56 protein-coding genes and 1 pseudogene (1 of these 57 only partly in view) are annotated in these 56,391 nt (G+C 60.8%); 30 read left to right on the plus strand and 27 right to left on the minus strand.

Annotated elements, in window-relative coordinates; all coding sequences use genetic code 11:
• The first annotated feature begins 559 nt into the window (after positions 1-559).
• Complete coding sequence (locus IB241_RS23245; RefSeq protein ID WP_192300546.1) at positions 560-889, plus strand: hypothetical protein; 330 nt, start codon at positions 560-562, stop codon at positions 887-889.
• Here the strand turns inward: IB241_RS23245 and IB241_RS23250 are convergent.
• A complete protein-coding gene (locus IB241_RS23250; protein ID WP_192300547.1) occupies positions 851-1,498 on the minus strand; it encodes a LysE/ArgO family amino acid transporter in 648 nt (215 codons plus the stop codon). The genes IB241_RS23245 and IB241_RS23250 overlap by 39 nt on opposite strands.
• A gap of 24 nt (positions 1,499-1,522) precedes the next feature.
• On the minus strand, positions 1,523-2,329 hold the full coding sequence (locus tag IB241_RS23255) for a 2OG-Fe(II) oxygenase family protein (protein WP_192300548.1): 807 nt from the start codon (positions 2,327-2,329) through the stop codon (positions 1,523-1,525).
• A gap of 271 nt (positions 2,330-2,600) precedes the next feature.
• Between IB241_RS23255 and IB241_RS23260 the strand changes: the two genes are divergently transcribed.
• Together IB241_RS23260 and IB241_RS23265 are read left to right on the plus strand one after the other, a co-directional pair.
• Positions 2,601-3,254: an NBR1-Ig-like domain-containing protein gene (locus tag IB241_RS23260; protein WP_318652609.1), complete on the plus strand. Its 654-nt coding sequence runs from the start codon at positions 2,601-2,603 to the stop codon at positions 3,252-3,254.
• A gap of 26 nt (positions 3,255-3,280) precedes the next feature.
• A complete protein-coding gene (locus IB241_RS23265) occupies positions 3,281-3,652 on the plus strand; it encodes a PH domain-containing protein (RefSeq protein ID WP_192300550.1) in 372 nt (123 codons plus the stop codon).
• A gap of 442 nt (positions 3,653-4,094) precedes the next feature.
• On the opposite strand, the gene IB241_RS27600 is transcribed toward IB241_RS23265, so the two are convergent.
• Both IB241_RS27600 and IB241_RS27605 read right to left on the minus strand, forming a co-directional pair.
• On the minus strand, positions 4,095-4,391 hold the full coding sequence (locus IB241_RS27600; RefSeq protein ID WP_263864833.1) for a type VI secretion system amidase effector protein Tae4: 297 nt from the start codon (positions 4,389-4,391) through the stop codon (positions 4,095-4,097).
• On the minus strand, positions 4,339-4,596 hold the full coding sequence (locus IB241_RS27605) for a hypothetical protein (protein ID WP_225595688.1): 258 nt from the start codon (positions 4,594-4,596) through the stop codon (positions 4,339-4,341). The genes IB241_RS27600 and IB241_RS27605 overlap by 53 nt, the downstream gene beginning before the upstream one ends.
• Before the next feature lie 281 nt (positions 4,597-4,877).
• Between IB241_RS27605 and IB241_RS27610 the strand changes: the two are divergent.
• From IB241_RS27610 to IB241_RS23290, 3 genes and pseudogenes are all read left to right on the plus strand, one after another.
• Positions 4,878-5,523 (plus strand): annotated as a pseudogene (locus IB241_RS27610) (colicin E3/pyocin S6 family cytotoxin).
• A 20-nt stretch (positions 5,524-5,543) separates the two neighbouring features.
• Entirely contained in the window at positions 5,544-5,822 is a 279-nt protein-coding gene (locus IB241_RS23285; protein WP_318652612.1) for a colicin E3-like toxin immunity protein, read from the plus strand.
• Between the two features lie 137 nt (positions 5,823-5,959).
• Positions 5,960-6,370 (plus strand): hypothetical protein, encoded by a 411-nt coding sequence (locus tag IB241_RS23290; RefSeq protein ID WP_225595683.1) that lies wholly within the window; start codon positions 5,960-5,962, stop codon positions 6,368-6,370.
• A gap of 147 nt (positions 6,371-6,517) precedes the next feature.
• On the opposite strand, the gene IB241_RS23295 is transcribed toward IB241_RS23290, so the two are convergent.
• Positions 6,518-7,861 (minus strand): sensor histidine kinase, encoded by a 1,344-nt coding sequence (locus tag IB241_RS23295; protein WP_192300553.1) that lies wholly within the window; start codon positions 7,859-7,861, stop codon positions 6,518-6,520.
• Positions 7,858-8,520 carry a response regulator gene (locus tag IB241_RS23300; protein ID WP_192300554.1) on the minus strand — a complete coding sequence of 221 codons (663 nt, stop codon included), beginning with the start codon at positions 8,518-8,520 and terminating at the stop codon, positions 7,858-7,860. The genes IB241_RS23295 and IB241_RS23300 overlap by 4 nt, the downstream gene beginning before the upstream one ends.
• 146 nt (positions 8,521-8,666) lie before the next feature.
• Here IB241_RS23300 and IB241_RS23305 point away from each other — a divergent pair, with 146 nt between their 5' ends.
• From IB241_RS23305 to IB241_RS23325, 5 genes are all read left to right on the plus strand, one after another.
• Entirely contained in the window at positions 8,667-8,933 is a 267-nt protein-coding gene (locus IB241_RS23305; RefSeq protein ID WP_192300555.1) for a PepSY domain-containing protein, read from the plus strand.
• Positions 8,933-9,478: a cytochrome b/b6 domain-containing protein gene (locus tag IB241_RS23310; protein WP_192300556.1), complete on the plus strand. Its 546-nt coding sequence runs from the start codon at positions 8,933-8,935 to the stop codon at positions 9,476-9,478. The genes IB241_RS23305 and IB241_RS23310 overlap by 1 nt, the downstream gene beginning before the upstream one ends.
• A 22-nt stretch (positions 9,479-9,500) precedes the next feature.
• Complete coding sequence (locus IB241_RS23315; protein ID WP_192300557.1) at positions 9,501-10,769, plus strand: sialidase family protein; 1,269 nt, start codon at positions 9,501-9,503, stop codon at positions 10,767-10,769.
• On the plus strand, positions 10,769-11,380 hold the full coding sequence (locus IB241_RS23320) for a hypothetical protein (RefSeq protein ID WP_192300558.1): 612 nt from the start codon (positions 10,769-10,771) through the stop codon (positions 11,378-11,380). Before IB241_RS23315 ends, IB241_RS23320 begins: the two co-directional genes overlap by 1 nt.
• A 73-nt stretch (positions 11,381-11,453) precedes the next feature.
• Complete coding sequence (locus tag IB241_RS23325; RefSeq protein ID WP_192300559.1) at positions 11,454-13,475, plus strand: LTA synthase family protein; 2,022 nt, start codon at positions 11,454-11,456, stop codon at positions 13,473-13,475.
• On the opposite strand, the gene IB241_RS23330 is transcribed toward IB241_RS23325, so the two are convergent.
• Positions 13,476-13,850 carry a c-type cytochrome gene (locus IB241_RS23330; RefSeq protein ID WP_192300560.1) on the minus strand — a complete coding sequence of 125 codons (375 nt, stop codon included), beginning with the start codon at positions 13,848-13,850 and terminating at the stop codon, positions 13,476-13,478. It abuts the gene before it with no gap.
• Positions 13,851-13,891: 41 nt separating this feature from the next.
• Entirely contained in the window at positions 13,892-14,413 is a 522-nt protein-coding gene (locus IB241_RS23335; RefSeq protein WP_318652610.1) for a demethoxyubiquinone hydroxylase family protein, read from the minus strand.
• A 150-nt stretch (positions 14,414-14,563) separates the two neighbouring features.
• On the opposite strand from IB241_RS23335, the gene IB241_RS23340 reads away from it, so the two are divergent.
• The 7 genes from IB241_RS23340 (at position 14,564) to IB241_RS23370 (ending at position 21,168) form a co-directional block, all read left to right on the plus strand.
• Positions 14,564-14,944 carry a response regulator gene (locus IB241_RS23340; protein ID WP_192300561.1) on the plus strand — a complete coding sequence of 127 codons (381 nt, stop codon included), beginning with the start codon at positions 14,564-14,566 and terminating at the stop codon, positions 14,942-14,944.
• 195 nt (positions 14,945-15,139) lie between these two features.
• Positions 15,140-15,754 (plus strand): biliverdin-producing heme oxygenase, encoded by a 615-nt coding sequence (locus IB241_RS23345; RefSeq protein WP_192300562.1) that lies wholly within the window; start codon positions 15,140-15,142, stop codon positions 15,752-15,754.
• Positions 15,751-17,994 carry an ATP-binding protein gene (locus IB241_RS23350; protein ID WP_192300563.1) on the plus strand — a complete coding sequence of 748 codons (2,244 nt, stop codon included), beginning with the start codon at positions 15,751-15,753 and terminating at the stop codon, positions 17,992-17,994. Before IB241_RS23345 ends, IB241_RS23350 begins: the two co-directional genes overlap by 4 nt.
• A gap of 122 nt (positions 17,995-18,116) precedes the next feature.
• Positions 18,117-18,314, plus strand: coding sequence for a hypothetical protein (locus tag IB241_RS23355; protein WP_192300564.1), 198 nt, complete (start codon positions 18,117-18,119; stop codon positions 18,312-18,314).
• A 110-nt stretch (positions 18,315-18,424) separates the two neighbouring features.
• Entirely contained in the window at positions 18,425-20,308 is a 1,884-nt protein-coding gene (locus IB241_RS23360) for an alkaline phosphatase D family protein (RefSeq protein ID WP_192300565.1), read from the plus strand.
• Between the two features lie 191 nt (positions 20,309-20,499).
• Positions 20,500-20,841: a type II toxin-antitoxin system RelE/ParE family toxin gene (locus tag IB241_RS23365; RefSeq protein ID WP_192300566.1), complete on the plus strand. Its 342-nt coding sequence runs from the start codon at positions 20,500-20,502 to the stop codon at positions 20,839-20,841.
• A 9-nt stretch (positions 20,842-20,850) separates the two neighbouring features.
• Positions 20,851-21,168, plus strand: coding sequence for an XRE family transcriptional regulator (locus IB241_RS23370; protein WP_192300567.1), 318 nt, complete (start codon positions 20,851-20,853; stop codon positions 21,166-21,168).
• Positions 21,169-21,336: 168 nt separating this feature from the next.
• Here the strand turns inward: IB241_RS23370 and IB241_RS23375 are convergent, their stop codons facing one another.
• The gene (locus tag IB241_RS23375) at positions 21,337-22,365 is read right to left on the minus strand and encodes an amino acid ABC transporter substrate-binding protein (protein WP_192300568.1); all 1,029 of its coding nucleotides are present in this window, start codon (positions 22,363-22,365) and stop codon (positions 21,337-21,339) included.
• Positions 22,366-22,508: 143 nt separating this feature from the next.
• Here IB241_RS23375 and IB241_RS23380 point away from each other — a divergent pair, with 143 nt between their 5' ends.
• The 8 genes from IB241_RS23380 to IB241_RS23415 all read left to right on the plus strand — a co-directional run bounded on the left by IB241_RS23380 (position 22,509) and on the right by IB241_RS23415 (position 29,821).
• The gene (locus IB241_RS23380) at positions 22,509-23,405 is read left to right on the plus strand and encodes a LysR substrate-binding domain-containing protein (RefSeq protein ID WP_192300569.1); all 897 of its coding nucleotides are present in this window, start codon (positions 22,509-22,511) and stop codon (positions 23,403-23,405) included.
• A gap of 148 nt (positions 23,406-23,553) precedes the next feature.
• Positions 23,554-24,804 (plus strand): aspartate aminotransferase family protein, encoded by a 1,251-nt coding sequence (locus IB241_RS23385; RefSeq protein ID WP_192300570.1) that lies wholly within the window; start codon positions 23,554-23,556, stop codon positions 24,802-24,804.
• 123 nt (positions 24,805-24,927) lie between these two features.
• Complete coding sequence (locus IB241_RS23390) at positions 24,928-25,341, plus strand: helix-turn-helix transcriptional regulator (protein WP_192300571.1); 414 nt, start codon at positions 24,928-24,930, stop codon at positions 25,339-25,341.
• Between the two features lie 170 nt (positions 25,342-25,511).
• Positions 25,512-26,237 (plus strand): sensor histidine kinase, encoded by a 726-nt coding sequence (locus IB241_RS23395; protein WP_192300572.1) that lies wholly within the window; start codon positions 25,512-25,514, stop codon positions 26,235-26,237.
• Positions 26,234-26,878 (plus strand): response regulator transcription factor, encoded by a 645-nt coding sequence (locus IB241_RS23400; RefSeq protein ID WP_318652611.1) that lies wholly within the window; start codon positions 26,234-26,236, stop codon positions 26,876-26,878. The genes IB241_RS23395 and IB241_RS23400 overlap by 4 nt, the downstream gene beginning before the upstream one ends.
• Before the next feature lie 203 nt (positions 26,879-27,081).
• Entirely contained in the window at positions 27,082-28,440 is a 1,359-nt protein-coding gene (locus tag IB241_RS23405) for a hypothetical protein (RefSeq protein WP_192300574.1), read from the plus strand.
• A 55-nt stretch (positions 28,441-28,495) separates the two neighbouring features.
• Positions 28,496-29,569: a hypothetical protein gene (locus IB241_RS23410; RefSeq protein ID WP_192300575.1), complete on the plus strand. Its 1,074-nt coding sequence runs from the start codon at positions 28,496-28,498 to the stop codon at positions 29,567-29,569.
• A gap of 78 nt (positions 29,570-29,647) precedes the next feature.
• A complete protein-coding gene (locus IB241_RS23415; RefSeq protein WP_225595684.1) occupies positions 29,648-29,821 on the plus strand; it encodes a hypothetical protein in 174 nt (57 codons plus the stop codon).
• A 42-nt stretch (positions 29,822-29,863) separates the two neighbouring features.
• Here the strand turns inward: IB241_RS23415 and IB241_RS23420 are convergent, their stop codons facing one another.
• Positions 29,864-31,888, minus strand: coding sequence for a c-type cytochrome (locus IB241_RS23420; protein ID WP_192300577.1), 2,025 nt, complete (start codon positions 31,886-31,888; stop codon positions 29,864-29,866).
• A 217-nt stretch (positions 31,889-32,105) separates the two neighbouring features.
• Between IB241_RS23420 and IB241_RS23425 the strand changes: the two genes are divergently transcribed.
• Entirely contained in the window at positions 32,106-32,810 is a 705-nt protein-coding gene (locus IB241_RS23425; protein WP_192300578.1) for a hypothetical protein, read from the plus strand.
• A 69-nt stretch (positions 32,811-32,879) separates the two neighbouring features.
• Here the strand turns inward: IB241_RS23425 and IB241_RS23430 are convergent, their stop codons facing one another.
• The 8 genes from IB241_RS23430 to hmpA all read right to left on the minus strand — a co-directional run bounded on the left by IB241_RS23430 (position 32,880) and on the right by hmpA (position 41,581).
• On the minus strand, positions 32,880-33,974 hold the full coding sequence (locus IB241_RS23430) for a pyridoxal phosphate-dependent aminotransferase (RefSeq protein WP_192300579.1): 1,095 nt from the start codon (positions 33,972-33,974) through the stop codon (positions 32,880-32,882).
• A gap of 146 nt (positions 33,975-34,120) precedes the next feature.
• Positions 34,121-35,008, minus strand: a complete 888-nt coding sequence (gene cyoE / locus IB241_RS23435) for a heme o synthase (protein WP_034100500.1) — start codon at positions 35,006-35,008, stop codon at positions 34,121-34,123.
• 11 nt (positions 35,009-35,019) lie between these two features.
• Positions 35,020-35,355, minus strand: coding sequence for a cytochrome o ubiquinol oxidase subunit IV (cyoD, locus tag IB241_RS23440; protein ID WP_003176003.1), 336 nt, complete (start codon positions 35,353-35,355; stop codon positions 35,020-35,022).
• On the minus strand, positions 35,355-35,981 hold the full coding sequence (locus tag IB241_RS23445; RefSeq protein WP_060754365.1) for a cytochrome o ubiquinol oxidase subunit III: 627 nt from the start codon (positions 35,979-35,981) through the stop codon (positions 35,355-35,357). Before IB241_RS23445 ends, cyoD begins: the two co-directional genes overlap by 1 nt.
• 3 nt (positions 35,982-35,984) lie before the next feature.
• The gene (cyoB, locus tag IB241_RS23450) at positions 35,985-38,003 is read right to left on the minus strand and encodes a cytochrome o ubiquinol oxidase subunit I (RefSeq protein ID WP_192300580.1); all 2,019 of its coding nucleotides are present in this window, start codon (positions 38,001-38,003) and stop codon (positions 35,985-35,987) included.
• A 3-nt stretch (positions 38,004-38,006) separates the two neighbouring features.
• Positions 38,007-38,948, minus strand: coding sequence for a ubiquinol oxidase subunit II (cyoA, locus tag IB241_RS23455; RefSeq protein WP_192300581.1), 942 nt, complete (start codon positions 38,946-38,948; stop codon positions 38,007-38,009).
• Positions 38,949-39,741: 793 nt separating this feature from the next.
• A complete protein-coding gene (locus IB241_RS23460; protein WP_192300582.1) occupies positions 39,742-40,248 on the minus strand; it encodes a disulfide bond formation protein B in 507 nt (168 codons plus the stop codon).
• Between the two features lie 151 nt (positions 40,249-40,399).
• Positions 40,400-41,581: an NO-inducible flavohemoprotein gene (gene hmpA / locus IB241_RS23465; protein WP_192300583.1), complete on the minus strand. Its 1,182-nt coding sequence runs from the start codon at positions 41,579-41,581 to the stop codon at positions 40,400-40,402.
• A 147-nt stretch (positions 41,582-41,728) separates the two neighbouring features.
• On the opposite strand from hmpA, the gene norR reads away from it, so the two are divergent.
• Positions 41,729-43,252 (plus strand): nitric oxide reductase transcriptional regulator NorR, encoded by a 1,524-nt coding sequence (gene norR / locus IB241_RS23470; protein WP_192300584.1) that lies wholly within the window; start codon positions 41,729-41,731, stop codon positions 43,250-43,252.
• A gap of 121 nt (positions 43,253-43,373) precedes the next feature.
• On the opposite strand, the gene IB241_RS23475 is transcribed toward norR, so the two are convergent.
• Complete coding sequence (locus tag IB241_RS23475; protein WP_192300585.1) at positions 43,374-44,276, minus strand: DMT family transporter; 903 nt, start codon at positions 44,274-44,276, stop codon at positions 43,374-43,376.
• A gap of 139 nt (positions 44,277-44,415) precedes the next feature.
• Between IB241_RS23475 and IB241_RS23480 the strand changes: the two genes are divergently transcribed.
• Positions 44,416-45,291, plus strand: coding sequence for a helix-turn-helix domain-containing protein (locus IB241_RS23480; protein WP_192300586.1), 876 nt, complete (start codon positions 44,416-44,418; stop codon positions 45,289-45,291).
• On the opposite strand, the gene IB241_RS23485 is transcribed toward IB241_RS23480, so the two are convergent.
• From IB241_RS23485 to IB241_RS23520, 8 genes are all read right to left on the minus strand, one after another.
• Positions 45,288-47,786, minus strand: coding sequence for a LuxR C-terminal-related transcriptional regulator (locus tag IB241_RS23485; protein ID WP_192300587.1), 2,499 nt, complete (start codon positions 47,784-47,786; stop codon positions 45,288-45,290). The two genes, IB241_RS23480 and IB241_RS23485, sit on opposite strands and share 4 nt — an antisense overlap.
• Positions 47,787-48,059: 273 nt before the next feature.
• Complete coding sequence (locus IB241_RS23490; protein ID WP_192300588.1) at positions 48,060-49,418, minus strand: DUF1329 domain-containing protein; 1,359 nt, start codon at positions 49,416-49,418, stop codon at positions 48,060-48,062.
• 26 nt (positions 49,419-49,444) lie between these two features.
• Positions 49,445-51,235, minus strand: a complete 1,791-nt coding sequence (locus tag IB241_RS23495) for a DUF1302 domain-containing protein (protein ID WP_192300589.1) — start codon at positions 51,233-51,235, stop codon at positions 49,445-49,447.
• Positions 51,236-51,718: 483 nt separating this feature from the next.
• On the minus strand, positions 51,719-52,630 hold the full coding sequence (locus tag IB241_RS23500; protein WP_192300590.1) for an SDR family oxidoreductase: 912 nt from the start codon (positions 52,628-52,630) through the stop codon (positions 51,719-51,721).
• A 261-nt stretch (positions 52,631-52,891) separates the two neighbouring features.
• The gene (locus IB241_RS23505; RefSeq protein WP_192300591.1) at positions 52,892-53,794 is read right to left on the minus strand and encodes an alpha/beta fold hydrolase; all 903 of its coding nucleotides are present in this window, start codon (positions 53,792-53,794) and stop codon (positions 52,892-52,894) included.
• Complete coding sequence (locus tag IB241_RS23510; protein ID WP_192300592.1) at positions 53,794-54,576, minus strand: class II aldolase/adducin family protein; 783 nt, start codon at positions 54,574-54,576, stop codon at positions 53,794-53,796. Before IB241_RS23510 ends, IB241_RS23505 begins: the two co-directional genes overlap by 1 nt.
• Positions 54,577-54,726: 150 nt before the next feature.
• Positions 54,727-55,413, minus strand: a complete 687-nt coding sequence (locus IB241_RS23515; RefSeq protein ID WP_192300593.1) for an LrgB family protein — start codon at positions 55,411-55,413, stop codon at positions 54,727-54,729.
• Complete coding sequence (locus IB241_RS23520; protein ID WP_192300594.1) at positions 55,403-55,774, minus strand: CidA/LrgA family protein; 372 nt, start codon at positions 55,772-55,774, stop codon at positions 55,403-55,405. Before IB241_RS23520 ends, IB241_RS23515 begins: the two co-directional genes overlap by 11 nt.
• A gap of 98 nt (positions 55,775-55,872) precedes the next feature.
• Here IB241_RS23520 and IB241_RS23525 point away from each other — a divergent pair, with 98 nt between their 5' ends.
• Positions 55,873-56,391, plus strand: partial view of a LysR family transcriptional regulator gene (locus tag IB241_RS23525; protein WP_192300595.1) — the 5' portion only. 378 nt of this gene lie beyond the right edge of the window; the window shows 519 of its 897 coding nt (coding positions 1-519); its start codon is at positions 55,873-55,875; the stop codon falls past the right edge of the window.

The following is a 56,391-nucleotide window of genomic DNA, read 5'->3' on the forward strand; positions in this document are numbered from 1 at the left end:
TGTCAAGTGATTATTTTCAGAAGCTTTCGAAGATTTCTTCAACAACTTCAACCACTTGCGCTTACGATCTCTCGTTAGCGGGAGGCGAATTCTACAGCGTTACACGCTGCTGTCAACACCTCTTTTTTCAACTTCCTCAGCGCCTCGATGAACTGAAGCAACCTGCTGCCGAAAACTGCGTAACCCATTGTTTACCAAGGAGTTTTCCGCTTCGACTGCGCCGGAAGTGGGGCGAATTATAGACATCCAGAATCTGCCGTCAACCGTTTATTTGGTTTTTCTATCAAACAACCCAAAACAGGCCTTCCCTCTCTATATAGAAGGAATCGCCCGCGCCGGTAGCGTGGAGGACTACCTGCAAGCCAACGGCATACAGCCAAGGCGCCTAGCAGCCACTGGTTATGTCGAGACCCCGACCGCTGGCGGACAACAACAGCGCCGAGGGCCGCCCCCGCAATCGTCGCGCGGAGTTGATAGTGGAGTGCTGAGGCGCGGGGTTGTTTTTGGCGCGCAAGAACAGTGATCATCGCCCTCCCCCGTATGTGAAGGAGCTGAGACCATGGAATTGACGCTGGAAGCTGTGGCGCTTTTTGCACTGAAACTGGTGCATGAGGAAGACGGCGGCAGTCCGGTTTTGCGCGACGACCCGGTGATGGTTGGCTATGACAGGGAGGTATTTGGATTGTTGCTGCGCCAGGGGGATTTGGCGGGGATTTTGCTGAAGGTGGATGTATGTGTGGGGCAGGCGCTGGTTGCGGTGGGTGGGGCTGAGACAGTGTTGGGGCGGGAGCTGAAAAGATTAGCGACTGACGTGCAAAGCGTTCATCAGCTCGAGGAACTACCCCCGCCCCTATCCACCCTCAAGGATTACCTTAAAGACATCCAGTGAATCGGTGATCAACATACCGGCCAGATACACCATCAACACCGCCACACCGGCGTCCAGCCAGCGCCACACCACAGGAGTGCGAAACAGGTTGGTCAAACGCTGACATCCCAACGCCAAGAATACGAACCACAGCAGTGATGCAGTCATGGCACCGGTCGCGAAGAGTGCTTGTTGGTTCAAGGGCTTTGCAGCGCCGATGGAGCCGATAAGCACGACGGTATCGAGCCAGGCGTAGGGGTTGGCGAATCCCAGCACAACTGCCGTCCGTAACAGCCCTCGTTGCGATTTACCGCTTAGGGTGTCCGGCATGGAGTGGTCACGCAGGCAGGCCAACAGGCGCTGAGTAGCAAACCACAGCAGGTAGGCCGCGCCGGAAATCAGCAACAGCGCGACCAGTACTGGCCGGCTTTCCAATAGCTTGCCCAGACCGGCTATGCCCAGGGCGATCAGCAGAACATCGGCGAACACGCAGATGGCAACCACCCCCCAGATAGGGCCGCGACCGACACCTTGGCGGATGACCAAGGTGTCTTTGGGGCCAGGGGCGGCGAATAGGCCGATACCTAAGAGCAAGCCTTCAAGGAAAAGGGCATTGAAGTAGGGAGCCATGAAGTATTCGTGCCCATGAGGAAATTAAGGAAGCTGAATAGGCTGATTACCAAACCCGGTGTGTCGGGCGTTTACGGCGCTATTCAAGTCAATTGGCTGCTTGCGGAAAAAGCTGGTTAGCACTTGCTCTGGATTCGGGTTGGCAAAGTAGATTAGCGAGCTTCTGGAGACCGGCCTTTGAGGCGCAAGGACCGCGTGATAAGCAGCAGGAATTGCGTAATCAGAGAGTTCAGTAAGTAGTGATCCTGCCAGAACCGCAACTTCGTTCTCCAATAGACGCACCGACTCCAGCGAGCCGCCCTTCACCAAGACAAGCCCTTCGCGAGTAGGTTTGATAAACGACAACATATGCCCATCTTCATGAGGGTCTTGGGCAAATCGGCGTTCGATGTTTGCCGTCTGAACACCGTAGACACACAACTGCACGTAGGACGCCAAGCGAAACGGAGCGAGTGGTGGGACCCCAAACTCACCACAGATGCCGTCCATCAACTCTTGAGCCAACTCGCTGATCTGTCGTTCAAAGGTATCCACAGCCGCGAAAAAGTCGCTCCGTGTGAACTCAAAACCGATTCGCTTCGAAACATGGACAGGCCAATAACACAAGCGCTCACAAAGATCGGGATGGTCCTCAGAGCCTGAATATTCGGCACCAAATGGGAAAAAACCATCGGTATCCTGACCGAATGAAAATGATGCTTTGGTAGCAGGAGATATTGCTGAGTACCCATCAACGATCTTTCTGTAGTCCTGCAACATGGAATCCGGTATTTGCAGAGTGCCGAAGCCTGATCGAGCAATGGAATCAGAGCAGGTTTTTATTTGAGTCATGGTTATATCCAATGATAGATGTAAAGGAATGCAACAAACACTAGGTTCGCAAGCATGCGAGAAACTACGACACTGGATATAGCTAACCAAAAAGGGACCAATCCATGTCCTTCACAACATCGCCAGCAGGTCACAAGTTTGCATTACGCGTTACTCGCCGCGGCGAGCAGGTTGTCTTTTTTGGCGAACAAGGTAACAACCGCTGCCAAGTACTGGGGATCAACAATCGAATATGAGTATACGAACGCGCAACACTCTCCGAGCTCTGGTTGTGCGACGCAGTCGTGAGCTTGGCAAATCCATAACCACATTAGCCAGAGAATCCGGCATTTCCCGAACCTACCTCTACGGCCTGGCCGGAGGCGCCTCCCAAGATCCCTCTGTACGCACCCTGATCAAACTCGCGAAAGCACTCCAGGTTTCGCCACTGCTGCTGTTCCGCTACTTCGCCGACCTGGCAGGCGCCCCGCTTGATACCCATTCAACGGCAGCCACCAACCGAGCCACCGGCCTACACGACCCCGGTGACGTTGCTGTCTTCAACGCCGACGTCACTACCCCCGACCAAACCGTGGTGCTACCCGGCGAAACCTTCCAAAAAACCTGGGAAATCCAAAACCTCGGCACCCACCCCTGGCGCGGGCGGAGGCTGGTACGAGTAGACGGCGAGTACGTCATCGCCCGCCGCACCGACACAGGCGCCCCACTGGAAGTGGTGATGGACAGCCACCTGCGCAGTCTTACCAACGAAATTCCGATTGCCGTTACCCTTCCTGGCCAGCCGGTACACCTCACCGTCACATTCGCCGCGCCCAAAGAAACCTGCACGGTTACTTCCATCTGGCGCATAGAAGATGAACAAGGCCAGCCCTGTTATGGACCCGCGTTTATCCTGCATGTCATCGTCAACGTCATGGCGCGCTGAGCGCCGCCCCATAAAAGGAACGCCCAGTGATCGACTTCAACAACAAAGGCTTCTTCAAACTCAAACAAAACAACGAATACGCCGAACGCGTATCCGCCCTGCTGCTGGACGGCGAAACAGTGATCGACGCGTACAAGTCCATGCGCGACGGCGTGGTCTTCACCAACAAACGCATCATCGCCGTGAATGTGCAGGGAATTACCGGCAGCAAGAAGGACTTCACGTCGCTGCCGTATAAAAATATCGTCGCCTACTCGGTGGAAACATCCGGGACGTTTGATCTGGATTCGGAGTTGGAGATTTACTTTTCTTCGTTGGGGAAAGTGAAGTTTGAATTCACGGGGAAGACTTCGATGGTTGAAATTTCCCGGTTGATTTCCAGGCATCTGCTGGCTTGATCGGTGGGTAAAAAAAGACCTCGGCGCTCCAAGGTCTTTTTGCTGCCTACATCGTTCAACGGCTGTACCGGATCAAAATGTGGGAGCAACTTGGTGATCATGATGCAGCTCCAATGTTGCGTAATTCAGTTGAGGCCAACGCCAGACGAAATAAACGAAAATCGCAGTATTCGAAACAAAGCTAACTATTTCCGCCCCGTTCTACTCTCCCGAGACTCCGCGCCCCTCTTTAAACAACTGCAATACCAGACCGCCCCGCCCACCACCGCTCCCACAACCCCCCCCCCATTCCCCACCAACCAAAGCCCAAAATTCCGACTCTGATCCGCATCACTTTCATAAAACGACCCAAAATACGCAGATACCGCCACCACTAACCCGTTAAACACCACAAGCGCTACAGCAACCACCAACACCACAAACCCAATCCCCTTAACCACCGTCATAAAACCCTGCAAAAGCAAATCTCCCTGGAATCGTGATAACTCGAAAAAGTCCCCTCAACCGAAAAACCCATCTGAATACGCGGGTAGCTCAGCCAATCCGTCAACCGTCGCCCATTCCACAGGTCGATATGGTCACCACTACGATTGCCAAACGTCTCGCTCCCTCGCCGCCAAAAGTCTTTGAAGAAGATAGCGCCCTGCTGCCCGGCTAGCACTTCCTCAAAATCTTCGGGCTTCAACTTAATAACAGCCCTCAAACCAGGGATGCTGGCACGGCTTAATGCTCTGGCCATTTCCTCCGCTGCCAATACATGGCCTTCGCTCTTGGGGTGCTGCCAACAATAGCGCACGCCGACTAAGCGGCTCAGATCGACGCAGCGCCACGCCTAAATTGATCGCGCATTGATCGCTGAAATTTTTGGTGCCGTTGGTTCTGCACGGGGCTGCATCGCCGAAAATTTCGGGGTGGTTTTTCCATAGGGTGTTGAACGTCAGCATTTGGTATTTCCATCGCGTTTTTTCGCGCGACCGTAACAAACACCTTGCATTCAAAGAGGGACGCAGACGGAAAACAGATCGGTCCTACTCGTGTGCAAGTTTTGCCTGAAGTCCAAAGCACACAGCCCCACCCACCCGCAGATGAGAGAACTCAAATACGTACTTTCAACGTCGCGACAAGCCAGCTGACTTTTCCCACGAAAACCATCGAACAACGCTTATTTCAGCCCCTCGCTTCCCCCCCGTAGCCTCACTCCCCCACACAAGGAAGTGAGCCCGCCATGTCAGAACGCGCCTACCCCATCACCGAAGAAGAACAACTCAAACGCCGCATCCTGACCCCGCAGCCGAAACGGATTCCCTATTCGCCGCCCATCGACTTGCTCGCCCCTCTCCCTCCTGCAAACCCTGCGCCCACCAAACCTCCCGGCTGCGTATTCCTCAAGCCCTGCCAACTGCCCGACGGGCTCATTCACTACAACGATCCATCCGGTTACGTCCCCCTTGAGCTGATTGAGGAATAAGGCAGCGCTGATTTTGGTGAACCCTGTTTATCCGCCGCAGTATCGGGATTTTATTCTGGTGTTCCCGGTGGAGTCGGGGGTTGGGCCGTTGTATGTGGTGGTTAATCAGCCTCGGAAGGGGATGAAAAACCCGGATTATGATTACTTTCCTGCACCAAAAACCGAGGACATCACTGGATTCCCTGGCTTGATAGAACAAAAAAGAAAGACACGAAAACGTAATGGCGGCGGCCTGCGAGAGCGTTGGAAGGACGCCAAAGGAAGGAGGATTTTTGAGTGGGACTCAGAACAAGGTGAACTGGAAGTATATCGATAGAGCGACTTGGAGCATCTAGGCTCATTTGACCCCTACACCGGCGAACGACGGGGTCCAGCAAAAGACGAAAGACGCATAGAAAAATAACTGGAGACGTTGTTATGACAATGAAAATACGCCTGCAATGGTTCAACAAAACAACCGACAACTTGGAAGCAAGCGAACACTCAGCAGACTTTGAGGAAGAGGACAGCATCCTCAACGCGCTCGATTTAAACGAGGAGCCCCAGATATATGCAGGAGGGTTCGACGTACTACCAAGTTGGATAACGATTCTCCAGCCGTACTTCCAACACGTAATAGCGCCTGGCCTTTTCAACTACCAAATCTCCTTCCGCTACCAAGGTGCCTGGCCACCACCCCCCAAGCAGCCCAAGACCCCATGAGGCCGACCATGAAAAAGCCCCTCCTCTACCGTTCAGTCAACACCCGCACCCATTGAGTACGTCACGGCAGTTATTGCGCTTATCGGTACGAGCGAAACACCAAAAGCGAAAAGGCCGCACAGTCCAACCGCAGCTCAATGCACAGCCACCATCGACACGGTTTCGACTACACGCCGCTCTATCGGTTTCTACTGTCCAAAGTCGGCCACCCATGGGACCAGGTCTTCAGCGAAGCCAACGCCCGCCTGGATCGCCCCGATCCAATCTTCTGGATGGTCGCGCTCCATGAAAGCGACAAGCAGGACTATGTGAGAACGGATGAAAATAGTTACTACAGCGGGTTATGGGTTGACGATGCGGGCCTGTTGCAAAAAGTTGATCCCCAACTGACACCTGAGCGCATGCCAACCTTTTATGACTGCAGAACCCATACCTTCAACAGTGTGGTCTATGCGCACGCTCTTGCGACGAAGCCCCAAAGCCAAACACCAAAGTCGATCAATCCGCTATCGCCCACTTCGCCGGGCCTCGAAAGCTCCCACAGATGATTGGCGGTGCAGTCATTTCCCGAGCCTGGCACAGGTCAAAGTGTGGGAGCTGGCTTGCCTGCGAAAGCGGGGGATCAGCCAGCACTTATATCAGCTGACACGCCGTCTTCGCAGGCAAGCCAGCTCCCACTGGGGATTAATGCTGGGTCAGAATTCCAGGCGGGCACACAACCCACCCTGCTCCAAATTCCGCAACGCCAAGCGACTGCCGATCTTGCCAACGATCATCTCCACAATCGCCAACCCCAACCCAGCGCCGTTGGCGTTCCCGCGGCTGTAGAACCGCTCGAACAATCGCCCTAATTCCGCCTCATCGATCCCCGGCCCCTGGTCTTCGACGCTCAGGCAATTGGCGCCAATCACCACCTTCACTTCGCTGCCAGCAGGCGAAAAATTCAGCGCATTGGTGACCAGGTTTTGCAATGCAATCGCCAGCGCGACAGGCTCGGTTTCCAGCCAAACCTCTTCCTCGCCTTCCAGCACCAGTTCCACGCCTTTTTCCATGGCCAACGGCGTCAGTTCGGCCAGTTCTTCGCGCACCAACTCGGTCAGTTGCACACGGCTGCGCACCGGGTTGTTCAGTTGCGGTTCGATGCGCGCCATGGTCAGCAGTTGGCTGCCGATGCGGGTGGCGCGGTCGACGCCATTGACCAGAAACTCCAGGGCTTCACGGCGTTGCTCCGGGGTTTCGGCGCTTTGCGCGTTTTGTGCGTGGATGCGCAGGATCGCCAGGGGCGTGCGCAGTTCGTGGGCGGCGTCGGCGATGAAGCGGCGCTCGCGCTCCAATAGCTCGTCCACCTGGACCAGTAGCCGGTTCAGCGCGGTTTGCATGGGTTCCAGGTCGCTGGGCAGTGGCGCTAAATGCAGCGGTTGCAAGGTGTCGGTATTGCGTCCGCGAATCGACAGGGCCATGGCGCGCAGCGGTTTGAAGCCCCAACCGATAACCAGCCAGATCAACACCGCCAGCAGTGGTACACCGATCAACGTAGGCCAGAGGGTGTGGCGCATGATGCGCTGGATCACGTCCTGGCGAATGTCGTCACGCTCGCCCACCCAGATCAACAGCCCTTGCTGCGGGTCGGCGAGAAGGAAGGCGCACCAGTCGTTGCCGTTGTCCATCAGGTCGTGGGAGCCGAGGGTCGCAGGCGGTGTGGCCAGCACCGGCGCTTCGGCGGAGCGCACCAGCAGTTGGCCGTCGGTGCGCCAGATCTGGAAGGTCAGGCGGGTTTCATAGGGATGGGCCACGCCCTCCTCACCCACGCGGCTCATGGCCTGGTCAAACGCCTCGTACAAGCGCTGCCAGTCGGCTTCGCCGGGGTCGCGCTGGCGCAACACGCCTTGCAGCAGGCGCGCGCTTTGGGCGAGTTGGGCGTCGTAGACTTCTTCGATTTCGTGGTGGCTGTCGCGCAGCACCAGCCAGCTGATCAACGCGTCGCCGAGCAGGATCAGCACCAACACGGGGATGAGGATGCGCGCACGAACCGAGGTCATGGTTTAAGCGCCAGCACATAACCGACACCGCGCACGGTGCGGATCAGCTCTGTGGATAACTTCTTGCGCAGATTATGGATCAGCACTTCCAGGGTATTGCTCTCGACCCGGTCCTGCCAGCCGTACAGCGCGCGGGACAGGCGCTCGCGCGTCACCACTTTGCCGGGGCGCACCATCAGTTGGTGCAGCAGTTGGTATTCCATCGGCGTCACGATGACCTCCCCATCTTGATAGCGCACTTGCTGGGTGGCCGGGTCGAGGCTGACGCCGGCGTGTTCCAGCAACGGCTGCGCGCGCCCCTGGCTGCGGCGCAACAGGGCGCGTACGCGGGCCTTGAGTTCTTCGACGTCGAAAGGTTTGACCAGGTAGTCGTCGGCGCCGGCGTCCAGGCCGGCGATGCGTTCGGCGGTGCCGTCGCGGGCGGTGAGGATCAGCACCGGCAAGTCGTGTTGCTCGGCGCGCAGTTGCTGCAACAGATCAAGGCCGTCGAGGCGCGGCAGGCCGAGGTCGAGCAGCAATAGATCAAACGACTCCGTACGCAGCGCATGTAGGGCCGCGACGCCATCTTGCAGCCAATCGAGGGTATAGCCTTCGGCCCCCAAGGCCACGCGAATCCCCTGGCCGAGGGCACGATCATCTTCGACAAGGAGTAGACGCATTACTAATTCTCTGTAGGAAACGGCGAAATCATGCCGGGTTTTCCAGGCACACCCCTGGCAAAGATGTTACGGCTCGTTGCCAACTAAGGTTGCACTAAGGTTCGTTTTGCACTGTGAAATCTCCCACCTCTGCTGAGAGCTTTTCCATGCGCAAAATTCTGCTGTTGTCCCTGATTCTCACCAGCCCCCTGGCCCTCGCCGGCCCGCAATGCACCACCGCCGAACGCTCGCAATGGCAAGACCAGCAAGCCTTCCAGGACAAGCTCAAGGCCGACGGCTACCAGATCAGCAAATTCAAAGTCACCGACGGCAATTGCTACGAGATCTACGGTTTCGACAAAGACAAGCGCAAGGTCGAGATCTACCACGACCCGGTGACCGGCAAGGCCGTGAAGACTGAGATCAAAGGCTGATGCCAGGCGAATCCCTGCGCCTGTGGGACCCGTTGGTGCGGCTGTTTCACCTGTCGATCGCCGGGGTCTTTGTCGCCAATTACTTCTTTAACGAAGCGGGCGACGACTGGCATGTCTGGCTGGGCTACTACGCCATGGCCTGGCTGCTGGTGCGTTTGGTGTGGGGCTTCGTCGGGCCGCGCAGCGCACGCTGGACGGACTTTTGGCCGACACCCAAACGGCTGAATGCCCACCTGCGTTCGCTGCTCAACCGCCGGCCGCAACATCGCCTGGGTCATTCACCGATTGGCGCGCTGGTGATGCTGTTGATGTTGCTTGCTTTGCTCACCCTTGGCGTCAGCGGCTTCTTGATGCAGGAAGTCGATGCGCTGTGGGGCGCCGACTGGCCGCAACAAATCCACGAGACCGCGGCGAATGGGCTGCTGGGCCTGGTGTGTATGCATGTGTTGGCCGCGCTGTTTGAAAGTGCCCTGGTACGCGACAACTTACCGTTATCCATGCTCACCGGTCGCAGGAAGCGCCTGCCGGATGAACGTGCGCAGTAATCCTTTTATCCACAGGTCTCCTATGCGCTCCGTCTTAATGATTTGCGGCCTGCTCGCGGTGTTTCTCGCCGCCTGGCAAAGCCATCCGCCCCATGTGCTGGCGCCGTTTGCCCAGGCCAGCCCGACGACCGCGAAAGTCGCGGCGGCCCCGCAGTACACCAGCCGGTTTGTGTCGACGCAGTTGACGGATTTTGTGCACTCCTCCTCCGTCACTGCCCTGCCCGGCGGCGACTTGATGGCGGTGTGGTTCGCCGGTTCCCGCGAAGGCGCCGCCGATGTGCAAGTGCGCACCGCGCGCTTCGATGCCAGCAGCGGCGAATGGGGCGCCGAGCAGGTACTGGCCACGCGGGAAAGCACCCGCGACGGCACACAGCGCTATATCCGCAAACTCGGCAACCCGGTGATCGCCCTCGCGCCGGACAATCGCCTGTGGATGTTTTACGTGTCGGTGTCAGTCGGTGGCTGGGCCGCCAGTGCGATCAATGTAATGGTCTCGGATGACCTCGGCGCCAGCTGGTCGGCACCGAGGCAACTGGTGACCTCGCCGTTTTTCAATATCAGCACCTTGGTGCGTGCCGCGCCGGTGTTCCACGCCGACGGTTCCATTGGCCTGCCGGTGTACCACGAGTTCATGGGCAAGTTCGCCGAGTACCTGTACTTGAGCGCCGACGGCGCCGTGATCGACAAATTCCGCATCAGCCGGGGCAAGCACTCGCTGCAACCGACCATCGTGCCGCTGGACGGCCAGCGCGCCGTGGCGATGTTGCGTTACGCCGGCGACACTCACCATCGTGTGCTGGCCAGCCGCACCACCGACGCCGGGCAGACCTGGAGCGAGCCATACCCGCTGGAGCCGGCCAACCCGAATTCCTCGCTGGCGGCGGTGGGCACCGAAGATGATGGTTTGCTAGTGGCACTCAACGACCTGAAGGACGGCCGCTTCAAGCTCAGCCTCTACGGCACCGACGCCCAGCTCAGTCAGTGGCGCACCGTGGTGCAACTGGACCAGTCGCCGGACCCGCTGGGCCAGCCGTTCTCCCCCGACGCCTACAAAGAAATCATCGGCGAAGGCTTCCGCGCCTCCAGCGGCGCAAAACGCCTGCCCCTGGAACAACGTTTCCTGAGCAGCCTGGATTACCGCGTGTGCAAACCCCGTGGCTGCGATTTCGAATACGAGTACCCGTATTTCAGCCGCAGCCCGGACGGCACCTACCACTTGGTGTACTCGTGGAATAACACCTTTATCAAACACGTCAGCTTCAACGAAGCCTGGCTGGCGGAGCGTCTGTGATGGTTTCCCTGTGGCAGGCCCATCTGAGTTTTGTGTTGCTGGGGTTTGTGGCGCTGTGCGCGCCGCGCTTCACCCAGCCGTGGCGGCCGTGGTTGCTGCCAGTGTTGGTGGCGTTGAGTTTTATCCCGGTCAATGAACTGCCGTTGGCGGCGTATGTGCGCAGTTTTACCGATGACCTGGCGATCAGCACGCTGGTGTTGCTGGCGTGGGTTGCCTTGAGCCGATTGGGCTTGGTGCAGCCGCTTGCTCGCCCGCACCGGGTGCAGATGTTGCTGGTGTTCTGTGTGTTGAGCTTGGTGCTGTACCCGGCGACGCTGGGGCTGACGTATGTCGATCCGTACCGTTGGGGGTTCAACCCGCGGCCGATGATTGTGCTGGTGGCCGTGGCGGCGCTGTTGATGTTGTGGCTGCGTAATACGTTGGCCGTGTGGATGCTGGTGCTGGGCACTTTAGCGTTTGCACTGCGGCTGAAGGCGTCGGAGAACTACTGGGATTATCTGGTGGACCCACTCCTGGCGACCTACTGCGTCATCGCCGGGTTAATGCAATTCAAACTGTGGGAGCGGGCTTGCTCGCGAATGCGCAGTGTCAGTCACAGCAGCTCTAACTGACCCACCGCTTTCGCGAGCAAGCCCGCTCCCACATTTGTCTTGTGGTGTTTATTAGATTGAGTAGAGAGAGATGATGAGTGCGTTGCAATCACGCCGCCTGCGCTACGGCGTAGGCGCGATCGGCTTGGTGTTTGTGTTGCTGGCGGCGTTGCGGCTGGTGTTTGTGCTGGGTTTTTCCGGCCTGCCGTTAAACACTGCGCAGTTACTGGAAACCCTCGGCATCGGCCTGCGTTTCGACCTGCGCCTGGCGGTGTTGCTGCTACTGCCGCTGGCGGTGCTGGCGTGGTTGCCGCGCTGGAACCTCATTACCCTGCCCGCCCTGCGCTGGCTGGCGCGCGGTTATCTGGTGATGGCCCTGGCCGTGGTCGGCCTGGTCTACATCATCGACTTTGGCCACTACGCCTACCTGGGTGTACGTATCAACGCGACCGTGTTGCGCTACCTGCAAGACGCGCAGATTTCACAACAGATGGTGTGGGAAACCTACCCCGTGCTGTGGATAACTGCCTGCTGGCTGGCCGCCGTGGCGCTGTGGGTATGGGCGTTGGTGTGCCTGGAACGCCTGACCCTGGAGCGTCCAGCCCAGCCGATGGGCAAATGGGCAGTGGCGTCAGTCTCGGTGATCGGCGTGGTCGCCGTACTCTTGGCCCTGCTTGGTCGCGTCACCAATCTCAACCTGGAAAACCCGGTGCCCCTGCGCTGGAGCGATGCGTTCTTTTCCGGCAACAGCCAAGTCGCCGCCGTGGGCCTGAACCCGGTGCTGTTTTTGTACGACACTTTCAAGGTCGGGCAGTCGCAATTCGATGAAAAAAAGGTGCGCGACCACTATCCGCAAATCGCCGACTACCTGGGGGTCGATCAGCCCGACACCCAGCAACTGAATTTCATCCGCGAACAAGGCGTGCAGCCCTATCGACTGGCCGGCAAGCGCCCGCCCAATGTAGTGTTCGTGATGCTTGAATCCCTCGGCACCAGTGCTGTCGGCGCCTACGGCAACCCGCTGAACCCCACGCCGAACCTCGACAAGCTGGCCACGCAGAGCTGGTTCTTCAAACACTTCTACGTACCTGTCACCGGCACCGCCAAGACCGTGTGGGCCAGCATCAGCGGCGTGCCGGACGTGACCCGCCAGGAGACCGCCACACGCAACCCGCTGATCACCCGGCAACACACGTTGATCAATGCGTTCGCGGGTTACCAGAAGTTCTACATGATCGGCGGCAATGCCGGCTGGGCGAACATCAACGCCCTGATCCGCCAAAGCATCGACGGCGTGCAGCTCTATGACGAAAGCCACTGGCGCTCGCCACGGGTGGATGTGTGGGGCATTTCCGACCTGGACCTGTTCAAGGAAAGCGACCAACTGCTGCGCGCCGTACCGGAGGCACAACCGTTCTTCGCCTACCTGCAAACCTCCGGCAACCATCGGCCATTCACCATCCCCAAACACAACGATGGGTTCCAGGTCGCCGAGGTGACTCTGGAGCAAGTCCAGGCCGCCGGGTCGCGCAGCGTCGAGCAATACAACGCGGTGCGCCTGCTGGACTACAACATCGGCCGCCTGATGGAGATCGCCAAGGCCGGCGGCTGGTACGACAACAGCATCTTTGTGTTCTTCGGCGACCACAACACGCGCATCAGCCAGATCCCACACATGGCGCCGGCCTTCGAACAGCTCGGCTTGGAGAGCAATAACGTGCCGCTGCTGATCCACGCCCCTGGCCTGGCGCCACAGGTGATCGAAGAAGCGGTGGGGCTGGCGGACCTGTTGCCGACCGTGGCGGGTATGGCGGGCATGCCGTTTCGCAATGGTGCCCTGGGCCGCGATATCCAGCAGCCGGCGCCCGAAGGCGAACGCGTGGTGCCGCTGGTGTTGCGTGAAGGCAGCTTCCCGATTATCGGCGGCGTAACCCAACATTTCCTGTTGCAGATGCAGCACGACGGCAGCTCGCCGACCCTGCATGACCTGGCCTCACACACCCCGCGAGACGACGTGGCCGCGCAGCATCCGCAGGAATTCCAGCGCTTGCAGGGGCTCACGCGCGGGCTGCATGAGAGTGCGCGGTGGATGCTGTTCCGGAATGTGCGCGAGTGATTATCGGGGCTGGAAGGTTTCGAGGTAGGCCAGGATGTTGTCGATCTTCTCCTGGTCGCTGATGCCCCAGAAGATCATCCGTGTGCCGCTCACCACCTTCTTCGGCGCCTCGATATAGGCGGCGAGTTTGTCGCGGGTCCAGACCACGCCGGAGTTTTTCATCGCGTCGGAGTACTGGTAGTCGTCCGTGGTACCGGCGGGACGGCCAATGATGCCATTGAGCTGCGGCCCAAACCCGCCCCGCGCGCCTTCGCCAACGCTGTGGCAACCGCCGCAAGTCTTGGTGAACAGCTTGCCGCCCGCCTCGGCATCGCCGGCCGCAAAGGCGGGGCTGGCGCTGAGGGTCAGGGCGAGGGTGATCAAGGCGTACTTCATGGCAGGCTCCATCAGGTGTAGCGGGCGATTATGCCTGTTTGTCAGGAACGCATGCCCATCCAGATCACGGCTTCGGTCCACGCCGTGACCACCGGCGTCAACCCACGGAACCACGGGTCACGCTGATCAATCTGCGCCGCCGAGTGATCGTGGTGGTGCTGTTCTTCCTCGACAATCGAGGCAATCGCCGCTACGGCCTGCGGGTCGATGTCGTGCAAGCTCTGCAGTTGATGGGCCAGGTGGCGCAGCACCACGCTTTCCACGGCAACGGTGGTGGCAACGATCGCCTTGCGCCCGCACAGGCCAGTGATCAATCCCAGCACCAGGCCACCCAGCCCGCACAACCAATAGCTGCGGCAGCGGCGGTAACCGCGGCGTTGCAGTTCAGCCCTGAACACCTCGCGATGACGCCGTTCGTGGGAGAGGAACTCTTGCAACTCGGCCACCATGCCCGGGACCAACAACCGGGCCATGAACAGTTGGCCGCTGTAGATGCAAATCGCGCCATGCTCACCGGCATGGTCGACTTTGATCATGCGGTTGCCCAGATCCGGATCATTCACGGTTGACTGCCTTGCGCGAGTGGCCTTGAGGTGCGCGAGTATCCTGCAACGGCATTCTCATGACCACCCATCACTTCGAACACATCCGATCGAACCTATCCAGTCGTGCTCTACTCCACGTTAATGAACCCTGATGGTGGAGTAAGGATCATGGCTCAGCCATCGATTTTAGTGTTGGAAGACGACGAGATCATTCGCTCGTTAATGGTGGATGTGCTGGAGGAATTCGGGGCGCTGGTGACATCGTTTCCTTCGGCGGATGAAGGAATGATTTACCTGGAACGAGGCGACGAACCAGTGGACCTGATTGTCAGTGATGTTCAGATGCCGGGGTTGCTCAATGGCTATGACTTGAGCCGGGTGGTGGCCCATCGCTGGCCGAGCGTGCCGGTGCTACTGACGTCCGGTAATGCCAAACTGGCGACGCAATTGGGGGGCTCGGTGCGCTTTCTGCCCAAACCGTGGAGCACTGAACACCTGCTGGAGTCGGTGCAAACCGCACTGAGCGGGCACGGATCGTCCGTGCACTGATAGCATCACAACATCACTTAAACCGAACTTCGCGGCAAATAGTGCGGTCATTAATGAGGCATGGAGCGACTTTTCTGATCCGCTGGTCAGCCTATTCGCCTTGTGCGGACAGTTATCGGCTCTGAGGTGTGTAGAATCGTCGCCCATTTCCACGCGTCATTCATGGCCGACAGGCCCACAGTTCGAGCTAGCTGAATGCACTCAAAGGCCCATGACGTTGGTCCGCCCACCTTGCTGGAAGCGTTACGCACAGGCACTGCCCTGCTGCACGTAGCGCTGGAACAGCGCTTGCCGTTTTTCTCTGAACGGCTGGATGCCCATTGGTATGGGCGCCTGCTCCAGGCGTACTACGGCTTTTATCGGCCCATAGAAGCCTCACTGTATGACAACGCCTTGATTCCTGAAGGCTTCGACTCGGCAATGCGTCTGAAAACACCGACGCTGGTGGACGACCTGCACGCGCTGGGTCTGGACAACCTCGCCATCGACGCCCTGCCCCGCTGCGCCGAACTCCCGGTCTCCGACACCGCCGCCGCCTGTCTAGGCGCCTTGTATGTGCTCGAAGGCGCAACCTTGGGCGGCCAGGTACTGCGCCGGGAAATGGCCCAGCGCCTGGGCCTGGATGCCGACAACGGTGGCGCGTTTCTCAATGTGTACGGCGCCGAGACCGGTCGACGCTGGAAGGATTTCCTCGATTACCTGGGCCGCCTGCCGCTGGACGCTGACGCCAAACAGCGCGCGGTGGATGCAGCCTGTTCGACATTCAGCTGCTTTGAGCAATGGCTCGACAGCCAGGAGGTACTGCTATGAAACCCGACGATTTTGAAAAGCTGCTTGCCAACTGTGCCGACGAGCCCATTCGCTTCCCGGGAGCGATCCAGCCCCACGGCGTGCTGCTGACCTTGTCCGAACCGGGCCTGGAAATCATCCAGGTCAGCGCCAACATCGGCACGTTGTTCGGCCATGCGCCCGAGGCGCTGCTGGGTCAGCCGCTGCACACGCTGATTGGCAGCGAGCAAGCCCAGGCTGTTGCAGCCATGGCCGCAAACAACACGTTTTTTGACGCGCCACCGCTGCACGTCACGTTCAACGGTGCGGAATTCGAGGGCTTGTTGCATCGCCATCAGAACGTGTTGGTGCTGGAGTTCGAACCGCTGCTCAGGGATTTCCACCCACGGGCGCTGAACGGTCGCACCAGTGACCTGGGCAAGATGCTGCAGCGTTTGCAGTCGGCGAAAACCCTGCAGGCGCTGTACGAAATCAGCGTGAATGAAATCCAGGCCATGACCGGTTACGACCGTGTGCTGATCTACCGTTTCGAAGAGGAAGGCCATGGCCAGGTCATCGCCGAAGCATCAGCACCGTCCATGGAGCTTTTCAACGGGTTGTTCTTCCCCGCGTCCGACATCCCGGAGCAGGCCCGTGAGCTGTATCGCACCAACTGGCTACGCATCATCCCGAACGCAGCCTACGAACCCGTGCCACTGCTGCCCAAGCTGCGCCCGGACACCGGCCAACCGCTGGACCTGAGCTTCGCCACCCTGCGCAGCGTGTCGCCGATTCACTGCCAATACATGCAGAACATGGGTGTGTTGTCGTCCATGAGCATCTCGCTGATGAAGGGCGACAAGCTCTGGGGCCTGATCAGTTGCGGCAACCGCGCGCCGCTGCTGGTGCCGAACGACCTGCGCACCGCTTGCCAGACCATCGGCCAGGTGCTGTCGTTGCAGATCAGCGCCATGGAAGCCCTCGACCTGAACCGCCAACGCGAAGAAAAGGTCGAGGCCCTGGCCCTGCTGGATCAAGCGATGAAGGCGTCCCAAGAAAACGTCTTCGACGGCCTGGCCCAGCAAGCCCAGGTGCTGATGAACCTGACCCTGTCCGGCGGCGTGGCGATCATCGAAGACAAGCAACTGCACCGCTACGGCAATTGCCCGGAACCGGGGCAGATCCGTGCGCTGCACAAGTGGCTGCAACAAGGCGGCGAGCCGGTGTTTTCCAGCCACAACCTGGCCTCGGTGTATCCACCGGCCGTCGACTTCCAACAAGTCGCCAGCGGCGTGTTGGCCATGAGCCTGCCCAAGCCGGTGGACAACGGCGTGCTGTGGTTCCGCCCGGAAGTGAAAGAGAACATCAATTGGAGTGGCGACCCGAAAAAGCCGCTGGCCCTGGAAAACTCCGACGCAGGCCTGCGTCTTCGCCCACGCACCTCGTTTGAAATCTGGAAAGTGGAAATGGCTGGCATCTCCACCAAATGGAGCCATGGCGACCGCTTCGCCGCCAACGACCTGCGCCGGTCCGCCCTGGAAAACGACCTGGCGCGCCAGGTGCTGCGCGAGCAACAAGCGGTGCGCGCACGTGATGAGCTGGTGGCGGTGGTATCCCACGACCTGCGCAACCCGATGACTGTCATCTCGATGCTCTGCGGCATGATGCAAAAGGCCTTCAGCTCCGATGGCCCACACACCTCGCGGCGGATTTCCTCGGCCATCGACACCATGCAACAGGCCGCCGGGCGCATGAACGTGTTGCTGGAGGACCTGCTCGACACCTCGAAAATCGAGGCCGGGCGTTATGTGGTCAAGCCGGTGTCGCTGGATGTCAGCCAGATCTTTGAGGAGGCCTACTCGCTGCTGGCGCCGCTGGCGATGGAGAAAGGCATCGACCTGTCGTTCAATGCCGAGCCCGGCCTGCAGATCAATGCGGACCCGGAGCGCCTGTTCCAGGTGCTGTCGAACCTGATCGGCAATGCCATCAAGTTCACCCCGCGCCAGGGCAATATCGGTATCAGCGCCATGAGCAACGGTGAAGAGATCGTGTTTTCGGTACGTGACAGCGGTGAAGGCATTGCGCCGGAGCAACTGCCCCACGTGTTTGATCGCTATTGGACACAGACTGAAAACAATCCCACCGGCAGCGGGCTGGGGCTGTACATCACCCAAGGCATCATCCAGGCCCACGGCGGCAAAATTGTTGCTGAAAGCGAGGTGGGGCGTGGCAGCGAGTTCCGCTTTACGGTGCCCAAGGTGCTTGGCGATTCGCATACCTGAATCTCGCAACGTTTTGAGATGAGGCGCTTATAGGTTTCCCGTCACACGCTCTGTAAGGTCGGCTCGCGTCGCTGTGTCCATGATGCAGCGCGGCGTACCCCAACCATTCAGAGGAAAACGCCATGGATATTTTTTTCGGTTCTACCGCAACGTTCATACACAACATTCTGCCGGCCACTTCCACGCCGGCAAAAATCACAGTCCCCCGACAACCGCCGCCCACTCCGGACGCAAGCGTTGATTTCAGCGGTAGCAGAAACCGGCAAGACAAGCGGCGCTCTGGCAGCATCGACAGCCTGGGCGGCGGAAGAATCATCTGACGCGTTGAGTCAGGGGGCGGTTTAAATACCGTCCTCTGGGTCGCTTCGACAAAATGCTGACATCCACTGCGTTAATCTGAATATCGTCCTTGAACAGAGCCGTCATACCCATGCGTCAACCTGCTGTCCTCGCTGGCCCGCTTCTACGGCGGCTGGAACCCCACCGCCTGGTGTTCTGGCTGGTGGGCAGTCGCGAACTGGCGCCGACCCTCAAACTGCACGTTGCCGGGCAGGCCCGTCTGGTCACCCTGGACCAGGGCCAGTGCCAGGTCGTGCCGGTCGGGCGCCACGCGTTCATCCACCTGATCGACGTACCGCTGGATGACGCGCTGCCCGAGGATGTAGAGATTGGCTATGACCTGCTGATCGACGGCCACGGCATCGCCGATTGGGCGCCGCACCTGCTCTATGCCAATGCCCACGGCCCGACGTTCGTGTTGCACAGTCGCATCCAGCAACTGGTGCACGGCTCCTGCCGCAAACCCCATCACCGTGCCGACGAAGGCTTGTTGTGTGTCGACCGCCTGCTGGCGGGTGCACCCACCCCGACAGAACGTCCGGCCTTGCTGATGATGAGCGGCGACCAGATCTACGCCGACGATGTCGCCGGGCCGATGCTGCGGGCGATTCATGCCTTGGTCGAGCGCCTGGGCCTGTTCGACGAATCCCTTGAAGGTGCGGTGGTGGACGACAGCGCCAGCCTCTATGGGCATCGCGCCAGCTATTACCATCGTGCCGACCTGCTGCCCGCGCTGGAGAGCAACGAAACCCTGCGCGAACGCTTTTTTGGTGGGGCGAAGAAACCGATTTTCACCAGCAGCACCGCCGACAATCACTTGGTGACCTTTGCCGAAGTGATCGCGATGTACCTGCTGGTATGGTCGCCCACGCCGTGGACACTGATCGCGCCGCATCCGCCGCAGTTGAGTGCGGACGAACAACGGCGGTACGCCCGGGAACAGGTGCAGATCGAACGGTTCCGCGATGGCCTGCCGGGTGTCGCACGGGTGTTTGCGCACCTGTCGACGCTGATGATCTTTGACGACCATGACATCACCGACGACTGGAACCTCAGCGCCCAATGGGAAGAAACCGCCTACGGCCACCCGTTTTCCAAACGCATCATCGGCAACGCGCTGCTCGCCTATCTGCTCTGTCAGGGATGGGGTAACCAGCCGCAGGTGTTCAGCGATCTGCTGAGCCAGACCCAAACGCTCACCGCCCACGCACTGGACAATTGTCTCGATGCGACCAGACAGGATGAATTGCTCGAAACCCTGCTGACATTCCAGCACTGGCACTACGTGCTGCCCACCACTCCGGCCCTGGTGGTGCTCGACACCCGCACCCGGCGCTGGCGCAGCGAGTTCACCCTCAAGCAACCCTCCGGTCTGCTGGACTGGGAAGCCTTGAGCGAACTGCAACAGGCACTGCTCGACCACCCCTCGGCCATCATCGTCTCACCCGCACCGATCTTCGGCGTCAAGCTGATCGAAACCGTGCAAAAGGTCTTCAGCTGGTGCGGTTACCCGCTGCTGGTGGACGCGGAAAACTGGATGGCCCATCGCGGCGCCGCCCAGGTGATCCTCAATATCTTCCGTCACTCCCGCACGCCGGGTAACTACGTGATCCTCTCCGGCGACGTGCATTACTCGTTCGTCTACGAAGTGCTGATCCGCCACCGCAACGCCGGCCCGAAAATCTGGCAGATCACCAGCAGCGGCATCAAGAACGAATTCCCGCCGCGCCTGCTGGAATGGTTCGACCGCCTCAACCGCTGGCTCTACTCACCGCGCTCCCCGCTCAACTGGTTTACCCGTCGACGCACCATGCAAGTGGTGCCGCACATCCCCGAACACGCCGAAGCGGGCGAACGGCTATGGAATTCGGCAGGGATCGGCCAGGTGTTTTTCAACGAACAGGGCCAGCCTGAAGCGATCTACCAGCACAACGCCGATGGGACGCCGCGCACGCGCATGGTGGCGCCGCAGTAAGTTTTCTCACCTATGTAAAACCATGCTCTCACTCGCTCATCAGAATGTTCACAACCCTCTGTTTTTAAAGAAATTTTCTGAAAATATTCAAGCCTCGTCGTTCACCTAAACAGTGCCAGGCTCTTACCGGTCTTTGCGAAAAGCCCCATCAATCGCCGATTGCCATATGAACCTATTTTGGTGCACTCTCAGTGAACGACATACATCTCGTATTGAACGTCGCTTTTTTCCGAACGGAGGCTGGCAAGGAGCCCGTACGTGAATGGCTGATGGAACTGCCCAGGGAATCAAGAAAACTCATAGGCACTGACATCAAGTCGGTCCAGTTCGCGTGGCCGCAGGGAATGCCGCTGGTTCGAAAACTGGAACATCGACTCTGGGAGGTGCGAACTGACCTCGGTGAAAACATTGCACGAGTCATCTTCACGCTGGTTGATAGCGAAATGGTCCTGTTGCACGGTTTCATCAAAAAGACTCAGAAAACTCCGCTGATCGAGTTAGCTACCGCCAGACGTCGCAAAAACAAGCTATGAGGAACCCCCATGAACAAACATATCGGCTCCAGCTTCGATGATTTTCTCAACGACGATGGGCTCATAGAGGAAGTCTCTGCTGGCGCGTTGAAGCGTGTTATCGCCTGGCAATTGGCAGAAGCGATGAAAGCGCAGAAGGTCAGTAAAAAAGCACTGGCAGAACGTATGCATACCAGCCGCACAGCCGTAGACCGTGCACTCGACGGGAATGATGCGGGCATGACGCTGGCTACTCTGGCGAGCGCAGCCAGGGCATTGGGTCAGCGTGTAGAGGTGCGCCTGGTACCGAACTCCGATGCAAATGCCGCAGCCTGCGATGTCCAGTAACCCCCTGGGGGCGGTGGATCAGCCGGCCAATTTTTACCTGACCCACCGCCTGTGGCGAGGGAGCTTGCTCCCGCTGGGGCGCGAAGCGGCCCCAAAACATGGGGCTGCTGCGCAGTCCAGTGGGAGCAAGCGCCCTCGCCACAGGTTACTGCTCACCCTCTCTTGCGCTTACCTGACTGGCGGCGCGTATTGAATCCCGCCGTTGTTCCACAACGCATTCAACCCACGCTTGATCTTCAGCACGCTGCCCTGGCCAATGTTGCGCTCAAACACTTCGCCGTAGTTGCCCACCTGCTTGACGATCTGCACCACCCAATCCTTGCGCAGTTTCAGGTCCTTGCCGTACTCACCGTCTACGCCGAGCAAACGCGCCACATCCGGGTTCTTGGTGGTCTTGGCCTGCTCTTCGACGTTCTGCGAGGTGATGCCCATTTCCTCGGCATTGAGCATGGCAAACAGGGTCCACTTGACGATGCTGAACCACTCGTCATCGCCCTTGCGCACCAGCGGGCCCAGGGGTTCCTTGGAGATGATTTCCGGCAGCACCACAAATTCGTCCGGGTGGGCCATCTTGATGCGCTGGGCGTACAGGCCCGACTGGTCGGTGGTCAGCACGTCGCAACGGCCGGCTTCCAGGCCCTTGGCGCTTTCATCGGCGGTGTCGAAGGTGATCGGCGTGTACTTCAGGCCGTGGGTGCGAAAGTAGTCGGAGACATTGAGTTCGGTGGTGGTGCCGGCCTGGATACACACCGTCGCGCCGTCCAGTTGCTTGGCGCTGGTGACGCCCAGCTTGTTGTTCACCAGAAAGCCGATGCCGTCGTAGTAGGTCACGCCGGTGAACACCAGGCCCATGCCCGAATCCCGCGAACTGGTCCAGGTGGTGTTGCGCGAGATCAGGTCGATTTCGCCGGACTGCAACGCAGTGAAACGCTCCTTGGCGGTCAACTGGCTGAACTTCACTTTCGACGCATCACCAAACACCGCCGCCGCGACGGCGTGGCACACGTCCACATCGATGCCGGTCATCTTGCCGTTGCTGTCCGGCACACCAAAGCCTGGCAAACCGTCGCTGACACCGCACTGGATAAAGCCTTTCTTCTGGATCGCATCAAGGGTCACGCCCGCCTGGGCGGTGCCGGCCAGGCCCAGTACAGCGCCGGCAACAAGTGCGGCCAAGGTGGTTTTGAATGGGGTCATGCAAGGCTCTCCCTGTCGTTCTTTTTATTCGGCGCCGCATATCCCGCGCCGGTTTATAGTGCTGGCGGGCAGTATCAACGGCTTTGCGCCGCTGCCACAAACGACCTTTAGGCAAAGGCTCCTTCCGATTTGGAATGAACTGCATGATTTCAAAACGCTTGACCCCCTCGATGACCGCCCTGCAGTGCTTCGAAGCCGCTGCCCGCCACCTGAGTTTCACCCGCGCCGCCGAAGAGCTGCACCTGACCCAGAGTGCCGTGAGCAAGCAAGTGGCGCAGTTGGAGGAAATGCTCTGCCACAACCTCTTCGAACGGGTGCGCCAGCGCTTGTACCTGTCGCCGGCGGGGTCGCTGTACCTGGCCGAAGTGCGCAAGATCCTCACGCAGGTGGACATTTCCAGCCGCTACATCCTCACCTACGGTGGCGAGACCGAAGTGCTGCGCATCGCCACCCAACCGACCTTCGGTGACCGCTGGCTGGTGCCCAAGCTCAAGGACTTCGCGGCGCGCCACCCCAATATCCACCTCGACGTGCGCAACGAACTGGAACCCTTCGATGTGCTGCAGGCCAAGGCCGACATCGCGTTTTTCTTCGGCCAGGGCTCGTGGCCGGGGGCGACCTGCATCGAGTTGTTTCGTGAAGCGGTGGTACCGGTGTGTGCACCGGGGTTCGTCGCCGAGGGTAGCGACGCCTCGTCGCGCCATACCTTGCTGCAATGCACCTCGCGCCCGGAAGCCTGGCACGAATGGTTCCTGGAACAGGGCCTGCACTCGCAGAACAGCTACCACGGGCCGCGTTTCGACACCTTCTACATGTGCATCCGTGCCGCGCAGTCGGGCTACGGCGTAGCGCTGGTGCCACAGTATCTGGTGGCCGAAGAGCTGGCCAATGGCAGTTTGATGATTGCGTGGCAGTACGCGATGCCCAGCGCTGGCGCGCACTTTGTCGCCCACGCCGAACATGCCGGGGAGATTCCCAAGGTAAAGGCCTTTCTCAGCTGGATCGTCGAGGTAGCAAAGCAACGTGCTCCAACTGGATAGGCACCGCTGCACGCCCCGCGGCAGCAAGCGCCCTCGCCACGGCACATCCCGAATTTTAATAATGACCCGGCGACTTTATTTCGTTTGCGACAAGGCCCGGCGCACGGCTTAGATAAAAAGGTGCCCTCCATTGCCGAGTCCCCGATTCATGAGCCGCGAAACCATCAGCCAGTCGATTTCCATCGTTCACCCCATCAGCCTCAGCCACGGCAGGAACGCCGAGGTCTGGGACACCACGGGCAAACGGTATATCGATTTTGTCGGCGGCATCGGCGTACTCAACCTCGGCCATTGCCACCCCGGTGTGGTCGCAGCGATTCGCGAACAGGCGACAAAGTTGACCCACTACGCGTTCAACGCCGCGCCCCACGCGCCCTACATTGAACTGATGACGCGTCTGAGCGCGTTTATCCCAGTGGATTACCCGGTCAGCGGCATGCTCACCAACAGTGGCGCGGAAGCTGCGGAAAACGCCTTGAAGATCGTGCGCGGCGCCACTGGCCGCACGGCGGTGATCGCGTTTGACGGCGCGTTCCACGGCCGTACCCTGGCCACACTCAACCTCAATGGCAAGGTAGCGCCCTACAAGCAAAAGGTCGGCGTACTACCCGGCCCTGTGTACCACTTGCCTTATCCAAGCCCCGATAACGACGTGTCCTGCGCCGAGGCCTTGAAGGCCATGGACCGCCTGTTCAGCGTGGAAATCGACGTCAACGACGTGGCCTGCTTCATCATCGAGCCGGTGCAGGGCGAAGGCGGTTTCCTGGCCCTGGACAGTGGGTTCGCCCAAGCCCTGCGGCACTTTTGCGATGAAAAGAACATCCTGCTGATCGCCGATGAAATCCAGTCCGGCTTCGGCCGCACCGGCCAGCGCTTCGCCTTTTCGCGCCTGGGCATTGAGCCGGACCTGATCCTGCTGGGCAAAAGCATCGCCGGTGGCGTACCACTGGGTGCGGTGGTCGGGCGCAAGGCGCTGCTCGACAACCTGCCCAAAGGCGGATTGGGCGGCACCTATTCCGGCAACCCGATTGCCTGCGCAGCAGCGTTGGCCACGCTGGATGCGATGAGCGATGCGCACTTGAACACGTGGGGCGCGCAGCAGGAAGAAGCCATCGTCAGCCGCTACAACGCCTGGCGTGCACAAGGCCTGTCGCCCTACCTCGGCCGCCTGACCGGCGTCGGCGCCATGCGCGGCATCGAGTTGGCCCACGCCGACGGCACGCCGGCGCCCCAGCAACTCACGCAATTGCTCGGCCTGGCGCGGGATTCAGGCTTGCTGCTGATGCCCAGCGGCAAGTCGCGGCACATCATCCGCTTGCTCGCACCGCTGACGATCGAGCCTGCGGTGCTGGAGGAAGGCCTGGATATTTTGCAGCGCTGCCTGGCGCAGTTGGTCTGATTGCGTCACCTCTGAGCGGGTCGCCCCTCCGAACTGCTGTCAAAGTGCTATACCGTTGTTCTCAGCAGAGAACTCCAGGGTCACATTTTGCGCAGTCATCCCCATATGGAACCGGAGCGGGCCTTGAATACGGGTGCCCTGACGGCCCGCGAACAAGCGGTATTGCGATTGATCAGCATGGGCATGGATTGCCAGGCGGTAGCCCTGCACCTGGCCATCAGCCCACTGACCGCGCGTAAACACCGCAGCAATATCCTGGCGAAAACCGGGCTCAAGTCTGCGGTTCAACTCGCCACCTTTGCCGTCGAATGGGAATTCCACCCCGGCCGTCGGCGGCTGGCCCTTGCACCACCGTTGACACGCCGTGAACGGGAAATTGCCGAATACATCGCCGCCGGGCAAACCAGCAAGCAAATTGCAAAAAACCTGGGCATCAGTGACCTCACCGTGCGCAAACACCGGGAAAACCTCTACCGTAAACTCGGCATCCAGCGCATGGCGCAACTGGTCCTCTACTGCCTGCAACACCCGCTCTAGACCGCCATGCCCGCGTAAAACCTACGCCATCGGCAGTATTGCGCTGCACGCGGCTGGGCTCCAATGTTGTGATTCATCCCCTTTGCAAGGAACATCGGGCAAGCGACACAGCAACCTTCAGCACCGCCCTTTTTGTGACGCACTATCCCGATCTATCACGGAGACAAGGAATGTCACGTCAAAAAACCCTGCGTGCCGGGCCACAGACCTTTGCCCCGCACGCCTCGCCAGCAACGCCTGTGCTTGAACTGTCGCCGCTTGAACAAGAGCGCCGACGCATTTCCCACGAGCTGCACGACCAACCGCTGCAAACCCTGGCATGGGCGCAACTGCGCCTGGCGGAGTTGAATCGCCACGAGGGCAGCGCCCATATCCGACCGATGATCGAGGACATACGGCGCCTGATTCGTGACGTGAGCCAACAACTGCGCCACGTGATCGACGGCCTCGTGCGCCCCCCCGCCGGCGGCTTGCGCCTGGATGATGCGCTGCGTACCAGCGTGCGCGAAATGCACCAGCGCTTCACTGGTTCGCCATCGATTCTGCTCAACCTTCAGGGGCCACGCCTGCCGCTTGCGCCACCGCTGATGGCCGCCGTGTTGCGTGCCGTCCATGAGTTGCTGGCCAACCTGCGCAAACACAGCGAGGCGAGCCAGGCGTTCCTGAGTTCTTCGTGCCTTCAGCGCTGCGTTGAAGTGGTGCTGGCCGATTGTGGCCGTGGCTTTGACCCGACGCTGATAGACCCCTCCCGCGGCTTGGCGAGCATCCGCCAGCGCCTGGAAGCGGTCGGTGCCAGGCTAATGATCGACTCGCGCCCTGGCTTTGGCACATGTGCCCGTGTGGTGATCCCAATGGCCCCTGCACACCACCGGCGTTTCAGGGTACCTGCGCCGTGAGCGGCGCCCCATTGCGGGTGCTGCTGGTTGACGATCACCAACTGTTTCGCCAGGGCCTGGCCGCCTTGCTCGCCGCCGAGGCGGACATGCACGTCGTCGGCCAGGCAGAAAATGGCCTGCAGGCGTTGTCGCAGATTGACCTGCTGCGCCCCGAGTTGGTGGTGCTGGATATGGAGATGCCGCTGCTCAACGGTATCGACACGTTGCTTCGCGCCCGCCAGGCCTACCCCGCCGTGCGTTGTCTGTGCGTTTCCGCCCATGGTGAACTGCGCAAGATTGCCCTGGCGCTGGAGTCGGGGGCCTGCGGTTACCTGCTCAAGGACTGCGCCGCCGAAGAACTGCTCAAGGCCTTGCGCAGTGTGGCCGGCGGGCGCATCTACCTGTCACCGGAGGTGGCCACCGAGATGGTCGCCCATCAACACCCCAGCCAACGCACCGGGGTCGCCGGAGCCCCCTTGAGCCCGCGCGAAAAACAGATCCTGCAGTTGCTGGTGGAAGGCTGCACCACGCGGGCGATTGCCGAACGCATGCACATCAGCAGCAAGACCGTGAGCACCCACCGCGAGCACATCATGAGCAAGCTCAACGTCAAAGGCATCGCCCAATTGACCCGTTATGCGCTGCGCGAAGGCCTGGTCTGACGGCGGGCATCGGTACTTGTACCGATCCGAAAATCAGCATTGCGGAACACGTAAATCAGCATCCGGCACAGTGCCTCGAACGCCCGCGATGACGAATATGGCCTCCGGCTATCAGTGCCCTTCACCTTTTGCATTGATGGCCTTCGGAGACCGCGGCGGTTGCCCGGTGCTCGGTTTACTCAACCGATTTGGAGCTTAATGTCATGGCTAACGTTGATACGCTGGACCTGTGGGCAAAATGGATGGGGGCTGTACAAAATCAAGCACTGAGCGGTGGGCTGGGCGGCGGTCAGCGCTTCAGCGCGGGTTCCACCACGCTGAACGTCGACCTGGGCAACGTCGACCCGACGATCGTCAATTACTACATCCACGGCCTGGGCGATGTGGTGCCCGCCAACAGCCCGTCGTACTCGCCGGCCGGCGGCCTGCTGACCAGCTACGCGGTGTTTCTGGACTGCATCGACCTGGGCGCGATCCCCAACCCGAACCTGGCCAGCCAGGTGAACCTTGCTACGTCGGCGTTGAACACCGCGCAAACCGCGTTCAACAACGTCACCACCCAGGCGATCCAGCAGTACGTCAACTACAAAGCCATCAACTCTCCACCGTTTGTGCCGTTCTCGACGTGGGTCGTACAAAGCTACCCAAGCTACGTCACCGCCAACAACAATCTGCTTGGCGCCGCCAACGCCCTCGATTCGTTGATGGTGCAGGCGTATGGCGCCGGGTATGTGCCGTTGCAGCAAGCACGCAGCAAGGTCGGGATCAACGGTGCGCAGAGCCTCACCGCGCAAAACCCGTTCAACATGGCCGTGACCTCCGGGTCGATCGCAGCGCCGGGTTCACAGCCGGTGGTCGTCGGTGGCACCACTCCACCACCGGCCAGTGCGTTGGTATCGTCCTTTGCTCCGTCCTACACCCTGCAAGGATTTGCCACCGCGTATGCCGCCTGGCAAGCCGCCAGCGTCGCCGGGCAGGTCGGGGCCTCGATCTCGGTCAGCTCCAGCACCGCCAGTTACAGTTTCAGCCAATCCGGCTGGAGTGCTTCGGCGAATGCCAGCCTGTTCGGTGATTTTTTCAACTTCACCGCCAGCGGTTCCGCCAGTGGCCAGAAAACCAGCATCGACACCTCAAGCAGCGACTTCTCGCTGACCGTCGACTTCACTGGTCTGGGCAGCTTTATCATCGCTCCGGGCGCCTGGTGGGATAACGGTTCGCTGGTGAACACCTTCCAGAACAAACTCAAACCGGGCTCGCCGGCCTTCTTCGGCGAAAACGGCTCCCTGGCGGCCGTGCCGACGCAACTGGTGGTCGGCTTTGAGCCAACGGTGAAACTGAAAATGAAGGCCAGCGACTACAGCAACGTGAAAAGCAGCTGGCAATCCCAGGCCACCGCGTCCATCGGCATCGGCCCGTTCCGCATCGGGTCGGCGACTACGTCCGCCTATGGCAGCAAACAAGACATCCGTTGGGATGACGCCTCGGCCACCGTGACCATCGGTCCGATCCACAGCAGCCTGCCGATTCTGTTGGGTGTGGTCAGCCAACAACTGGGCCAGTGACAGCCCGGCCGGGAGCCTTCGCGGCTCCCGGCCTCATGGCACAGGAGTATCGCGCGTGGCAGACCCAACGCTTTGGCAGCTATACGACCAAACCTTGGCCAACCTGGCCCAAGTAGCACCCGGCGAAGTGTTTTCGATTACCGCGCTCAACACCTACACCGACCTGGGTAGCCCGATTCCGGCCATATGCAACGCCAGCATCTACCAGTTGGGCAATGGCATTCCCGTGCCCACGGGGACTTATTCGATCCACAGCGGGGTGTTCACCGCTTACTGGATTTACCTCAGCTACTTGCTGGAAGCCGCACAACCGGTATCTCTGGCGAACGTAAACGCCAGCCCGGTCGACTTTGATCGGTATCGGCAACTGGTGAGCACCTCGACGCCGCCCAATCCCTTGCAGGCCCAACAACTGAACAGCACACCGCTGTCCCAGACCCATCAACACCTGATGGCGACGCTGGGGCCGAGCGTCCCCGAGATTTGCGCGGCACTCAATCAATGCTGGTTGGCCATGCAGCCGGAGAAGGTCGCGACCAACATGTGGGTGCAACTGGCGGCGGGCGCTCCTCAGTACCTGTATCCCGGCTATGCCCTGGAAAACTGGAGCGCCACGTTTGCACAGTGGCAAGCACGCGTTGCCCCCGTGGCAGTGCTCGATGCCGTCAGCGTCAACGTGCCGGAAAGCGCGCCTGCCTTTATCCAAGTGGATACCGCCAGCCTCGCCGCCCTGGAAGACACCACGACGCTGAGCCTGAGCGTGTCGATGCAGGCCTTCGGCACCTTCAGCCTGAGCCCCGCCGCGTGGCTCGACCCGAGCTTCTTCGACGCCACCCGTTACCCACTGCCCGCTGGCGCACCGCCCTTTCTGGCGCTCGACGGCCCGCTTGGCCTGCTGCCGCTCAAGGCAGTGCTGGGCTTTCGCCCGTGCCTGAAACTGCGCGCCAGCACCCTGCAATCGGCCCAGCAATTGGCCAGCAATGTGAGCCGTATCGGCCCGTTCTCGGTGCAGGCCGGCGCGGTGACGAGTGCGGGCTCGGACCAGTTCGATATTGAGCTTGATTCCACCGACATCGACATACCGGTGTTGCTCGGGGTGATCAGCATCCCAAGCGCCACGGGTCATTAAGCGCTGTACCGCCATCCACTCAGGGAGAACCCAACCATGGCCAGCTATTGCCAGGAAAAATTCACGCAAGACGGAACCATGACCGAACTGAAAGTCTGCTGGCGCCAGGACAAGCACGTCCATGACGCGACGCTGATCACCACCATCGCCATCTGGCTGGGCACCACCCAGGGCGGCACGTGGACGGTGCGGGCCAACAGTTATGAAAGCAACAAGCAAAGCTGCTCGGTGGGAGCGGTCACCTACCCCTAGGCCGCTGCGCGGGGAGCCCGGCGGCTCCCCGTTTTCAGCCCATCAATAACGTGCATCGGCGGGCTTGCCGCCATTGGGCCAATCCTTGACCTTGTCCGGGAAGTCCGGGCGCGGTTGCCCCGAGAAATACGCCGCGACATCCACCGCGTCCTGGTCGGACAAACCACCCTGCCCCAGCGGAAATTTCTCGTGAAAGCCTATCGGCATGTTGCGTTTGACGAATGCCGCCGCCGTATAGGTGCGGGCCATGCCGGCGCCGATATTGAACGATTGCTCGCCCCACAGCGGCGGGTAGATCAGTTCGCCGCCGGCGCGCGCCAGGCCCTGGCCGTTGTCGCCATGGCACACCGCACATTGCTTGGCGTAGACCGCTTGACCATTGACCAGGTCCGGCTTGATCGCCGGGTCGACCTTGCCCACGCCGCGCCCGGCGACTTTGTCTGCGGGGCGGGTGTTGTTTTTCATCCAGTCGAAGTAGGCGACCATCGCTTGCATATCCGCCGATTGCGGCGGCAATGGCTTGCCGTTCATCGAGCGACGGAAACAGCCGTTGATGCGTTCTTCCAGGCTCACCACCTTGCCCGCACGCGGTGCGTAGCTGGGGAAGAATGCCGACACGCCGACAAAGGGCGAACCGTCCGCCACGGTACCGGCGTTGAGATGACAACTGGTGCAATTGAGCGCGTTGCCGACGTTGTCCGGCAACAATGCCTTGGTTTGCAGATGCAGGCGCATGCCACGCACCACTTGGTCGGCGTTGGGCGCGGCGAGCAGGTCGGCCAGGCGCGGGGTTTCGAATGCCGTTGAATCGGCGGTCGCCGGGTTGAGCTGGTCACGCAGCGTTTTGACCTGCGCCGCGCTGACGGGCGTGCCCCCATTGCCCCAGCTCGTGCGCACAAAGCTGAGGATCTCGGCGATTTCCTGATCGGCCAGGCGGGCGAAGCCGGGCATGGTGTAGACCCGTGGGTGAGCGGCCGTTTGCGCGGTTTCCCAACCCGTCAGGGTGATGTGCAGCAATGACGTCGGGTTGCTGGAGGCAATGCCCGGATTGCCCGCCAGCGGCGGGAACAGGCCTTTGACACCGGCGCCGTCGCTGCGATGGCAGTCGCTGCAGAACTGCATGTAACCCAGGCCGCCACGGCTGGTGAACAGGTCCGCCGGCGGCGCAGCAGGTGCCTGGGCCACGGACGGCATTGGCAAATCGTCTTTGCCCGGTGGCAGGGACTTGAGGTAGCGGGCGATGGCCGTGAGGTCGTCATCGCTGAAATGCTGGGTGCTGTGGTGGATCACATCGGCCATGTTGCCGGCGACCGTGGCGAAGCGGTTTTGCCCGGTCTTGAGCAATTGCACGGTGTCTTCCACGGTCCACAGGTTGCGCAGGCTCAGGGCGCGCCAATGCTCTACGGTTTCGCCAGCCAGGTAATGCTGGCCACTGCGGCCTTCATCACTCAGGGCTTTTTCCTGGAAGGCGATGCCACGCGGCGTGTGGCACGAACCGCAATGGCCCAGGCCCTGGACGAGGTAGGCGCCGCGGTTGAGCTGTGCATCCCGCGCCGGGTCCGGCTGGAAGGGCCGCTTGTCGAGAAAGGCGAAATTCCACAGCGCCAGGCCCCAGCGCTGGTTGAACGGGAAACCCATGTCGGCTTCACGGTTGGCTTGCTGCACAGGCGCTACGTCTTGCATCAGGTAGGCGTACAAGGCGCGCATATCGTCTTCGCTCATCTTGGCGTAGGACGGATATGGCATCGCCGGGTACAGGTTCATACCGCTGGGCGTGACACCTTCGCGCATGACCCGGTCGAATTGCTCGTAGGTGTAGTTGCCGATGCCGGTTTCACGGTCGGGCGTGATATTGCTGGAAAAGATCGTGCCCATCGGCGTGCTCAGCTCCAGCCCGCCCGCCATCACTTGGCCTTGCTTGGCGGTGTGGCAAGCGATGCAGTCGCCCAGTTGCGCGACGTACTTGCCGTGCTCGATCAGTGGGGTATCGGGGGCGCTGGCGTGCAGGGGAAGCGCCACGCTCAGCGTCGCCCCCAGCATGGCCAGGCGTGCAAGAGAAAGCGCCATCGTGTTAGTCCTTTAATCACCTGGCGTGGGGAGGTCCCCTTGGCGCAGGTCAGTGGTCGTTTTTATAGGTTCATCAGGCAGGGTTGTTGTAACGGATATGCGGGCAGGGGGTTTTGATATGGGTCAGGGGCAATGTGCTGCCTTGACCTGATCCCCCCACGCCTTGAAAATGCGCGACGCTTTTTTGTCTCCCGTTTACTGAAGTAGTGAAATTTCAATGTCTGATTCCCACCACGAAGAATCCGTAGTCGCCTTGCAATCCAAAGCGGAATACGAAAACGCCATCAATCTTTCACAGCATGTGCCAGCGGCCAAGATCATCAGCGAAATGGTGCTGGACGCGTTTCACACCTCCAAGGAAAGCGATCAGATCCGCGAACTGCGCGTGGCGATCCGCCAGGCCCACGACGCTTTCGACGATGACAAGGCCTACGACCTGATGGGCCAGCTCAAGCAACTCAAGGACGCCGAGGCCGCCGATAACATCGCCCTGGAAGACCTGAGCAGCAAGTTCTCCATCAGCCGCATCCTGTCCAGCTTCAAGGACGACCCCGAGTTCCAGGAGCTGGTCTACGGCCTGGCGTTGAAGGTGCTGAACCAGAGCCACCAGGCCATCAGCAACCCAAGCGCCGGCAAGAGCAAGGCCTCGCGCCCGAAGAAAGAAGCCGAAGTGTTTGTGATCAGCAAGGATGGGATCAGCGTCACCCTGCCATTGCGCACACCGCGCTCGAAGCTGAACGTTGACCGCGAGGCGTTTGAATTCCTGGGCTTCAGCTTTGTGGGTGAAGGGGATGAGGCTGAGCTGGAAGTGGAAAGCTTCGTGGACAACACCGGCGCTGAGCAACCGCTGAGCCGCAAGAGTGTGATCACCGCGTTGCAGCAGCAGCGTGCGTTTGACGGTTACAGCATCGTCCAGCAATAACACCTCGCCAGCGACACCGCCGAACTGAATGTGGGAGCAGGCCCGCTCCCACATCTGTTTCATACGGGGTCAGACAGCCCGCACATCCTGCGCCGCAAACGCCTCACGAAAGCGCTGCATATCCTGCTTGTTCCCCACCGTCACCCGCACCCACTGCGGCCAGTTCTTCCACACCCGCCCGATCAACACACCCTGCTCTGCCAGACGCTCGATAACCTGCTCGGCCGGCTGCTTCACGTCGATCATGAAGCAGTTGCTCTGGGACACCGTGCAGGTAAACCCACGCCCCTTCAACCATGCCACGGTCTCGTCGCGCAGTTGTGCGTTGAGCGCCTTGCGCTGGGGCAGTAGCTTGATGTCTTCCAGGCTGGCCTTGGCGCCGAGCAACGCCGAACCGGCCGGGACGTTGTCGCCGCCGAACACCGCCAGTTGTCCCAGCAACTTCGGGTGACCCACCGCCAGGCCGACGCGGGCACCGGCCATGCCGTAGATTTTCGAGAAGGTGCGCAGCACCAGCAGGTCATCGTGTTCCTTGACCCAACTGATCACGCTGGGAGCGTCGGAAAAGTCGATGTAAGCCTCGTCCACCACCAGCACGCTGCCCTTGGGTTTGTTCGCCAGTGCGTGGCGGATCGCCTCGGTGGGGGTCATGGTGCCGGTGGGGTTGTTGGGGTTGCACAGGTAGAGCATGCCGGCCTGGGGGTCGGCGGCGAGCATGGCGGGCACGTCGTGGGCGTGTTCGGCGTTGAGGTCGACCTCTTTCACCGGCGCCTTGCGCGATTCGGCCGCCTGGCGCGGGACTTCATAGGACGGCGTGGCCATCACCAGCCCGCGGGTTTCACTGGTAAACGCCAGGACCGCAAACCGCAGCGCGGCCATGGAGCCGGAAAACACCGCCACCTGGTCCTCGGCAAGCCCTTGCTGCTGGGCGAACAGCCCGGCCAGTGCGTACATGTGGCCGTAGGGGTACAACCCGGCGCTGGCGATGCCGCGCTGCATCGCCTCACGCGCAACGCCCGAGGGGCCGTAGGGGCTTTCGTTGTAGTTGAGCCGCACCTTGTCAGACTTTGCCGGCTTCGGGGCCGCTACCGCCCAGTCCAGACGCCCCAACAGCGGCAGGGCTGCGCCCACGGCGAGAAGGGACCGACGACTAACGCTGACCATGTGACAACTCCTTGTAAGGCGGGGGATGGATTCGCACAGCTCGTACTTGAGGGTAAGACGAGAAAAGCCTGGTCCGATTTAACCGCCCGCCCAAGAAAAAGCCCCGCGCTTCTCTCGAAGGCGGGGCTCTTTCACTGCGCGACCACTCAGTGAGCGTAGGTCAGCAGAAGCTCTTTCGGCACTTGGAAATCCAGGGACATCATCACGCTGAGCGCGGTGATGGTGAAGATCGAGAACACGAACAACTTGCGCGCCCAGACGGTGTCATCCACCGCCTTGTAGCCGGTCCAGGCCATGTACAACCAGTACATGCCCATGGCGGCGGCGACGGCAAGGTAGCTCATGCCGGCATAGCCACTGAAGGTCAACATCAAGGTCGCCACGAGGAAGGCCAGGATGTAGAGCAGGATGTGTTTCTTGGCCACCTGGATGCCACGCTTGACCGGCAGAACCGGAATCGACGCAGCCAGGTAGTCATTGAAGCGGAAAATCGCAATGGCGTAGGAGTGCGGCATCTGCCACAGGCTGAACATCACCAGTAGCGTCAGCGCGGCCATGTCGAAGCTATTGGTCACAGCCACATAACCAATCACCGGCGGCATCGCCCCCGACAGACTGCCCACCAGCGTGCCGTGCACCGACTTGCGCTTGAGGTACAGGCTGTAGAGGCCGACGTAGATGACAAACCCGATCACGGCAAACAGCGCCGCCAGCGGGTTGGCCACCTTGTACAACAACGCCACACCGGCAACACCGAGGACGGTCGCATAGACCAGTGCCAGCTTCAGGGAGATGAGGCCCTGGACCAGCACGCGATTCTTGGTGCGCTCCATCTTGATGTCGATGTCACGGTCGATGCAGTTGTTGAACACGCAACCGGAAGCCACCACCAGGGACGTACCGATCATCGCAGCCAGGAAGATGGCCAGATCGACATGTCCCTTGGAGGCCAGGAAGAAACCGCCCGCCACAGAAAGCACGTTACCGAAAATGATCCCCGGTTTGGTGATTTGGATAAAGTGCTTAAGCGACATCGGGTCTTACCTCACTTCGCCATCATGTAGGTGTGGATGCTGAACATGATCCACAGCGACAGACCAACCAGCAGAACGATCACCAGGCCTGCGAACACGAACGCAATCACGTTCTCACGCTGGGCCTCGGAACGGTCCAGGTGCAGGAAGTACACCAGGTGAACCAGAACCTGGATTACCGCGAATGCCAACACGATCATCAAGGTGATCGATTTCGGCAGGGTCGGGTACATCACCAGGCCGAATGGGATCAGGGTCAGGATGACCGACAGGATGAAGCCGATAGCGTACGACTTGACGCTGCCGTGGCTTGCATCGTGGCTGTCATGGGAGTGTGCATTAGCCATTACAGAGTCCCCATCAGGTAGACAACGGTGAATACGCAGATCCAGACCACGTCCAGGAAGTGCCAGAACAGGCTCAGGCAGCTCAGGCGAGTCTTGTTGGTGTTGGTCAGGCCGTGTTTATTGACCTGATACATCATCACCGCCATCCACAGCAGGCCGGCGGATACGTGCAGACCGTGGGTGCCTACCAGCGTGAAGAACGCGGACAGGAAGCCGGAACGGTGCGGGCCGTAACCTTCGGAGATCAGCAGGTGGAACTCGTTGATCTCCATGCCGATGAAGCCCAGGCCGAACAGGAAGGTCAGTGCCAACCAGCTCAGTACGCCTTTCTTGTTGCCCTTGTAGAAGGCCAACATGGCGAAGCCGTAGGTGATCGAACTGAACAACAGCAAGGCGGTTTCGCCGAGCACGTAGGGCAGTTCGAAGATGTCGTGGCCCGACGGGCCACCGGCAGTGTTGTTTACCAGTACCGCGTACACCGCGAAGATCGACGCAAACAAGATGCAGTCGGTCATCAGGTAGAGCCAGAAACCGAAAACGGTCATCGGCCCCGAGTCGTGGTGATGGTCATCGTGCCCATGGTCATCGACATGGGCGTGTCCAGCATTGGTCACTAAGTTCGACATGGTTTAAGCCTGTTCCAACGAGGTTTCAACACGGTTGGCCGGGATCTTCTTCTCGGCTACCAGGCGAGCGTGCTGCTCGGCTTCGATGCGTTCGATCTCTTCGACCGGCACCATGTAGCCTTGATCGTCACGGGCTGCGTGAACGATGAAGTAACCGATAGTGCCAACCAGGCTCACGATTGCCAGCCACCAGATGTGCCAGATCATCGCGAAACCGAACACGGTCAACAGCGCCCCCATCACCACGCCAGTGGCGGTGTTGCTTGGCATGTGGATCGGTTCATATTTGGCCGGTTTCTGGTACGCAGTACCGTCTTCCTTGGCTTCGGTGAACGCATCAATGGTGTTCGCAGTCGGGATCACGGCGAAGTTGTAGAACGGTGGTGGCGACGAAGTCGACCATTCCAGGGTGTGGCCATTCCATGGGTCGCCGGACTCGCACATGTTCTGCTTGCGATCACGGATACTCACGTACAGCTGGATCAGCTGGCAGGCGATGCCCACAGCGATCATCACCGCACCGAACATGGCGACGTACAGGTACGGCACCCACTCAGGGTTGGTAGTGGCGTTCAGACGACGGGTCATGCCCATGAAGCCCAGCGCGTAGAGCGGCATGAACGCGACGAAGAAGCCCGAGATCCAGAACCAGAATGCAGCCTTGCCCCAGCCTTCGTGCAGCTTGAAGCCGAACGCTTTCGGGAAGTAGAAGCTGAAGCCAGCGATGTAACCGAATACCGCACCACCGATGATCACGTTATGGAAGTGCGCGATCACGAACAGGCTGTTGTGCAGGACGAAGTCAGCACCCGGGATGGCCAGCAGTACGCCAGTCATGCCGCCGATGGCGAAGGTCACCATGAAGCCCAGGGTCCACAGGACCTGGCTGGTCATGCGCAGACGACCGTGGTAGATGGTGAACAGCCAGTTGAATAGCTTCACCCCCGTCGGGATGGAAATCAGCATCGTCGCCAGGCCGAAGAAGGCGTTGACGCTGGCCCCCGAACCCATGGTGAAGAAGTGGTGCAGCCAAACCATGAAGCCCAGTACAGAGATTGCGCCCGATGCGTAAACCATCGAGTGGTGACCGAACAGGCGCTTGCCGGTAAAGGTCGAGATCACTTCGGAGAAGATACCGAACGCTGGCAGGATCAGGATGTACACCTCAGGGTGACCCCATGCCCAGAACAGGTTCACGTACATCATTGGATTGCCACCAAGTTCATTGGTGAAAATGTGGAAATCCAGGTAACGGTCAAGCGACAGCAGCGCCATGGTGGCGGCCAGGATCGGGAACGAAGCCACGATCAGGACGTTGGCCCAGGTGCAGGTCCAGGTGAAGATCGGCATGTCCATCAGTTTCATGCCAGGGGCGCGCATTTTCAGCACGGTGGCCAGGAAGTTGACCCCCGTCAGCGTCGTCCCGAGTCCTGATAACTGTAGGGCCCAGATGTAGTAGTCCACACCCACGCCAGGGCTGTACTGAATGCCCGACAGCGGCGGATACGCAACCCAACCGGTCTTGGCGAATTCGCCGACGCCCAGGGATACGTTGATCAGCACCACGCCGGAAACCAGCAGCCAGAAGCTCAGGGAGTTCAGGAACGGGTAGGCAACGTCACGCGCGCCGATCTGCAGCGGCACTGCAAGGTTCATCAGGCCGGTGAAGAATGGCATCGCCATGAAGATGATCATGATCACACCGTGGGCGGTGAAGATCTGGTCATAGTGTTCAGGTGGCAGGTAGCCAGGCGAACCCTCGGTGGCCATGGCCAACTGGGTACGCATCATGATGGCGTCGGCAAAACCACGCAGCAGCATGACCATGGCCACGATGATGTACATGACGCCGATTTTCTTGTGGTCAACCGAAGTCAGCCACTCGGTCCACAGGTAGGTCCACTTCTTGAAATAAGTGATTGCCGCGAACAGCGCCAGACCACCCAGCGCGATCATGGCGATGGTAATCATCACAATCGGCTCGTGGAACGGGATCGCATCCCAACTTAATTTACCAAACATCGTTTACTCCTCTGCCCCAGCAGTTGAATGCGAGCCCGTGTCAGAACCTTCAACCGCGGCCACTTCTTTCTTCTCGTGCTTGACCGGCTTGCCTGGCTTCATACCTTCGTACTTGTCGACGATTTTCTGAAACAGGTTCGGCTCGTACGTGGAGTACAGGGCGACTGGGTTGTTCTGGCTTGGTTTGGCCAGGGCGTCGTATTCAGCTTGATCAAGCTGTTTAGGTGCGGCCTTGACTTCGGCTACCCAGGCGTCGAATTCTTCCTGGCTTGTCGAGATCGCTTTGAATTTCATGCCGGTGAAGCCAGCGCCGCTGTAGTTGGCGGAGATGCCTTCCATTTCAGCTTTCTGGTTGGCGATCAGGTGCAGCTTGGTCTGCATGCCTGCCATCGCGTAGATCTGGCCGCCCAGGGCTGGGATGAAGAACGAGTTCATCACGGCGTCGGAGGTGATCTTGAAGTTCAGCGGAGTGTGTTCCGGGAAGCGGATCTGGTTAACAGTGGCGATACCCAGGTCTGGGTAGATGAACAGCCACTTCCAGTCCAGCGCGACGACTTCGATGTTGATCGGCTTGACGTCGGATTCCAGCGGACGGTACGGGTCCAGAGCGTGGGTGGACTTGTAGGTCACATAACCCAGGGCAATGATGATGAGGATCGGGACCAGCCACACCGCGATTTCGATCTTGGTGGAGTGCGACCACTTCGGCGCGTAGGTCGCGCTGGTGTTCGACGCGCGATATTTCCAGGCGAACGCGAAGGTCATGATGATCACAGGGACCACGACCAGCAGCATCAGCAGGGTGGCGGTGATGATCAGGTTTCGTTCATCCAGGCCGACCTGTCCTTTCGGGTCGAGCAAGGTCCACTTGCAGCCTCCCAGCATTAACATCATGCCAAGCAGCGGCAAAAAGCCTAGTAATCGGGGGTACCTGTTTTTACTCATCTCACGACCTCTAAAGCAGCTTGCGCAATGCAGTTGGGTTTTGATCGCCAACACTTCACCCTGCCAAGGGTTGGCATTTCTCTTCGATTGAATAAGAGCCTGCCCATCACGCCATTTAACGGCGCGTTTCGCGGACCTGCGGTGAGTTCTTATTCGATTTCGTGGTTAAAGGCCTTGTTACAGACCAATTCCATTTGGTGCGGATAGTTGAAAGGCTGCCGGAACCTTGGGGTCGCACAGAGCCATCCATCTGCCCCTCGACCGCTCCAGTGCTCAAATATTGAACAGCACCGGACATTCAGTGCGGGCGATTGTAGTTAGCTAGCGATGTATAAACCATGTCTTATAAAGAAATAATTTTTATCGATTACAGCAACAATCCTTCACCAAAACCGCAAAGGTTCGCGATCTTATCGTGTTCGATTCTCAACAAAAACCACAAAAATTGCCGTGTTATTGCACAAAACGTCACAGCCCTTACCCAGTGTAAGGGCACGCTAAACGTACCCAACCCCCCAGAAAACAAGGCATTCGGACATCACTCAAAGGCACGGGCGGCGTGAGCTGCGCCGCCTCGTCCAAACCACGAACTGACAGCACAATTTGCGCGTTTTAGGCAAATTTAACGAGACAATGAGCGAGTCGGAAATGTCCTGCGGCAGCTTCCGTGTGACAACATGTCGCACGCTGCGCGCACCCGGAATTGTCCCGTGTCACGCTCTGTTCACAAAACCCTACAAACAAAAACGCCCCGGACTTCCCTCAAGGAGGACCGGGGCGTTTCAGTCAACACTCAGGTGCGGCGTTGGCGGTTACGGTAAATACCCAGCGGCACCAGGATCACCGTCAGCACGAACGCCACCAGCGCCCATTGCGCCAGGGACAGGCCCAGTATCGGCGGATACGGCGTGCTGCAGAAACCGTCGACCTGGAAGCCCAGGGGGAACACCTTGGCCAGGGGCAGGTCGTCGACGATCGGTTGCAGCACATCGATGCCGCAACTGACCTGGGGGAAGAACTGGGTGTACACATGATGGCCGGCTGCTGCCACGCCGCCGAGGGCGCTGAGCACCACCAGGCCTTCGAACAGTGTCACCGCGCCTTTGCGGCGCATGGCCGCGCCGAGGAAGGCGAAGACCGCAATCAGCAGCAGCGCATAGCGTTGCAGGATGCACAGCGGGCACGGCGCCTCGCCCAGCACGACCTGCATATAAAGTGCACCACCGATCAGCGCCAGGCAGATGATGCCCAGCAACACCAGAAAGCGCCGCTCCCTGCCTAAACGCAATTCGTCACTCATCTCTGTTTCCCTTTGTCTGGTCATGCCAATGGCCGCAAGTTTACACACAGAGAGAGGTTTAAACAGAAAGGGGTTAACAGGAGATTAATCAGTCGCAATAGCGACCCCATGTGGGAGCAGGCTTGCCCGCTCCCACAATTCGGACAGCGTGTTACTCCAATGCCGCAGCCGGACCGAAGAACTCATACCGGCTTTGTTGCTCTGGAACCCCCAACGCCTTGAGGTGACGCTTGACCGCCGCCATGAAGCCCTTGGGCCCGAGGAAATACGCATCCACATCACGCTGCTCGGGCAACCACGCCGCCAGTTGCGCCTGGCTCAACAAGCCCACCTTGTCTGCCGCCGGGCTCACCCCGTCATCCTCGGCGTAGCAATAGAAGCGCTTGAGTTGCGGGTGCTTGGCCGCCAGGGCATCCACCCAATCGCGGAACGCATGCACCCCGCCATTGCGCGCGCAGTGGATAAAGTGCACCGGGCGCTCGGTCGCCAGCGCGGCTTCGAGCATTGGCAGGGTCGGTGTGATACCCACCCCGCCGCTGATCAGCACCAGCGGTTTATCACTGGCCGCCAAGGTGAACTCGCCCGCCGGCGGGAACAGATCGATGGTCGCGCCAACCTGCAGTTGATCATGCAGGTAGTTGGACACCCGCCCACCGGCTTCGCGCTTGACGCTGATGCGGTACTGGCCGGCATCGCTCAGGGCCGACAGGGAATAGTTGCGGCGCACTTCTTCGCCGTCCAGCACCAGCTTCATGCCGATGTACTGGCCGGGCGCAGCCGCGAGGATCGGGCCGTTATCCACAGGTGCAAAGTAGAAGGACGTGATCTCGGCGCTTTCTTCCACACGCTTGACCAGCGTGAACGCCCGCGCACCGCGCCAACCGCCTGGGGCCTGGGCCTTTTCAGCGTAGATGGCGCTTTCGGCACCGATCAGAATATCCGCCAGTTGGCCGTAGGCCGCGCCCCAGGCATTCATCACTTCAGGGGTGGCGATCTCGCTGCCCAGCACTTCGGAAATCGCCCGCAGCAGGCAGGCCCCCACGATCGGGTAATGCTCCGGCAGGATCTGCAAGGCCACGTGCTTGTTGATGATCTTCGCCACCAGGTCACCCAGTTGGTCCAACTGGTCAATGTGCCGCGCATACATCAGCACGCCGTTGGCCAGGGCGCGCGGCTGGTCGCCACTGGCTTGGTGAGCCTGGTTGAACAGCGGGCGCACCTCAGGGTACTCGGAGAGCATCATGCGGTAGAAATGGGTGATCAGCGCTTCGCCACCGCTTTCCAGCAGGGGCACAGTGGATTTGACGATGGCACGGTCTTGGGCACTAAGCATGGCAGACTCCTGGGTCTTTTTACTGATTGCCTTTACCTACTCAGTATTCGTGCCAACTTATAAATCCTTATATTTCAATGTCTTGAATAATATGTAGTCAGTATGACTTCCTACACCTTATAGTCATAAGGACTACAAGGAGTCATTATGACTGCACAATCGCTGCTCACCACCCTGCTGCCCCTGGTCGCCGACCTGTCCCGTGAACTGCCCGAAGGCGAGCGCTACCGCCGCCTGTTGCAAGCCATGCGTGCCCTGCTGCCGTGTGATGCCGCCGCGTTGTTGCGCCTGGACGGTGAATGGCTGGTACCACTGGCGGTGGATGGCTTGAGCCCCGATACCCTCGGGCGGCGCTTCAAGGTCAGCGAACACCCGCGCTTCGCCGTATTGCTCGCCAGCCCCGGCCCCACGCGCTTTGACAGCGACAGCGAATTGCCCGACCCCTACGACGGTCTCGTCGCTGGCATACACGGGCAGCTGGAAGTCCACGACTGCATGGGCTGCCCGCTGTTTGTCGACGACAGGCCATGGGGCCTGCTGACCCTGGACGCCCTCGACACCGAGCGTTTCGAACGGGTCGAACTCGACGCCCTGCAAGCCTTCGCCAGCCTCGCGGCCGCGACCGTCAACGTCGCCGAACGTATCGAACGCCTGACCCTGCGCGCCGAAATCTATCGCGAGGCCAGCGGCCAGCAGCACAAGGAAATGATCGGCCAGAGCAAACCCCACAAGCGCCTGGTGGAAGAGATCAAGCTGGTGGGCGGCAGCGACCTCACCGTTCTGATCACCGGCGAAACCGGGGTGGGCAAGGAGTTGGTGGCCCAGGCGATCCACGCCGCGTCAGCCCGTGCCGACAAACCGCTGATCAGCCTCAACTGCGCCGCCCTGCCGGAAACCCTGGTGGAAAGCGAGCTGTTCGGCCATGTGCGCGGCGCCTTTACCGGCGCGCTGAATGAGCGACGCGGCAAGTTCGAACTGGCCAATGGCGGCACGCTGTTCCTCGATGAAGTCGGCGAACTGTCCCTGAGCGTGCAGGCCAAACTGCTGCGCGTGCTGCAAAGCGGCCAGTTGCAGCGACTGGGCTCGGACAAGGAACATCAGGTCGACGTGCGCCTGATCGCCGCCACCAACCGCGACCTCGCCGAAGAAGTGCGCAACGGCCGCTACCGCGCCGACTTCTACCACCGCCTCAGCGTGTACCCGCTGCAAGTCCCGGCCCTGCGCGAGCGCGGGCGCGATGTGTTGCTGCTGGCGGGTTTCTTCCTGGAGCAGAACCGCTCGCGCATGGGCCTGGGCAGCCTGCGCCTGAGCAGCGATGCCCAGGCGGCGCTGCTGGCCTATAACTGGCCGGGCAATGTGCGAGAGTTGGAACACTTGATCGGCCGCAGCGCGCTCAAAGCCCTGGGCAACTGCCGCGAGCGGCCGAAGATTCTCAGCCTGAGCGCCCAGGACCTGGACTTGCCTGACGTCAGCGCGCCGGCCATCGAAGCCCCAGACGACGCGATCCCCATGGTCACGGGCGACCTGCGCCAGGCCACCGAGCACTTTCAACGCCAGATCATCAGCGCCTGCCTGGAGCGTCACGATCACAATTGGGCCAGTGCGGCCCGTGAGCTGGGGTTGGACCGCGCCAACCTGGGGCGCATGGCCAAGCGCCTCGGTCTCAAATAACCCGGTCAACTCGGTCAAATGTGGGAGCGGGCTTGCTCGCCAAGGCGGAGTGTCAGTCGCTAAATCCGTTGACTGACCCACCGCCTTCGCGAGCAAGCCCGCTCCCACACAAGCCCCCACATTAGATTTGCTGCGCCTTGAGGATGGGGGTAACGGGCTTGGGTTTTCTGAACACCAACACATTCCCCAACATCACCAGCACCAACCCCACCAGCGCCGCCCCGGTCCATTGATAGCCCTCGGCAAACGCCGACACATTCAACGCCACCACCGGGAACAGCACCGTGCAGTACGCCGCCCGCTCCGGCCCCATGCGTCCGACCAGGGTCAGGTACGCGGTAAACCCGATCACCGAGCCCGGGATCACCAGGTACCACAATGCGCCGATATACCGCGCGCTCCAGTCCATCTCGAACGCAATCCCGCGCACCGCGCAATAGGTCGCCAACATCGCCGAACCATAGGCCATGCCCCAGGCATTGGTGGTCAGCGGCTTGAGCCCGGCTTTCTGTTGCAGGCTCGACAGCATGTTGCCCGCCGAGAAACACATCGTCCCGAGCAGCGCCAAGCCCAGGCCAAGCAGGGTCTGCGGGCTGGCGGTGTGCCCGACCAGCTCCGGCCAGAACAGAAAGCCCAACCCCAGCAGACCCAGGCCGCCGCCCATCAACACATTGCGCGCCACGCGTTGGCCGAAAAACACCCGGGCGTTCAGCGCGTTCCACAAGGTCGCCGTGGAAAACACCACGGCCACCAGCCCGCTGGGAATCCACTGGCTGGCCGTCAGGAAGCACATGAAGTTCACGCAGAACAGGCACAAGCCCTGGGCCAGGCAGATCAGATGCCCGCGCCGGTTCATCACCTGCAACCGGCGGCTGAGCAGCAACAACGCAAACAGCACCAGCGCCGCGAGACCGAAGCGATAGACGATGGACACCGGGATCGCCACCACGCCCAGCTGCCATTTAAGGGCGATCCAGGTGGTGCCCCAGATCAGCACGGTGAGTAAGTACAGGAAAAGGTTCATGACAGGCTCCATCGATTGAGCCCCAGTGTCGCCCCCGCCCCGAACAAACCGCTTGCAGATTCTTGCGCTTTTGTCGGGCGGTGGGATCACAGCGTCATCAGCGCAGAGTAGGATGCAAGGCGTCCACAGAGTGCTCGCCATGCCTGATCTGCAATCCCTGCAAGTCTTCCAAGCCCTTAACCGCTCGCCCAACGCACGCCTCGAAGCCTGCGCCGAGCTCGGTGACGGCTTGTCTGCGGCCTTGTGGAGCAACCATCACGATTCCCAGGATTATCAGGCGCCGAGCCATCACACCTTGTCCTGCTACGTCGGTGGCGGCACCGGCACGTTTCGCCGCGATCAGCCGGGCACCAAGGGCGGGCCCGACAAGCTGTGCATCCTGCCGGCCGAGCATCAGTCGGCCTGGGTGATCAACGGCGAGATCCGCCTGGCCCACGTGTATTTCAGCCCGGAGCAATTTGCCCTCGGCTGCGTCACCCTGCTCGACCGCGAACCGCGCGCGTTGCAACTGCGCGAAAGCACCTTCCTGGAAGATGCCAGCCAGGCCCGGCGCTTCCACCAGTTGATCGCCCTTAACTGGCACGAACCGGCCGAACGCCTGCTGACCAGCAGCCTGGCCCACGAAATGCTCAGCCACACCCTGCTCAGCCAGGTCGGCGCACGCGATGGGTTGCGCTTGAAAGGCGGGCTGGCGGCGTACCAGCGCAGGCTATTGGTGGACTACATCGATCAGCACCTGGAAGACCCCATCAGCCTCGGGCAACTCGCCGGGCTGTGCGCGCTGTCGGAATACCACTTCGCGCGGATGTTCCGCCAAAGCTTCGGCCTGCCGCCGCACCAATACCTGCTGGCGCGGCGCCTGACCCGCGCCCAGGCACTGCTGCGCAGCAGCACCCTGCCCCTGGGTGAGATCGCCCTGATGTGCGGTTTTTCCAGCGCCAGCCACTTCACCCACCGCTTCCGCCAGGCCATGGGCGCCACGCCCGGCGAATACCGCCAGGCGTTCAGCGCCTAGACCATCAGGCCCAACGTCTTCGCCTTGGCCACCGCTTGCGTGCGCCGCTCCACGCCAAGCTTGCTGTGGATGCGCCGTGCATGGGTCTTGACCGTGTGCAGGGAAATAAACAAACGGTCGGCGATTTCCAGGTTGGAGCTGCCCAGGGCGATTAATTGCAGCACTTCCAGTTCGCGCTGGCTCAGGGGATTGTCCGCCGCACCGGCGGGCGACACCTGCGCTTCAAGCCCCACCTCACTCAACAACCCGGGCGAGCGCAAACGCAGCTCACGAATGGCCTGCTGCACCTGGCAACGTGCGGCCAGCTCCAACCCGGCCTGCAACGAACGCCGCGCCAGGGTCGAGTCGCCGAGTTGCCAGGCCACCTCGCCGAGCACCAGGTGCAGTTCGGTTTCCAGGCACAACATGCCGCGTTGCTGGATAGTCGCCAGCAAGGCGTGCAAGCGCTCCAACGGTTGCTCGGCACAGCCCAGTTTCACTTCGGCCAGCACCAGCAGGTATTCCAGGCGCGGTATCAACTCCAACGTCGCCGGCGGAGCCTGCTTGGCCTGTGGCCCGCGGAAGTGACGCAGCACCCGCCGCACCGCTTCCAGCGTCAACTCGGCACGGCCCTGTTGCAACCAGAAGTGCCCACTGACCAACAGCAACACCGCGCGATACACCGAATCCGGCACCTGACGCTGCTGCATCAGCCGCTCGGCCTCGCGCAGTTGCACAAAGGCCTGGGCGTAATCGCCACGGTTGGCCGCCAGCAACGCCAGGCCGAGAAAACCATAGAGCACGCGCTTGTCCTGGCTGTGCAGGCACATATTCAAGCCGGCATCGAAACACTCGGCGGCCAGCGCATCCTGGCCTTGGCGCAAGGCCAGGTGCCCACGGCGCAAGGCGATGCGCCCGACCAGCGGCCCGGCCTTGAGACGCTGCTTGAGCAACATCGCCTGGACATTTTCCAACAGGCTCTGCGCCCGGTACGGTGCGCCGCGCTGTTCCAGCAATTGAGCGTGGTCCAACTCCAGCAACGCCTCCAACACCAATGACCCGTGGGCACGGGCCAGGCACAACGCTTCGCGGCTCAAGGCTTGCGCCACTTCCAGTTCGCCGCGCAGCAAGGCTTGCTGGGTCAGCCCCGACAAGCACATCAGGCGCGAGGTCCAGGCGCTGTCGGGCAAAGCTTGCAGCGCTTCAAGAAAATGTTCGCGGGAACGCTCGGCATCCCCACGCAAATGCAGCAACCAGCCCCATTGCGCCTGCCAGCGCGCCAGCAGATAGCACTGTTGCGCCGCGCTGGGTTGCGGCGCGAAACGCGCCAGTTGATCGATGCACAACGCCGCCTGTTCGAAGCGCCCGGCGAACAACAAGGCCGCCGTGACCAACCCCACCAGTTGCGCCGAGCCGAGCATCAGCTCATCGCCATGCTGCTCGTGCAGGCGCAACAGCAGCACGGCGTTTTGCTGGCGGAACAGGTCCTCGAAACTGAAGTGCTGCAACAGGCTGACCGCGATCTCATATTCCTCCGCCAGCAACGCCTGCTCGAACGCCGCCTGCCAATCCCCCTCGGCGGTGAACCATTGGCAGGCACGCCGATGCCAGGAGCGCTTGGCCGGCCAGGGCTCGTCGCGCAGCAGTTGCGCGAGCGGCGGGAACACCTGCAGCCAGTCGGCGGCATCTTCCCACGGCTGGATAAAGGCGCCGAGGGCCTGCAAGTCGCGCAGGTACTGATCGCCGTCGCCGGCGCCGAACAGGTGCTCGCACAAGCCGGGGTTGAAACGCGGCAGATGGGCAAGCACGCGCCAGGCCTCGGCCAGTTCCGGCGGCAAGCTGCTGAACAGTTCGTGTTGCAGGTAGTCGAGCAGGGTTTTGTCCGGGTGCCCGTCGCCGAGCAGGGCGATCCGCACGCCCGCGCACCAGCCGCCGCTGAACTGCAGGATGCGGTCGACCTCGTGCCCCGGCGCCAGCGCCTGGATGTCTGCAGCGCTGAAGGCCAGTTCGCTGCCGCTGCATTCCAGCAGTTCGTCATCGAGCAACAGGCGCGGCCAGTTGCAGAGGGGCCGGCGGCGAGCGCCCAGCCACCAGGTCAACGCCGGGCTGGCGGCGCTGAGCAGGCGGTCGAGCAGTGCGTCCAGTGCGGGCGCAGGCTGGCGGCAGAAATCATCGAGAAACAGCCACGCCGGGGCCTGCCAGCGACCAAGGTCGAGCAGCAACGTGGCTTCATCGGTAAACGGCAGGCCCAGGTTCAGGGCCAGGCGCTGGCACAACTCCAGCGGGCTGAGGGTGACGCCATTGAGCGGCAGCCAATACACCTGGCAAGCGGCCGGTGCCTGCAACGCGCACTCGGCGAGCAAGGCGCTCTTGCCACTGCCACCGGGGGCGCAGAGCAACCTGACCCGTGCCTGCGCCGCCAGCAAAGGCTCGGCCAGGCGCGGGCGCAGCAGATGGTGGGCGGACAGCCGGGGCATGAATCCAGGACGGTCCAGGCAGCGTGTCATGGCGGTCATTGCTGCATCCTGCTTTTTTATTGTTATGCAACCTGATGCGTACCCTAGTCCTGTGGTTGGCGGTTGTTGAAGAAGTATTCAGCGGGGTGATTGGTGGCCATAAAACCCAAGGTGTACACAAACGAATGTGGGAGCAGGGCTTGTGTGGGAGCGGGCTTGCTCGCGAAGGCGGTGGATCAGTCGAAGCATCTTTGACTGACACACTGCATTCGCGAGCAAGCCCGCTCCCACACAAGCCTGCTCCCACAGTTGGATTGCATTTCACCTCTGAAGTCAGCGTACGCCTTCGGCTCGCAGCGCAGCGGGGGTGTAGTCCGCGGCCTTGGCGTTGAAGCCGAATACGAAGCTGCTCTTCTCCTCGTTCTTCATGCCCAGGGCGATGTAGCGCCCGGCGATGATGTCGTACAGGGTTTCCACGGTGTAGGCCGGGGTCTGGTGGTTGTAGTAGAACTGCGCATGCCCTTCGGCGACACGCCACAGTTGGCCACGACCGTCATAGTGATCCACCAGCGCCACCTGCCAGCTGTCTTCGTCGATGTACATGTGGCGCTTGGCGTAGATGTGCCGCTCGCTGGGCTTGACCGTGCCGACCACTTCCCACACCCGGTGCAGTTCGTAGCGGGTCAGGTCCTGGTTGATGTGGCCGGCCTTGATGATGTCGTCGTACTTGAGTGTCGGCTGGTCCAGCTTGTAGCTGTTATAGGGGATGTACATCTCCTTCTTGCCCACCAGCTTCCAGTCGTAGCGGTCGGGCGCACCGGAGAACATGTCGAAGTTGTCGGAGGTGCGCAGGCCGTCGGACGCGGTGCCCGGCCCGTCATACGCCACTTGCGGGGCACGGCGTACGCGGCGTTGGCCGGCGTTGTAGATCCACGCCAGGCGCGGCTCTTTCACCTGGTCGAGGGTTTCGTGCACCAGCAGCACGTTGCCCGCCAGGCGTGCCGGCGCGGTCACCGACTGCTTGAAGAAGGTCAGCACGTTGGCGGCCTTGGCCGGGTCCATGTCGGGGATCAGTTGCGGCACCGCCACCTCTTCTTCGAAGCGGATCGGCGTGTAGCTGCCATTGGTCTGCGGTGTGGCCTGGGTGATGATGCGGCGCAGGTTGCCGCCGTGGTAGCGGGTGATGTGGTTCCACAGCACTTCCACGCCGTTCTTGGGAATCGGGAACGCGTAGTAGCGGTTGCCGGTGAAGTTCTCCAGGCCGTTGCCGTCGTTGATTGGCTTGACGTTGAGCGCGCTGCGCTTGATCGACTCGTAGATCTCCGGCGGCAGGTTGACCGTGCGGTGGCTCGGGTACACCGGGATCTTGTAGGTCTCGGGGTAGCGCTTGAACATCGCCACCTGGCCTTCGGAGAGTTTGTCCTTGTACTTGTCGACGGTGGCCGCGGTGATCACGAACAGCGGTTTTTCACTGGAGAACGGGTCGGCGAGGAAGCCTTTGCTGTCCACCGCGCCGGCGTTTTTCGGGATGCCGCCGGTCCAGGCCGGGATCGAGCCGTCGGCGTTGCCGGCTTTTTCGGCGCCGATCGGGGTCAGGCTGGTGCCGAGTTTGTCGGCTTCCTGCGGCGATACGGCAGCCATGACATTGGCAGCCAGCAAACTCAGAGCCAATACAGCAAGTGTCTTACGCATGGATTCTTGTCCTTCTTTAAGCCAGATCAGAAGTTCACGCCAAAGCTGAGGGCGAGGAAGTCACGGTCGGTGAGGGTGTTGTAGTCGCCACCAAAAAAGTCGGTGTAGCTCAGGCTGGCGGTGTAGGTGCTGCGGTAGTCCGCATCCACGCCGACGCTGATGGCCTTGGCGCCTTTGTTGAACAGGCCGTTGGGGCCGTAGCCGGCGACGTCGTGGGACCACGACAGGTTGGGCTTGAGGTTCACCCCGAACAGCGCGTTGTTGTAGTCAAGGATCGCCCGGGCGCGGTAGCCCCAGGAGTTGGCCGTGACAAAACCGTCGGTGTCGCCCTGGAAACCGTAGGCGCCGTAGACCGAGTCACGGCCGTAACGCAGCTTGGATTTGTCTTCCAGCCCGGCGACGTGCACGAAGGCCGCCTCGCCCACCAGGGTCAGGCGTTCGGCGCCCAGCACCTGGTCGAAGAACTGGGTCATGGTGCTTTGGATCTGGGTGATTTCCTTGCGGCGGTAGCCTTTGTTGTCGTCGCCGAAGTTGCTGCGGATCGGTGAGGCCGCCTGGCCGGCCACCGGGTTGATCAGGGCCAGGGTCAGGTCGGTGGTGTTGAGTTGCACCGGGGCATTCGGGCGGTAGCTGATTTCGCCGGTCCACGCCGTGCCGGTCGGCAAGGTGGTGGAGAAACTGGCGCCGAACAGACGGATGTCCTCGGGGTAGTCGAGGTAGTACTGGCCACGGCCGAGCATCAGGCTCTGGACCAGGCCCGAGCCAGTGCCGGGCGCGATACCGTTGGCGGCGCCAGCGATGGCGCCGAGCCGGGCCAGCGTGGTGTTGTTGGTGATGGTGCCGACGGTCGGGGTACGGCTGTGATAGTTCATGAAATACAGGCCGTACTCGGTGTCATCCCCCAGCCAGCGCAGGGCCGCACCGAACTGGCCGCCATCACGCGCATCCCGGTCCCGTGCGCGCTGCACGATCACGCCCTCGCGCGTCACTTCAAAACCCTGCCCGAAGGCTGCGGCCACCGGCTGCAACGGCGCAATCGCCGGGTTGCCCACGGTGTAGTTGCCATTACAGCCATGGGCCGCAACGTCGCCACCAAAAAACGTACCGCAGTTATCCAGCACGGTGTTCTGCCAGTTCAACTGGTAGAAGCCTTCCACCGTCAGCTGGTTGGTCAGGCTCTGGGAGGCGAACAGCATGTTCACCGGGATCAGCCCTTCCTTGATCTCCGCGCCAGGGCGACGGAAGGCGGAAACGTCGATGGGGTTGATGCTGTTGATGGAGTTGCCGATGAAGGTGCTTTCGCCCCAGCTGACCACCTGCTTGCCCAGGCGCACGTTGCCCGGCTGATCGCCAATCGAATAGTTGTGATAGACGAAGGCATCGAGCAGCTCGTAGCCGGACGAGCGCGCGCCTTCATCGCGGTGGTGGTTGCTGATCTGTTTGAATTCGCGGTCTTCGTCCTGCAACTCGAAGTCGTACCAGTACTTGCCGCGCACAAACATGCCGCTGTCACCGTACTTGAGTTCCAGGTCATGCAGGCCCTTGAAGATCTTGGAGAAGGTTTCGCCCTTCTTGAAGTTCAGCCGTCCGTCATCGCCGGTAGATGCCTGCCCGGTGCCGCCATTGACGGTGCCCACCAGTTTCTTATCGGCATCGCGCATGCCCCAGCTCGCGCCGACCGACAGCGAGGAGTCGAATTGCCCTTCGATCTCGCCAATGTTGAACGAAACAGCCTGCGCCTGCGCACAGCAACCCAGTGCAACCGCAGCGGCCAGCGCCTGTGGCGTGAAGATGGCGCGCATTGTTGTTTTTGTCATGCGTCTTCCCCGGTGAGTGACAGAAGGCCCCACCCTACTGCCGCGCAACAGGAGCGATAAGCGCACCAAGGAGGGATTCGTGTTGTCGCTCGAAAGGATTAGCGGCCGCCCAGGCCGCGGGTTTGGAGGCAGGTATGGATCGAATGGATGGCGGCTTATCAGGCCAATGGATAGCGCCCCGGCAACTGTTGCGGTATCGGTAACAGTCCTTGTCCTGAAGCGCTATTACTCATTCTGTTACAACCGACTATTCTTACCGGGCTTGCAGGGCACAACGCCCGCTCCCGCTACCGGGAGAAAAGCCAGATTCAATGGGATTGATGCCTTTTATCAATCTGTTACCGGTGTTCACTGACGTGGATTTGTAGCTCCTTGATCCAACGTCTTACTTCGGCCGCTGCCTATGCAGCGGCCTTTTTTATGCGCGCAATAAAACGGGGCGCCCTTGGCGCCCCGCACGATTCACTGCCGTACGAGCAATGATCAGAGGCTGTACTTCTGCAAGTTGGCCATCATCTCCTTCAGCGCCTCGATATTGTCCTTGGGGTGGGCGGCGCCCTCGAAGTCGCAGATCTGCTGCCAGTGCGCGGCGACGTCATCCGGGGAAAAACCGGCTTCAGGATCGAACCCCACGCCAAGGCTGCGCTCCCAGCGGGTCTTGCCGATCCAGCCGCCGCCCACTTCAAACAGGCCGGCCGTTTCCTCGCACGCGGCACTGCCCAGGTACACCACCAGCGGGCTGACCAACTCCGGCTTGAGCCGCTCGAACACCTGCGGCGGAATCAGGCCTTCGGTCATGCGTGTGCCGCCGGTGGGCGCGATGGCGTTGACCAGGATGTTGTTCTTGCGCCCTTCCAGCGCCAGGGTGCGGGTCAAGCCATACAGGCCGAGCTTGGCCATGCCGTAGTTGGACTGGCCGAAGTTGCCGTAGATGCCCGAGGTGGACGCGGTGAAGATCACCCGTCCATACCCTTGCTCACGCATATGCGGCCAGGCAGCGCGGGTGACTTTGTAGGCGCCTTCGACATGCACCCGGTAAACCAGGTCCCAGTCGCTGTCGTCCATTTTGTGGAAGGTCTTGTCGCGCAGGATGCCGGCGTTGTTGACCACCACATCGATGCGGCCAAACACCTCCAGCGCGTGCTGCACGATCTTGTCACCGTCGGTGACAGAGTCGTGGTTGGCTTCGGCAATACCGCCAGCGGCGCGGATTTCGGCGACCACGCGGTCGGCCGCCGAGGCGTTGGCACCTTCGCCCTGGGTCGAGCCGCCCAGGTCGTTGACCAGCACCTTGGCCCCGTGGCGGGCGAACAGCAGCGCATGGGCCCGGCCCAACCCGCCGCCGGCTCCGGTGACGATCACGACCTTATCCTGGAACTGCACTGACTCACTCATACCGAACTCCGCTGGCGACAATGGGAATGGCATGAGTGTCAGGCACCCGGCCTCTGGTCACAATAAAGTCGGCCAGGGCTGAATGGTGCGCGATAAGGCTGGGGGATGATGGCCGGGGCGCCGTGGACGTCAGCTTGTGTGGGAGCGGGCTTGCTCGCGAAGGCGGTGTTTCAGTCGACACCTATTTCGCCGATCCACCGCTTTCGCGAGCAAGCCCGCTCCCACACAAGCCCGCTCCCACAGATGTTGAACTGTGTGCCTTCAGGAATAAGCCAGATAGGACATCGGGCCGGCGATCCGCTCACGAAACGCCAGGTAATGCTTGAGCACCTGCACCGGCGCCTCGATCTGCGGGTAGTGGCCGATATTGGCCAGCAGCACCGTATCGGCATGGGGTATCAACTGCTGATAACGCGCCACCATATGGGCACCGGAAATCGGATCAACCTCGCCGTCGATCACCCGCAGGGGCACCTCGTCACGCTGCATCGCTTCCAGCCATCGCTCGCGCAGGCGACGGCGCTGGGGCACGTAGGCGATCAGTTTATGCAGCACCCGCGTGCCATCGTTGCAGTTGATCAACTGCCAGAAATCATCCAGGGCACTTTCGCTGGGGCGCGTATGCGGACCGAAAATCTGGCCGAAGCTGTCGGACAACGCGCTGCGCCCAAACGCGCGACCGATCATCCAGCCCAGGGGGCTGAGCAGGAGTTTCTGCACCAGCGCCAGCCGGTGGGTTTCGGGGAACAAGCCGCCGTTGAGAAACACGCAACTGGCCATCTGGAAACGCGCTTCGTAATGCCGCGCGAGCAGTTCCTGGGCGACGCTGTCGCCGTAGTCATGGGCCAGCACGTGCACCGGCTGGTCCACACCCAAATGCTCCAGCAAGGCTTGCTGCAAATCCGCCTGCTCCAAGAGGCAGTACTCATGGTCGAGGGGTTTGTCCGATTCGCCAAAGCCGAGCATGTCGCAGGCGATCACCAGGTTGCGCTGGGCAAGGGGTTGCCACAGGTAGTGCCAGTCCCAGCTGGCGGTGGGGAAGCCGTGGATCAGCAGCAGCGGTTCGCCCTGCCCCGCCACCCAATAACGGATGGTATGGCCACGGAAGACGAAGCTCTGGCCGCGCTTGTGCCAGGCAGTGAGCGGGATCTCGGCGAGTGGCATCAGGTTTTATACCCAGGGTCGAGGCTGTCCAACTTACGCAGCAACGCCGGCCAGGCCAGCGCGCCCCCCATGCCTTGTGCACTCTTGGTCACGGCCGCCACCATCGCCTTGGCCCCGGCAAGAATCTGCGGGCCGATAGGGATCAACTCGGCCCCACCGTTCTGCGCCAGCACCTGGATGTCGCAGGCCCGCTGGAAGGTGAACATCATCAGGAAGGTGTCGGCAATGCTGGCGGCGCAGGTGAGCAGGCCGTGGTTGTGCAACATCAGGAAATTGTTATCACCGAGGTCGGCCTGCAGGCGGGCCTTCTCTTCATGGTTCAGCGCCACGCCTTCGTAGGCGTGGTAGGCCAGGCTCGACAGCACGAAGATCGATTGCTGGCTGATCGGCAGCACGCCCTGCTTCTGCGCCGCCACTGCGACACCGGACGCGGTGTGGGTGTGCAGCACGCAGGTGACGTCGTGGCGGACTTCGTGGATCGCGCTGTGGATGGTGTAGCCCGCCGGGTTGATCTCGTAGGGGCTGTCCATCAGCTTGTTGCCGGCCTGGTCGACCTTGACCAGGCTCGACGCGGTGATCTCGTGGAACATCAGCCCATACGGGTTGATCAGGAAGTCATCGGTGCCCGGCACCTTGGCCGAGATGTGGGTAAAGATCAGGTCATCCCAACCGTGCAACGCCACCAGGCGATAGCAGGCTGCCAGGTCGACACGGGTCTGCCATTCGGCAGCGCTGACCTGGCCTTGGACATTTTGTGGCGATAGAACCGGGGCTAAGCTCACGGTGATGACCTCCTTGGCGCACTTTCTTATTGTTTTTTTGAGTGATGGGCCAGTCTAGTCAGACGTCCCAGTCGTCGTAGTTGCCTTGGCAGCCAGCTTGATGACCGTACGAGTCAGCTTTGAGAATAGTTGAAACCTGCGCAAATGGCGTCAGAGAAGCGCCGCCAATAAAGGCGCGGCAAACAGGTTGAGCAACCCGGTCAATACCATCACCAAACCGGCGACCGAGCCTTCTTCACCGCCCACTTCATGTGCCCGGCTGACCCCGGCGCCATGGGCCCCCACGCCAAACAATGCGCCACGCGCCAAGGGCGTGCGCAGCGGCAGCCACTTGAGCAACACGCCACCGAGCATGGCACCGAATACGCCGGTGAACATCACGAACACGGCGGTGAGTTCCGGCACGCCGCCCAAGTCGGACGACACCGGCATGGCAAACGGTGTGGTGATGGAGCGCGGCACCAGGGACATTGTCACCGCGCTGTCCAGCGCCAGCGCTTTGGCCAGGCCGAACGAAGTGCCGATGGAGGCCACGCTGCCGGCGACCATTCCCAGCAGCAACGCCGACCAGTGCCGCGCCAACAGGCGGCGCTGTTGCCAGATCGGCACGGCGAATGCCACGGTGACCGGCCCCAGCACCAGCATCAGCCAGTGGGTGTCGGCGGCGTATTCGGCGTAGGCGGTGTGCATCGGCATCGCCACCGCCAGCAAGAGCACCGGCACCAGAATCAGCGGCGACAACAGATAGCGCCCGGTGCGCCGGTAGATCCAGCGGCTGAAGATGTACGCGCCCAGGGTCAGGGCGAGCCAGAACACCGGCATCAGTTCAAGCTTCATGGCGCAGCCTCCAGCGGCAGACGATCTCAACGGTGAACGCCGTCACCAACATCACCGCCAAGGTGCTCACGCCGATCACCAGCAGGATGCGCCAGCCCTCGTTGCGCAGCAGGCCGCCGTAGTCCAGCAAACTCATCAAGGCCGGAATAAAGAACAGCAGCATCTCGGCCATCAACACGCCAGCGCCCAATTGCAGGGCGGCGGGCTTGACCAGGCCGCTGGCGAACGTGGCCAGGAGCAGGCCCAGGCCGACGACACCACCAGGGATAGGCCAGGCGAACCAAACGGCCAGTTGGCAGCCGAGAAAGTAGATGGCCAACAGCACAACCAATTCAATAGACAAACGGGTGAAACGTTTCATGGGCTTTGGGTCCTCGCAAGCGCCCATTTTAAAGAGGCCAACCCCATACCCACAGCGAATTGTTAGACTGTCAACTATTCCAAACTGGAATTGAGAGCATGGAATTCAAACAGCTGCGCAGCTTTGTCGAAGTCATCCACCGGGGCGGTTTTACCCAAGCCGGTAAAACCTTGCACATCAGCCAATCCGCCGTGAGCAAACAGGTGGCGCAATTGGAGCACAGCCTTGGCACTCCGTTGCTTGAGCGCACCGGCTCGCACGTGCGCCTGACCGCCACCGGCGCGGTGGTATTGCAGCGCGCCGAGGCGATGTTGCGCCTGCAAAGCGAGTTGCTCAGTGAGCTGGACGACATGCAGCAACTGGCCCGCGGCGAGCTGCGCCTGGGCTTGCCGCTGCTGGCGGGGGATACGTTGTTCGCCGGGCTGTTTGCCGAGTATCGCAAGCGTTACCCCAACGTCACTATCCAGTTGCTGGAGGGCGGCAGCCGCACTATCGAACAGGCGATCCTCAACGGTGAGCTGGATGTCGGTGGCAGCCTGATGCCCAACGACCCGGCCTTCGCCTGGCAAGCCTTTTGCGACGAGCCTTTGGACGCTCTGCTGCCGATGGATCACCCG

Origin of the sequence: Pseudomonas sp. PDM05 (assembly GCF_014851685.1) — a bacterium.
Taxonomy (GTDB): Bacteria; Pseudomonadota; Gammaproteobacteria; order Pseudomonadales; family Pseudomonadaceae; genus Aquipseudomonas.

Coding starts and splice junctions, on each gene's coding strand:
- IB241_RS23350 (WP_192300563.1), top strand. CDS start 15,751: ATGAAACCCGACGATTTTGAAAAGCTGCTTGCCAACTGTGCCGACGAG.
- IB241_RS23430 (WP_192300579.1), bottom strand. CDS start 33,974: ATGGTCAGCGTTAGTCGTCGGTCCCTTCTCGCCGTGGGCGCAGCCCTG.
- IB241_RS23355 (WP_192300564.1), top strand. CDS start 18,117: ATGGATATTTTTTTCGGTTCTACCGCAACGTTCATACACAACATTCTG.
- IB241_RS23380 (WP_192300569.1), top strand. CDS start 22,509: ATGATTTCAAAACGCTTGACCCCCTCGATGACCGCCCTGCAGTGCTTC.
- IB241_RS23405 (WP_192300574.1), top strand. CDS start 27,082: ATGGCTAACGTTGATACGCTGGACCTGTGGGCAAAATGGATGGGGGCT.
- IB241_RS23460 (WP_192300582.1), bottom strand. CDS start 40,248: ATGAGTGACGAATTGCGTTTAGGCAGGGAGCGGCGCTTTCTGGTGTTG.
- IB241_RS23285 (WP_318652612.1), top strand. CDS start 5,544: ATGAAAATACGCCTGCAATGGTTCAACAAAACAACCGACAACTTGGAA.
- IB241_RS23425 (WP_192300578.1), top strand. CDS start 32,106: ATGTCTGATTCCCACCACGAAGAATCCGTAGTCGCCTTGCAATCCAAA.
- IB241_RS27605 (WP_225595688.1), bottom strand. CDS start 4,596: ATGCTGACGTTCAACACCCTATGGAAAAACCACCCCGAAATTTTCGGC.
- IB241_RS23395 (WP_192300572.1), top strand. CDS start 25,512: ATGTCACGTCAAAAAACCCTGCGTGCCGGGCCACAGACCTTTGCCCCG.
- IB241_RS23515 (WP_192300593.1), bottom strand. CDS start 55,413: ATGAAGCTTGAACTGATGCCGGTGTTCTGGCTCGCCCTGACCCTGGGC.
- IB241_RS23490 (WP_192300588.1), bottom strand. CDS start 49,418: ATGCGTAAGACACTTGCTGTATTGGCTCTGAGTTTGCTGGCTGCCAAT.
- norR (WP_192300584.1), top strand. CDS start 41,729: ATGACTGCACAATCGCTGCTCACCACCCTGCTGCCCCTGGTCGCCGAC.
- IB241_RS23385 (WP_192300570.1), top strand. CDS start 23,554: ATGAGCCGCGAAACCATCAGCCAGTCGATTTCCATCGTTCACCCCATC.
- cyoE (WP_034100500.1), bottom strand. CDS start 35,008: ATGTCGCTTAAGCACTTTATCCAAATCACCAAACCGGGGATCATTTTC.
- IB241_RS23495 (WP_192300589.1), bottom strand. CDS start 51,235: ATGACAAAAACAACAATGCGCGCCATCTTCACGCCACAGGCGCTGGCC.
- IB241_RS23360 (WP_192300565.1), top strand. CDS start 18,425: ATGCGTCAACCTGCTGTCCTCGCTGGCCCGCTTCTACGGCGGCTGGAA.
- hmpA (WP_192300583.1), bottom strand. CDS start 41,581: ATGCTTAGTGCCCAAGACCGTGCCATCGTCAAATCCACTGTGCCCCTG.
- IB241_RS23250 (WP_192300547.1), bottom strand. CDS start 1,498: ATGGCTCCCTACTTCAATGCCCTTTTCCTTGAAGGCTTGCTCTTAGGT.
- cyoD (WP_003176003.1), bottom strand. CDS start 35,355: ATGGCTAATGCACACTCCCATGACAGCCACGATGCAAGCCACGGCAGC.
- IB241_RS23445 (WP_060754365.1), bottom strand. CDS start 35,981: ATGTCGAACTTAGTGACCAATGCTGGACACGCCCATGTCGATGACCAT.
- IB241_RS27600 (WP_263864833.1), bottom strand. CDS start 4,391: ATGGCCAGAGCATTAAGCCGTGCCAGCATCCCTGGTTTGAGGGCTGTT.
- IB241_RS23295 (WP_192300553.1), bottom strand. CDS start 7,861: ATGACCTCGGTTCGTGCGCGCATCCTCATCCCCGTGTTGGTGCTGATC.
- IB241_RS23310 (WP_192300556.1), top strand. CDS start 8,933: ATGCCAGGCGAATCCCTGCGCCTGTGGGACCCGTTGGTGCGGCTGTTT.
- IB241_RS23480 (WP_192300586.1), top strand. CDS start 44,416: ATGCCTGATCTGCAATCCCTGCAAGTCTTCCAAGCCCTTAACCGCTCG.
- IB241_RS23340 (WP_192300561.1), top strand. CDS start 14,564: ATGGCTCAGCCATCGATTTTAGTGTTGGAAGACGACGAGATCATTCGC.
- IB241_RS23255 (WP_192300548.1), bottom strand. CDS start 2,329: ATGACTCAAATAAAAACCTGCTCTGATTCCATTGCTCGATCAGGCTTC.
- IB241_RS23300 (WP_192300554.1), bottom strand. CDS start 8,520: ATGCGTCTACTCCTTGTCGAAGATGATCGTGCCCTCGGCCAGGGGATT.
- IB241_RS23420 (WP_192300577.1), bottom strand. CDS start 31,888: ATGGCGCTTTCTCTTGCACGCCTGGCCATGCTGGGGGCGACGCTGAGC.
- cyoB (WP_192300580.1), bottom strand. CDS start 38,003: ATGTTTGGTAAATTAAGTTGGGATGCGATCCCGTTCCACGAGCCGATT.
- IB241_RS23500 (WP_192300590.1), bottom strand. CDS start 52,630: ATGAGTGAGTCAGTGCAGTTCCAGGATAAGGTCGTGATCGTCACCGGA.
- IB241_RS23520 (WP_192300594.1), bottom strand. CDS start 55,774: ATGAAACGTTTCACCCGTTTGTCTATTGAATTGGTTGTGCTGTTGGCC.
- IB241_RS23415 (WP_225595684.1), top strand. CDS start 29,648: ATGACCGAACTGAAAGTCTGCTGGCGCCAGGACAAGCACGTCCATGAC.
- IB241_RS23485 (WP_192300587.1), bottom strand. CDS start 47,786: ATGACCGCCATGACACGCTGCCTGGACCGTCCTGGATTCATGCCCCGG.
- IB241_RS23320 (WP_192300558.1), top strand. CDS start 10,769: ATGGTTTCCCTGTGGCAGGCCCATCTGAGTTTTGTGTTGCTGGGGTTT.
- IB241_RS23345 (WP_192300562.1), top strand. CDS start 15,140: ATGCACTCAAAGGCCCATGACGTTGGTCCGCCCACCTTGCTGGAAGCG.
- IB241_RS23305 (WP_192300555.1), top strand. CDS start 8,667: ATGCGCAAAATTCTGCTGTTGTCCCTGATTCTCACCAGCCCCCTGGCC.
- IB241_RS23325 (WP_192300559.1), top strand. CDS start 11,454: ATGAGTGCGTTGCAATCACGCCGCCTGCGCTACGGCGTAGGCGCGATC.
- cyoA (WP_192300581.1), bottom strand. CDS start 38,948: ATGAGTAAAAACAGGTACCCCCGATTACTAGGCTTTTTGCCGCTGCTT.
- IB241_RS23370 (WP_192300567.1), top strand. CDS start 20,851: ATGAACAAACATATCGGCTCCAGCTTCGATGATTTTCTCAACGACGAT.
- IB241_RS23475 (WP_192300585.1), bottom strand. CDS start 44,276: ATGAACCTTTTCCTGTACTTACTCACCGTGCTGATCTGGGGCACCACC.
- IB241_RS23505 (WP_192300591.1), bottom strand. CDS start 53,794: ATGCCACTCGCCGAGATCCCGCTCACTGCCTGGCACAAGCGCGGCCAG.
- IB241_RS23290 (WP_225595683.1), top strand. CDS start 5,960: ATGCACAGCCACCATCGACACGGTTTCGACTACACGCCGCTCTATCGG.
- IB241_RS23245 (WP_192300546.1), top strand. CDS start 560: ATGGAATTGACGCTGGAAGCTGTGGCGCTTTTTGCACTGAAACTGGTG.
- IB241_RS23330 (WP_192300560.1), bottom strand. CDS start 13,850: ATGAAGTACGCCTTGATCACCCTCGCCCTGACCCTCAGCGCCAGCCCC.
- IB241_RS23375 (WP_192300568.1), bottom strand. CDS start 22,365: ATGACCCCATTCAAAACCACCTTGGCCGCACTTGTTGCCGGCGCTGTA.
- IB241_RS23315 (WP_192300557.1), top strand. CDS start 9,501: ATGCGCTCCGTCTTAATGATTTGCGGCCTGCTCGCGGTGTTTCTCGCC.